This is a genomic window from Kitasatospora sp. NPDC088783, assembly GCF_044750705.1.
GTDB lineage: Bacteria > Actinomycetota > Actinomycetes > Streptomycetales > Streptomycetaceae > Kitasatospora > Kitasatospora fiedleri.
Genome location: NZ_JBIVKJ010000014.1, coordinates 57,672 through 115,342 on the forward strand (window position 1 = coordinate 57,672; position 57,671 = coordinate 115,342).

Annotated in this window: 42 protein-coding genes (2 of these 42 cut by a window edge); 32 read left to right on the plus strand and 10 right to left on the minus strand. The window is 74.3% G+C overall.

Annotation, left to right across the window (positions count from 1 at the left end):
- Positions 1 to 982, minus strand: partial view of a trypsin-like serine peptidase gene (locus ACIP60_RS30420; protein WP_400690358.1) — the 5' portion only. 176 nt of this gene lie to the left of the window's left edge; the window shows 982 of its 1,158 coding nt (coding positions 1-982); its start codon is at positions 980 to 982; its stop codon lies beyond the left edge, outside the window.
- A 252-nt stretch (positions 983 to 1,234) separates the two neighbouring features.
- Here ACIP60_RS30420 and ACIP60_RS30425 point away from each other — a divergent pair, with 252 nt between their 5' ends.
- The 5 genes from ACIP60_RS30425 to ACIP60_RS30445 all read left to right on the plus strand — a co-directional run bounded on the left by ACIP60_RS30425 (position 1,235) and on the right by ACIP60_RS30445 (position 8,806).
- Complete coding sequence (locus tag ACIP60_RS30425) at positions 1,235 to 2,995, plus strand: IucA/IucC family protein (RefSeq protein ID WP_400690361.1); 1,761 nt, start codon at positions 1,235 to 1,237, stop codon at positions 2,993 to 2,995.
- On the plus strand, positions 2,995 to 3,549 hold the full coding sequence (locus ACIP60_RS30430; RefSeq protein WP_400690364.1) for a GNAT family N-acetyltransferase: 555 nt from the start codon (positions 2,995 to 2,997) through the stop codon (positions 3,547 to 3,549). Before ACIP60_RS30425 ends, ACIP60_RS30430 begins: the two co-directional genes overlap by 1 nt.
- Positions 3,550 to 3,555: 6 nt before the next feature.
- On the plus strand, positions 3,556 to 4,944 hold the full coding sequence (locus ACIP60_RS30435) for a lysine N(6)-hydroxylase/L-ornithine N(5)-oxygenase family protein (protein WP_400690367.1): 1,389 nt from the start codon (positions 3,556 to 3,558) through the stop codon (positions 4,942 to 4,944).
- 61 nt (positions 4,945 to 5,005) lie between these two features.
- Positions 5,006 to 6,703: an IucA/IucC family protein gene (locus tag ACIP60_RS30440; protein ID WP_400690507.1), complete on the plus strand. Its 1,698-nt coding sequence runs from the start codon at positions 5,006 to 5,008 to the stop codon at positions 6,701 to 6,703.
- Between the two features lie 12 nt (positions 6,704 to 6,715).
- Positions 6,716 to 8,806: an ATP-dependent DNA helicase gene (locus ACIP60_RS30445; RefSeq protein WP_400690369.1), complete on the plus strand. Its 2,091-nt coding sequence runs from the start codon at positions 6,716 to 6,718 to the stop codon at positions 8,804 to 8,806.
- Positions 8,807 to 8,975: 169 nt separating this feature from the next.
- Here the strand turns inward: ACIP60_RS30445 and lexA are convergent, their stop codons facing one another.
- Positions 8,976 to 9,701 carry a transcriptional repressor LexA gene (lexA, locus tag ACIP60_RS30450; RefSeq protein ID WP_400690510.1) on the minus strand — a complete coding sequence of 242 codons (726 nt, stop codon included), beginning with the start codon at positions 9,699 to 9,701 and terminating at the stop codon, positions 8,976 to 8,978.
- Positions 9,702 to 10,142: 441 nt separating this feature from the next.
- On the opposite strand from lexA, the gene nrdR reads away from it, so the two are divergent.
- The 12 genes from nrdR (at position 10,143) to ACIP60_RS30510 (ending at position 24,831) form a co-directional block, all read left to right on the plus strand.
- The gene (gene nrdR, locus ACIP60_RS30455) at positions 10,143 to 10,619 is read left to right on the plus strand and encodes a transcriptional regulator NrdR (protein WP_282202721.1); all 477 of its coding nucleotides are present in this window, start codon (positions 10,143 to 10,145) and stop codon (positions 10,617 to 10,619) included.
- Between the two features lie 181 nt (positions 10,620 to 10,800).
- Positions 10,801 to 13,686, plus strand: a complete 2,886-nt coding sequence (locus ACIP60_RS30460; protein WP_400690371.1) for a vitamin B12-dependent ribonucleotide reductase — start codon at positions 10,801 to 10,803, stop codon at positions 13,684 to 13,686.
- Positions 13,687 to 13,878: 192 nt separating this feature from the next.
- Complete coding sequence (locus ACIP60_RS30465; protein ID WP_400690374.1) at positions 13,879 to 14,700, plus strand: SDR family oxidoreductase; 822 nt, start codon at positions 13,879 to 13,881, stop codon at positions 14,698 to 14,700.
- A 63-nt stretch (positions 14,701 to 14,763) separates the two neighbouring features.
- Positions 14,764 to 14,994: an RNA polymerase subunit sigma-70 gene (locus ACIP60_RS30470; RefSeq protein ID WP_100840393.1), complete on the plus strand. Its 231-nt coding sequence runs from the start codon at positions 14,764 to 14,766 to the stop codon at positions 14,992 to 14,994.
- 1 nt (position 14,995) lies between these two features.
- Positions 14,996 to 15,562 carry a Clp protease N-terminal domain-containing protein gene (locus ACIP60_RS30475; protein WP_400690378.1) on the plus strand — a complete coding sequence of 189 codons (567 nt, stop codon included), beginning with the start codon at positions 14,996 to 14,998 and terminating at the stop codon, positions 15,560 to 15,562.
- A gap of 183 nt (positions 15,563 to 15,745) precedes the next feature.
- Entirely contained in the window at positions 15,746 to 17,128 is a 1,383-nt protein-coding gene (locus ACIP60_RS30480; protein ID WP_400690381.1) for an ABC transporter substrate-binding protein, read from the plus strand.
- Positions 17,129 to 17,197: 69 nt separating this feature from the next.
- Positions 17,198 to 18,223 (plus strand): carbohydrate ABC transporter permease, encoded by a 1,026-nt coding sequence (locus tag ACIP60_RS30485; protein WP_100840390.1) that lies wholly within the window; start codon positions 17,198 to 17,200, stop codon positions 18,221 to 18,223.
- Positions 18,220 to 19,278 carry a carbohydrate ABC transporter permease gene (locus ACIP60_RS30490; RefSeq protein ID WP_400690383.1) on the plus strand — a complete coding sequence of 353 codons (1,059 nt, stop codon included), beginning with the start codon at positions 18,220 to 18,222 and terminating at the stop codon, positions 19,276 to 19,278. The genes ACIP60_RS30485 and ACIP60_RS30490 overlap by 4 nt, the downstream gene beginning before the upstream one ends.
- A gap of 351 nt (positions 19,279 to 19,629) precedes the next feature.
- Positions 19,630 to 22,743, plus strand: a complete 3,114-nt coding sequence (locus ACIP60_RS30495) for an Ig-like domain-containing protein (RefSeq protein WP_400690387.1) — start codon at positions 19,630 to 19,632, stop codon at positions 22,741 to 22,743.
- Positions 22,744 to 22,800: 57 nt separating this feature from the next.
- On the plus strand, positions 22,801 to 23,256 hold the full coding sequence (locus tag ACIP60_RS30500) for a TetR-like C-terminal domain-containing protein (protein WP_400690390.1): 456 nt from the start codon (positions 22,801 to 22,803) through the stop codon (positions 23,254 to 23,256).
- Positions 23,257 to 23,329: 73 nt separating this feature from the next.
- Positions 23,330 to 24,013, plus strand: a complete 684-nt coding sequence (locus ACIP60_RS30505; protein WP_400690393.1) for a ribonuclease HII — start codon at positions 23,330 to 23,332, stop codon at positions 24,011 to 24,013.
- Positions 24,014 to 24,309: 296 nt separating this feature from the next.
- Positions 24,310 to 24,831, plus strand: a complete 522-nt coding sequence (locus ACIP60_RS30510) for a hypothetical protein (RefSeq protein WP_400690395.1) — start codon at positions 24,310 to 24,312, stop codon at positions 24,829 to 24,831.
- A 235-nt stretch (positions 24,832 to 25,066) separates the two neighbouring features.
- Here the strand turns inward: ACIP60_RS30510 and ACIP60_RS30515 are convergent, their stop codons facing one another.
- Together ACIP60_RS30515 and ACIP60_RS30520 are read right to left on the minus strand one after the other, a co-directional pair.
- Positions 25,067 to 25,753 carry a hypothetical protein gene (locus tag ACIP60_RS30515; RefSeq protein ID WP_400690513.1) on the minus strand — a complete coding sequence of 229 codons (687 nt, stop codon included), beginning with the start codon at positions 25,751 to 25,753 and terminating at the stop codon, positions 25,067 to 25,069.
- A gap of 363 nt (positions 25,754 to 26,116) precedes the next feature.
- Positions 26,117 to 28,312 carry a RecQ family ATP-dependent DNA helicase gene (locus ACIP60_RS30520; RefSeq protein WP_400690398.1) on the minus strand — a complete coding sequence of 732 codons (2,196 nt, stop codon included), beginning with the start codon at positions 28,310 to 28,312 and terminating at the stop codon, positions 26,117 to 26,119.
- Positions 28,313 to 28,518: 206 nt separating this feature from the next.
- Between ACIP60_RS30520 and ACIP60_RS30525 the strand changes: the two genes are divergently transcribed.
- Positions 28,519 to 30,102, plus strand: coding sequence for a DUF4192 domain-containing protein (locus tag ACIP60_RS30525; RefSeq protein ID WP_400690401.1), 1,584 nt, complete (start codon positions 28,519 to 28,521; stop codon positions 30,100 to 30,102).
- Between the two features lie 37 nt (positions 30,103 to 30,139).
- Here ACIP60_RS30525 and ACIP60_RS30530 read toward each other — a convergent pair whose 3' ends face one another.
- Complete coding sequence (locus ACIP60_RS30530; protein WP_400690403.1) at positions 30,140 to 31,453, minus strand: alpha/beta fold hydrolase; 1,314 nt, start codon at positions 31,451 to 31,453, stop codon at positions 30,140 to 30,142.
- Between the two features lie 1,059 nt (positions 31,454 to 32,512).
- Between ACIP60_RS30530 and ACIP60_RS30535 the strand changes: the two genes are divergently transcribed.
- The 7 genes from ACIP60_RS30535 to ACIP60_RS30565 all read left to right on the plus strand — a co-directional run bounded on the left by ACIP60_RS30535 (position 32,513) and on the right by ACIP60_RS30565 (position 42,695).
- Positions 32,513 to 34,771: a glycogen debranching N-terminal domain-containing protein gene (locus ACIP60_RS30535; RefSeq protein ID WP_400690406.1), complete on the plus strand. Its 2,259-nt coding sequence runs from the start codon at positions 32,513 to 32,515 to the stop codon at positions 34,769 to 34,771.
- Positions 34,772 to 34,859: 88 nt separating this feature from the next.
- The gene (locus ACIP60_RS30540; RefSeq protein WP_100840382.1) at positions 34,860 to 35,618 is read left to right on the plus strand and encodes an NUDIX domain-containing protein; all 759 of its coding nucleotides are present in this window, start codon (positions 34,860 to 34,862) and stop codon (positions 35,616 to 35,618) included.
- 269 nt (positions 35,619 to 35,887) lie between these two features.
- Positions 35,888 to 37,636 (plus strand): ATP-binding cassette domain-containing protein, encoded by a 1,749-nt coding sequence (locus ACIP60_RS30545; RefSeq protein ID WP_400690410.1) that lies wholly within the window; start codon positions 35,888 to 35,890, stop codon positions 37,634 to 37,636.
- A gap of 11 nt (positions 37,637 to 37,647) precedes the next feature.
- Entirely contained in the window at positions 37,648 to 38,448 is an 801-nt protein-coding gene (locus ACIP60_RS30550) for a hypothetical protein (protein WP_400690413.1), read from the plus strand.
- A 245-nt stretch (positions 38,449 to 38,693) separates the two neighbouring features.
- Positions 38,694 to 39,566 carry a FadR/GntR family transcriptional regulator gene (locus tag ACIP60_RS30555; protein ID WP_400690416.1) on the plus strand — a complete coding sequence of 291 codons (873 nt, stop codon included), beginning with the start codon at positions 38,694 to 38,696 and terminating at the stop codon, positions 39,564 to 39,566.
- Positions 39,567 to 40,009: 443 nt separating this feature from the next.
- Positions 40,010 to 41,626: an RNA polymerase sigma factor gene (locus ACIP60_RS30560; protein WP_400690418.1), complete on the plus strand. Its 1,617-nt coding sequence runs from the start codon at positions 40,010 to 40,012 to the stop codon at positions 41,624 to 41,626.
- 217 nt (positions 41,627 to 41,843) lie between these two features.
- Positions 41,844 to 42,695, plus strand: a complete 852-nt coding sequence (locus ACIP60_RS30565; RefSeq protein ID WP_400690420.1) for a S1 family peptidase — start codon at positions 41,844 to 41,846, stop codon at positions 42,693 to 42,695.
- 102 nt (positions 42,696 to 42,797) lie between these two features.
- Here the strand turns inward: ACIP60_RS30565 and ACIP60_RS30570 are convergent, their stop codons facing one another.
- Positions 42,798 to 43,028, minus strand: coding sequence for a hypothetical protein (locus ACIP60_RS30570; RefSeq protein WP_100840376.1), 231 nt, complete (start codon positions 43,026 to 43,028; stop codon positions 42,798 to 42,800).
- A 469-nt stretch (positions 43,029 to 43,497) separates the two neighbouring features.
- On the opposite strand from ACIP60_RS30570, the gene ACIP60_RS30575 reads away from it, so the two are divergent.
- The 6 genes from ACIP60_RS30575 to ACIP60_RS30600 all read left to right on the plus strand — a co-directional run bounded on the left by ACIP60_RS30575 (position 43,498) and on the right by ACIP60_RS30600 (position 50,398).
- Entirely contained in the window at positions 43,498 to 45,609 is a 2,112-nt protein-coding gene (locus ACIP60_RS30575; protein WP_400690424.1) for a type IIA DNA topoisomerase subunit B, read from the plus strand.
- 175 nt (positions 45,610 to 45,784) lie between these two features.
- Entirely contained in the window at positions 45,785 to 46,276 is a 492-nt protein-coding gene (locus ACIP60_RS30580; RefSeq protein ID WP_400690426.1) for a DUF1453 domain-containing protein, read from the plus strand.
- 105 nt (positions 46,277 to 46,381) lie between these two features.
- Complete coding sequence (locus tag ACIP60_RS30585; protein WP_400690429.1) at positions 46,382 to 47,542, plus strand: sensor histidine kinase; 1,161 nt, start codon at positions 46,382 to 46,384, stop codon at positions 47,540 to 47,542.
- Positions 47,543 to 47,604: 62 nt separating this feature from the next.
- On the plus strand, positions 47,605 to 48,267 hold the full coding sequence (locus ACIP60_RS30590) for a response regulator (protein ID WP_400690516.1): 663 nt from the start codon (positions 47,605 to 47,607) through the stop codon (positions 48,265 to 48,267).
- A 113-nt stretch (positions 48,268 to 48,380) separates the two neighbouring features.
- On the plus strand, positions 48,381 to 48,797 hold the full coding sequence (locus ACIP60_RS30595) for a DUF485 domain-containing protein (protein WP_100840372.1): 417 nt from the start codon (positions 48,381 to 48,383) through the stop codon (positions 48,795 to 48,797).
- Complete coding sequence (locus tag ACIP60_RS30600) at positions 48,794 to 50,398, plus strand: cation acetate symporter (protein WP_400690433.1); 1,605 nt, start codon at positions 48,794 to 48,796, stop codon at positions 50,396 to 50,398. The genes ACIP60_RS30595 and ACIP60_RS30600 overlap by 4 nt, the downstream gene beginning before the upstream one ends.
- Positions 50,399 to 50,474: 76 nt before the next feature.
- On the opposite strand, the gene ACIP60_RS30605 is transcribed toward ACIP60_RS30600, so the two are convergent.
- Together ACIP60_RS30605 and ACIP60_RS30610 are read right to left on the minus strand one after the other, a co-directional pair.
- Positions 50,475 to 50,885 carry a response regulator gene (locus ACIP60_RS30605; RefSeq protein WP_400690519.1) on the minus strand — a complete coding sequence of 137 codons (411 nt, stop codon included), beginning with the start codon at positions 50,883 to 50,885 and terminating at the stop codon, positions 50,475 to 50,477.
- Positions 50,886 to 50,890: 5 nt separating this feature from the next.
- The gene (locus ACIP60_RS30610; RefSeq protein WP_400690436.1) at positions 50,891 to 52,750 is read right to left on the minus strand and encodes a PP2C family protein-serine/threonine phosphatase; all 1,860 of its coding nucleotides are present in this window, start codon (positions 52,748 to 52,750) and stop codon (positions 50,891 to 50,893) included.
- A 258-nt stretch (positions 52,751 to 53,008) separates the two neighbouring features.
- Between ACIP60_RS30610 and ACIP60_RS30615 the strand changes: the two genes are divergently transcribed.
- Positions 53,009 to 55,309, plus strand: a complete 2,301-nt coding sequence (locus tag ACIP60_RS30615) for an ATP-binding protein (RefSeq protein WP_400690439.1) — start codon at positions 53,009 to 53,011, stop codon at positions 55,307 to 55,309.
- A 57-nt stretch (positions 55,310 to 55,366) separates the two neighbouring features.
- Here ACIP60_RS30615 and ACIP60_RS30620 read toward each other — a convergent pair whose 3' ends face one another.
- Positions 55,367 to 56,272 (minus strand): sucrase ferredoxin, encoded by a 906-nt coding sequence (locus ACIP60_RS30620; RefSeq protein WP_400690442.1) that lies wholly within the window; start codon positions 56,270 to 56,272, stop codon positions 55,367 to 55,369.
- A 177-nt stretch (positions 56,273 to 56,449) separates the two neighbouring features.
- Positions 56,450 to 57,671, minus strand: the end of a protein-coding gene (locus tag ACIP60_RS30625) for a DNA topoisomerase (ATP-hydrolyzing) subunit A (protein WP_400690445.1). It continues 1,229 nt past the right edge of the window; 1,222 of the gene's 2,451 nt are visible here — the last part of the coding sequence; the start codon falls outside the window, past its right edge; it ends in the stop codon at positions 56,450 to 56,452.

Consider the following 57,671-nt stretch of genomic DNA (forward strand, 5'->3'; position numbering starts at 1 on the left):
TCACCAGCATCGGGGGCCGGGCCGGGTCAAAGCCGCGCGAACCCGGGCGGCCGGAGTCGCAGAGCTCCAACTCCTGCCCGTCGAACGGGGCCAGCGCCGGGTACCCCCAGGCCTGGATCGCGAGCTGCTCGCGCGGGGCGTCGAACCAGACCGGCACGGCGGTGCCGATGACCTCCTCCAGCGAGCGGGTCTCGCTCTCCGGGCCGCGCACCTTGATCACCGCGAAGTCGTACTGGTTGGCGGCGCCCCCGCCCTTGGTGCCCTCGGTGGTCCACAGCGGCGAGGTGATCACCTTGTCGGCCCACCACTGCCCGAGCGGGGCGACCTCGGCCAGCGCCGCCCGGCGGTGGTCGCTGGCCGCGCCGGAGCTGTTGTACGCCGGGACGAACACCAGGTTCCGGTACCAGTCGCCGCCCTTGCCCTCGTGCACGCAGTGCGCGGCCGTCCACACCAGGTTGCTCCTCCCCGGGTGGTTCGGGTCGGCGACCACGGTGGCCGAGCACTGGCCGGTGCCGCCGTTCGGCGCGGTCGTGAAGACCTTCCCGGACGCCGGGTAGCTGGTGTACGGGCGCGGCACCGGCCGGGCGGCCACCGGCGGCGGCGCGGACGGCGAGCCCGTGGTGGCGGACGCGGTGGTGCCGGCGGACGCGGCGGCCGGGGCGTCCACGGAGGGCGACGGCGACGGTGACGGCGACGGCGTGGCGGGCGGCGGGGCGGACGGCCCGTCCGCGGCGGGGGCGGGCTGCCGGGGCGGGGCCTGGTCCATCCGGTCGGCGCTCCACAGGCCCGGCACCGCCGGGTTGCGGAAGCCGTGGCGCTGCGCCCAGCCGTCCCACTCGGCGTACCCCCAGCGCTTCAACTCGGCGAAGCTGCGCGGCTCCCCGTCGCCCCCGCGACCGCCGGTCGAGGTGCAGGCGCTCGTCCCGCCCGCCACCACGGCGACCGCGGACAGCAGGGCCACCACCCCCCGTGCCCTCACCATCAACCCCCCAGAACGGACCGACTCCCGGGACAGTCTTCCACCCGGGCCCGGAGCGGCGGGCGCGCGGTGCCCCTCCGTTGACGTCCGGTCATCGAACCGTGATGGTGACGGTCCGTCAGGGTGCCGTCCGCTCACACCTGCGGGTGAGGGATCGCCCGAAACTCACCGGAACGAGTGATCCGTCCTTGTGCCCGGTGGTGGTGGACAGGCAACCCTTACCCGTAGGCAGTCACGCGGCTACAAGGAGCGGATTTGGCCAGCACCCTCACCGGCGTCCCCCCGGCCGCCCGGCCCGCGGCCGGGCACCCCACCCCGGACCCGCTGCTCGACCCCGACCCGGCCGTGGCCGCCGAACACGCCGCCACCGAGAGCCTGTTGCGCTGCTGGGCCCGGGAGACCGCGGCCGAGCGCCCCGACGGCGACCTGCTGCGGATCCCGGTGCTCGGCGGCGCCGCCCAGCTGTCCGCGCCGGTGCGGCACTGGTCGGCCTGCGGCTGGCACCGGTTCGGCCCGGCCACCGTCTCCACCGGCGCCGCCGAGCACCCGGTCGACGCGGTCACCGTCGCCGCCCTGGTGGCCGGTGCCACCGGCCGCCCCGAACCCGGTCAACTCGCCGACCTGACCGCCCGGGTGGCCGACTCCTCGGCCCGCACCGCGGAGATCCTCACCCACCGCCGGGCCGCCCCCGCCGCGCCCGCCGACGCGTTCCTGCGCGCCGAGCAGTCGCTGCTGCTCGGCCACCCGCTGCACCCCACCCCGAAGAGCCGCGACGGCCTCGGCCCCGCCCAGTCCGCCGCCTACTCCCCGGAGCTGCACGGCTCGTTCCGGCTGCACTGGTGGGCCGTGCACCGCTCGCTGCTGGCCGGCGACAGCGCCACCGGCACCCCCGCCGAGCAGCTCACCGCCGACCTGTACGGCCGCCCGCTGCCCGCGGGGACGGCCGCCCTGCCGCTGCACCCCTGGCAGGCCCGCGAGCTGGCGCTGCGCCCGGCCGTCGCCGACCTGCTGGAGCAGGGCCTGCTGACCGACCTCGGGCAGCACGGCGAGCCCTGGCACCCCACCAGCTCGGTGCGCACCGTCTGCCGCCCCGGCACCCCGTGGATGCTCAAGCTGTCGCTGGGCCTGCGGATCACCAACTCCCGCCGGGAGAACCTCCGCAAGGAGCTGCACCGGGGCACCGAGGTGCACCGCCTGCTGGAGTCCGGCCTGGCCGCCCAGTGGCGGGCCGCCCACCCCGGCTTCGACATCGTCCGCGACCCGGCCTGGATCGGCGTCGACCACCCCGCGCTCGGCGACCCCAACGGCCTGGACACCGTGCTGCGCCGGCTGCCGTTCGGGCCCGCCGACCGGGCGCTGTGCGTGGCCGGGCTGGTCGCCGAGCAGCCCCTGGACCGGCTCGGCTCGCACCTGGCCGACGTGCTGGCCGAGTTGGCCGTCCGCACCGGCCGCCCGGTGCCGACCGTCGCCACCGAGTGGTTCCTGCGCTACCTGGACACCGTCGTGCTGCCGATCCTCTGGCTGGACGGGCGGGCCGGCATCGCCCTGGAGGCCCACCAGCAGAACAGCCTGGTCCTGCTGGACGCCCAGGGCTGGCCCGCCGGCGGCCGCTACCGCGACAACCAGGGCTACTACTTCCGCGCCTCGCACGCCGACCGGCTGCGCGCCCGGCTGCCCGGACTCGGCGCGCACAGCGACACCTTCGTGCCCGACGCGGTCGCCGACGAGCGCTTCGCCTACTACCTCGGCATCAACCACGTGCTCGGCCTGATCGGCGCCTTCGGCTCCCAGGGCCTCGCCGACGAGCAGCTGCTGCTGGCCGCGCTGCGCCGCTTCCTGTCCGGCCCCGCCGCCACCGCCACCGGCTCCGCGCTCCCCGCCCACCTGCTGGACGCCCCCACCCTGCGCTGCAAGGCCAACCTGCTCACCCGGCTGCACGGCCTGGACGAACTGGTCGGCCCGGTCGAGACCCAGTCGGTGTACGTCGAGATCGACAACCCGGTGGCCCGGGCGTGATGCCCGAGACCGGCACGATACCCACCGCGGTCGGCGAACTCGTCCTGCGCACCGTGCGGCCGGCCACCGACCTGGACCTGCTCACCGGCTGGATGAACGACCCGGACACCGACCGCTGGTGGGCCCTGGCCGGCCCGCCGCGGACCACCGCGGAGCACCTCGCCGCCCAGCTCGACGGCGACGGCCGCAGCCGCCCCGCGCTGGCCCTGCTCGACACCGTGCCCACCGGCTACTTCGAGCTGTACCGGGCCGACCTCGACCCGCTGGCCGCGCACTACCCCGCCCGCCCGCACGACCTGGGCGTGCACCTGCTGCTGGCCCCCGCCGCCCGCGGCCGGGGCCTGGCCGCCCCGCTCCTCGACGCGATCGCCACCCGGCTGCTGGAGCGCGAACCGCGCTGCACCCGGGTGCTCGCCGAACCCGACGTCCGCAACACGCCCTCCGTCCGGGCGTTCGCGCGCGCCGGGTTCGACCGCGTCGCCGACCTCGACCTGCCCGACAAGCGCGCCGCCCTGATGGTCCGCCGGCGCGCCGACACCACCGCCGATACCTAGGACGACATGACTCCCCATGACGACACGGCGGGCCAGCAGCCCGAGCCGTACGACCTGATCGGCGTCGGCATCGGCCCGTTCAACCTCTCGCTGGCCGCGCTCGCCGACCGGGCCGAGACCGTCGGCGCGCTGTTCCTCGACGCCCGGCCCGAGTTCCGCTGGCACCCCGGCATGCTCGTCGACGGCGCCCGGATGCAGGTGCCGTTCCTGGCCGACCTGGTCACCCTGGTCGACCCCACCAACCCCTGGTCGTTCCTCAACTACCTGCGCGACCAGCAGCGGCTGTTCCCGTTCTACTTCAGCGAGCGCTTCCAGCTGCCCCGCCGCGAGTACGACCACTACTGCCGCTGGGCCGCCGAACGGCTCCCCAACTGCCGCTTCGGGCAGCCCGTCACCGCCGTGCACTGGGACGCCGCCGACCAGCTCTACCTGGTGCACGCCGCGGGCGCCGTGCACCGGGCCCGCAACCTGGTCCTCGGCACCGGCACCGAACCCGCCCGCCCCGAGGCCTTCGCCCCGCTGCGCCGGCACCCCGCCGTCCTGCACTCCGCCGACTACCTGGAACGCCGCCGCTCCCTCGACGCGGCGCGGGACGTCACGGTGGTCGGATCGGGCCAGTCCGGCGCCGAGGTCTTCCTCGACCTGCTCCGGCACCGGGCCGGCGACGGCACCCGGCTGCGCTGGCTCACCCGCACCCGGGCACTGGCCCCGATGGAGTACTCCAAGCTCGGCCTGGAGCAGTTCACCCCCGACTACACCCGCTACTTCCACGGCCTGCCCGCCGACGTCCGGGACGCCCTCGTCCCCGCCCAGTGGCAGCTGCACAAGGCCGCCAGCGCCGAGACGCTCGCCGAGATCCACGACCACCTGTACGAGCGCACCGTCGGCCGCCCGATCGACGCCGAACCGGTCGAGATCCTGCCCGGCACCGCCGTCACCGAAGCCGCCCAGGGCCCCTGCGGCGGGCTCGAACTGCACTGCCGGCACGGCGACTCCGGCCGCCGCCACCTGGTCCGCACCGACGCCGTGGTGCTGGCCACCGGCTACCGGGCGGTGCGCCCCGCCGCCCTCGACCCGATCGCCGAGCTGATCGACTGGGACGGGCAGGGCCGCTACCGGGTCGACCTCGACCACCGGGTCGCCACCCGGCCGGAACTCACCGGCGGTCTGTACGTCCAGAACGCGGAGCTGCACACTCACGGAGTCGGCACCCCGGACCTCGGGCTCGGCGCCCACCGCGCCGCCGTGATCCTCAACGCCGTCGCGGGCAAGACGCTCCACCCGCTGCCCCACCGCACCGCCTGGACCACGTTCCTCCCGGCATCCGCCCCGCCGCCGTCGGCGACACTCCCACGACCCCAGGAAGGGACCGAGCGTGCAGCAGCCAGCCGCTGACTCCGTACTCCACCTGCCACCCCAGCTCACCACCGGGCACTGGCAGGCCGCCGGACGGGACATGCTCGCCAAACTGCTCGGCGAATTCGCCTACGAGGAACTGCTCCACCCGCGGCCCGACGGCGACGGCCGCCACCTGGTGCGGCTCCCGGACGCCGACTACCGGTTCGCCGCCCGCCGGGGCGCGTACGGGAGCTGGCGGGTCGATCCGGCGTCGATCGAGGGCGGCGACGACCCGCTGCGCTTCCTCCAGCAGGCCCGGCACGTCCTCGGGATGAGCGGCGACACCACCGGCCACCTGGTCCGCGAACTCACCGCCACCCTGATCGCCGACGCCCACCTGCGGGCCACCGCGCTGAGCGCCGCCGAACTCGCCGACCTCGACCACGTCGCCCTGGAGGGCCGGCAGACCGGCCACCCGTGGATCGTCGCCAACAAGGGCCGGATCGGCTTCTCCGCCACCGACGCGGCCGGCTGGACCCCGGAGGCCCGGCTGCCCCGCACCCTGCCCTGGCTCGCCGTGCACAAGAGCCTGGCCGAGTTCCGCGGCGACCCGGCCATCTACCGCACCGAACTCGACCCCGCCTTCCGCACCCAACTGGGCGAGCGCGCCGACGAGTTCTGGCTGCTCCCGGTGCACCCCTGGCAGTGGGACGAGACCGTGGTCGGCCTGTTCGCGCCGTGGATCGCCGACGGCCGGATCGTCCCGCTGCCCAGCGACGGCGACCTGCGGCTGCCCCAGCAGTCCATCCGCTCCTTCTTCAACCTCAGCCGCCCCGACCGCTGCACCGTCAAACTGCCGCTCGCCATCCTCAACACCCTGGTCTGGCGCGGCCTGCCCACCGAACGCGCCCTCGCCGCGCCCGCCGTCACCGCCTGGATCCACCGCCTGCGCGACCAGGACCCGTACCTGCGCGACGAGTGCCGGGTGGTGCTGCTCGGCGAGATCGCCTCGGTCACCGTCGAGCACCCGCTGTACCGGGACCTGCCCGACGCGCCCTACCAGTACAAGGAACTGCTCGGCGCGATCTGGCGCGAACCGCTCGGCCGCCACCTGGAGCCGGGCGAGCGGGCCCGCACGCTGGCCGCGCTGCTGCAGACCGGCTCGGACGGGCGGGCGCTGACCGCCGAACTCGTCGCCCGCTCCGGCCTGGCGCCCCGGGAGTGGGTGAGCCGGCTGTTCGCCGCGATGCTGCCGCCGCTGCTGCACTTCCTGTACCGCTACGGGCTGGTCTTCTCCCCGCACGGCGAGAACGCCATCGTGGTCTTCGACCGGGACGACGTCCCGGTCCGGCTCGCGGTCAAGGACTTCGTCGACGACGTCAACCTCAGCGACCGGCCGCTGCCCGAACTCGCCGACCTGCCCGTCGACATCGCCGGGGTGCTCAACCGGGAGGACCCGGACTACCTCTGCCAGTTCCTGCACTCCGGCCTGTTCATCGGCGTCTACCGCTACCTCGCCCCGCTGCTGGAGGAGCAACTCGACCTGCCGGAGCCGGAGTTCTGGGAGCTGCTGCGCGCGGAGATCCTGGGCTGCCAGCGGCGCTTCCCCGAACTCGCGGACCGCCACCGGCTGTTCGACCTGTTCAAGCCCCGGATCGACCGGCTCTGCCTGAACCGCAACCGCCTCCTGCTCGACGGCTACCGGGACCGCCCCGACCGCCCGCACGCCGCCGTCCACGGCCAGGTCGACAACCCGCTGCACAGCACCGCGCAGCTCCCCGTCCAGCGGGTCAGGATTGTCAGTCCCGCCCCGTAGGCTGGGGGCGTCATGACGAACGACACCATCGAACCCCTGCCCGGCGGCCCGGAGACGGCCGAACCCGCCGCGCCGGTCCCCGCCTCCCGCCTGCCCGAGCTGCTGCACGCCGCCGTCGCCGCCGTCGGCGGCGTGGAGCGGCCCGGGCAGGTCCGGATGGCCGAAGCCGTCTCCGCCGCCGTCGACGAGGGCGAGCACCTGCTCGTCCAGGCCGGCACCGGCACCGGCAAGTCCCTCGCCTACCTGGTGCCCGCCCTCGCCCACGGCGACCGGGTGGTGGTCGCCACCGCGACGCTGGCCCTCCAGCGCCAGCTCGTCGAACGCGACCTGCCGCGCACCGTCGAGGCACTGCACCCGGTGCTGCGCCGCCGCCCGCTGTTCGCCATGCTCAAGGGCCGCTCCAACTACCTGTGCCTGCACCGCGCCAACGAGGGCACCCCGAGCGACGAGGGCGAGGGCCTGTTCGACCCGGTCGACGCGCTCGGCGGCCCCACCGGCAAGCTCGGCCAGGACGTGCTCCGGCTGCGCGAGTGGGCCGAGGAGACCGAGACCGGCGACCGCGACGACCTCACCCCCGGCGTTTCCGACCGGGCCTGGGCCCAGCTCGCCGTGACCTCCAAGGAGTGCCTGGGCGCCTCCCGCTGCGCCTACGGCGAGGAGTGCTTCGCCGAGCTGGCCCGCGAGCGCGCCAAACTGGCCGACGTGGTGGTCACCAACCACGCCATGCTCGCGATCGACGCGATCGAGGGCGCCCCCGTGCTGCCCGAGCACGGCCTGCTGATCATCGACGAGGCCCACGAGCTGGTGAACCGGGTCACCGGCGCGGCCACCGCCGAACTCACCGTCGGCGCGGTCAACCGGGCCGTCAAGCGCGCCGCGAAGCTCGCCAACGAGAAGGCGGTGGACGCGCTCCAGGCCGCCGCCGAGAACTTCCACGGCCTGATGGAGACCGCCCAGCCCGGCCAGGTCGACGAACTCCCCGAGTACCTCGGCTACGCGGTGGCCGGCATCCGGGACGCCTGCCGCCAGGTCATCACCTCGCTCGGCGAGACCCGCGACAAGGGCCTCACCGACGAGGACGCCGTCCGCAAGCAGGCGATGGCCTCCGCCGAGACGCTGCACGAGACCGCGGACCGACTGCTCACCGGCTCCGAGTACGACGTCATCTGGATCGAGCGCTCCGACCGCTACGGCCTGGGCACCGCCTCGCTGCGGGTCGCCCCGCTCTCCGTCTCCGGCCTGCTGCGGGAGAACCTGTACCGGGACCGCTCGGTCGTCCTCACCTCCGCCACCCTCAAGCTCGGCGGCGACTTCAACGGCGTCGCCGCCTCGCTCGGCCTGCCCGGCGAGACCAGGCTCCCCGACCACCGCACCCCCGACGGCCCCGCCGCCGAGACCGGGGAGGACGCCCCGCCGTACTGGCGCGGCCTGGACGTGGGCTCCCCGTTCACCTACCCCAAGCAGGGCATCCTCTACGTCGCCAAGCACCTCCCGCCGCCCGGCCGGGAGCCCGACCGGCCGGAGATGCTGGACGAGCTCGCCGAGCTGATCGGCGCGGCCGGCGGCCGCACCCTGGGCCTGTTCTCCTCGATGCGGGCCGCCCAGACCGCCGCCGAGAAGCTCCGCGAACGGCTGGACGTGCCGATCCTGCTCCAGGGCGAGGACACCCTGGGCGAGCTGATCCGGGCCTTCGCCTCCGACGCCGGGACCTGCCTGTTCGGCACCCTCTCGCTCTGGCAGGGCGTCGACGTGCCCGGCTCCGCCTGCCAGCTCGTCGTGATGGACCGCATCCCCTTCCCGCGGCCCGACGACCCGCTGATGAGCGCCCGGCAGAAGGACGTCGAGGCGCGCGGCGGCAACGGCTTCATGGCCGTCGCCGCCACCCACGCCGCGCTGCTGATGGCCCAGGGCGCCGGCCGGCTGGTCCGGGCCGCCGACGACAAGGGCATCGTCGCCGTCCTCGACCCGCGGCTGGCCACCGCCCGCTACGGCGGCTTCTTCCGCTCCTCCATGCCGGACTTCTGGTACACCACCGACCGCAACCAGGTCCGCCGCTCGCTCGCCGCGATCGACGCCTCGGCCCCGCCGGTCAGGCCGCGCTAGCCGCTGACCGGCCGGTCGCCGGTCCGCCGTGCGCCGTGCGCCGTGCGCACCGAAACGACCGCCACGTGCGAGGGCCGGCCCGAACTGTTCGGGCCGGCCCTCGCACGTGGCGGTCGTTCGCCGGTGGTGCCGCGCGCTCGTCGTGCCGCGCGCTCGTCGTGCCGTGCGCTCAGAGGCGGCGCAGCACCGCCACCACCTTGCCGAGGATGGTCGCGTTGTCGCCCGGGATCGGCTCGTACGCCGCGTTGTGCGGCATCAGCCAGATCTTCCCGTCCTCGCGCTTGAGCCGCTTGACCGTCGCCTCGCCGTCGATCATCGCGGCCACGATGTCCCCGTTCTCGGCGACCGGCTGCTTGCGGACCGTCACCCAGTCGCCGTCGCAGATCGCGGCGTCGATCATCGAGTCGCCCTTGACCGTCAGCGCGAACAGCTCGCCCTCGCCGACCAGTTGGCGGGGCAGCGGGAAGACGTCCTCGACGGTCTGCTCGGCCAGGATCGGGCCGCCGGCCGCGATCCGGCCGACCAGCGGCACGTAGGAGGTGGACGGCCGGCCGGAGGTCTCGGCCGCGGCCGGGCGGGCCACCTCGACGCCGCGGACCTCGTAGGCGCGCGGGCGGTGCGGGTCGCGCCGCAGGAAGCCCTTGCGCTCCAGCGCCATCAGCTGGTGCGCGACGGAGGAGGTGGAGGACAGGCCGACGGCCTGGCCGATCTCGCGCATGGACGGCGGGTAGCCGCGCCGCTGGACGGAGTCCCGGATCACCTCGATGACCCGGCGCTGGCGCTCGGTCAGCCCGGCCTCGTCGGTGCGGATGCCGGGCGGGCGGCCGGGGAGGGAGCGGGCGACGGGGACGGACGCACCGAGCGGGGGTTCCTCGATCGACTGACTGCGGCTCATGGTCTGGTCCATGCTCTCCTGGTCAGCGGTGCGCGCGGGACGCTCCTGCACCGGGATGGCGGTCTTGGCTTCGGCGGTGTGCATGACGCTGGTGGCGCTGGGGGTGGACATCGCGGCGACCCTCTCGTCGGGCTGGTGCTCCATCTGCCCAGCTCAACTGGCCCCTCTATCGAAAGGTTGCGCCAAACACACGTTCGAGTGAACTTATTCGAGGTTGGCTGACTTGATCAAGCCTCCGGGTGTAAGTCGATTGCTTGTTCGACTCGAACAGTCTATGGCGCGGCCCCGGAGGCTGTCTCCGGAACCGCCCGTTCACTCGGCGTGGTGAAGTGTCCCGCACTACATCTAGTGGTCTAGTCTCTGGTTGGGCACAGGTGTTGTGTCTAGCGGGTAGAGTGATGACTGTTGTATGCCGTTGGACGGGTAGGGAGGGAGTTCCAGGTGCACTGCCCCTTCTGCCGGCATCAGGACAGCCGAGTCGTGGACAGTCGGGCCAGCGACGACGGGAGTTCCATCCGTCGCCGCCGCCAGTGCCCCGACTGCGGTCGGCGGTTCACCACCGTCGAGACCGCCACCCTGATGGTGATCAAGCGCAGCGGCGTCACCGAGCCCTTCTCCCGCGAGAAGGTGATCTCCGGCGTCCGCAAGGCATGCCAGGGCCGCCCGGTCACCGAGGACGCGCTGGCCCAGCTCGGCCAGCGGGTCGAGGAGTGCGTGCGGGCCAGCGGCAGCGCCGAGCTCTCCACCCACGACGTGGGCCTGGCCATACTCGGTCCGCTGAAGGACCTGGACGTGGTGGCGTACCTCCGGTTCGCCTCGGTCTACCGCGCGTTCGACAACCTCGAGGACTTCGAGGCGGCGATCGCGGAGCTGCGGGCCGAGCGGCCGGCCGCCCCCGAACCGGTGCCCGTCCCCTAGGACGGCCGTCGGCGCCTTCGCGCGCCCTTTTCCGCGCATGCAGCGCAGTACCCGTAGTACCCCGCAGTACCCGTGTGCCGTGGTGGGGTTCCGCCCTGCCCGCGTGCGGACGGAACGAACCAGTCGTGCCCGGACTTTTCCGGGCACTTCGGGCGTTTGCCCAGGAGGAGGAGCAGGAGCAGTGACAGACACCACGAGCGGGTCCGCACGAGGGTCGAAGTCGGACAAGGCCGCCAAGGGAGCCAAGGCCCCCAAGGCCGGGCTGCGGCTGGAGCGCATCTACACCACCCCTGGGGTCCACCCGTACGACGCGGTCACCTGGGAGCGCCGCGACGTGGTGATGACCAACTGGCGCGACGGGTCGATCAACTTCGAGCAGCGCGGCGTCGAGTTCCCCGACTTCTGGTCGGTCAACGCGGTCAACATCGTCACCAGCAAGTACTTCCGCGGCGCGGTCGGCACCCCGCAGCGCGAGTGGAGCCTCAAGCAGATCATCGACCGGGTGGTGCTGACCTACCGCGCCGCCGGCGAGAAGCACGGCTACTTCGCCTCCCCGGACGACGCCGAGGTCTTCGAGCACGAGCTGACCCACGCCCTCCTCCACCAGGTGTTCAGCTTCAACTCGCCGGTCTGGTTCAACGTCGGCACCCAGCAGCCGCAGCAGGTCTCGGCCTGCTTCATCCTGTCCGTCGACGACTCCATGGAGTCGATCCTCGACTGGTACAAGGAAGAGGGCATGATCTTCAAGGGCGGCTCCGGCGCCGGCCTGAACCTGTCCCGGATCCGCTCCTCCAAGGAACTGCTCTCCTCCGGCGGCAACGCCTCCGGCCCGGTCTCCTTCATGCGCGGCGCCGACGCCTCGGCCGGCACCATCAAGTCCGGCGGCGCGACCCGCCGGGCCGCCAAGATGGTCGTGCTGGACGTCGACCACCCGGACGTCGAGGCCTTCATCGAGACCAAGGTGAAGGAGGAGGAGAAGATCCGCGCGCTGCGCGACGCCGGGTTCGACATGGACCTGGGCGGCGACGACATCACCTCCGTCCAGTACCAGAACGCCAACAACTCGGTCCGGGTGAACGACGAGTTCATGACCGCGGTGGAGAACGGCACCACCTTCGGCCTGCGCGGCCGCAAGACCGGCGAGGTCATCGAGACCGTCGACGCCAAGGGCCTGTTCCGCAAGATGGCCGAGGCCGCGTGGGCCTGCGCCGACCCGGGCATCCAGTACGACTCGGTGATCAACCACTGGCACACCTGCCCCGAGTCCGGCCGGATCAACGCCTCCAACCCGTGCTCCGAGTACATGCACCTGGACAACTCCAGCTGCAACCTGGCCTCGCTGAACCTGATGAAGTTCCTCCGCGACGACGACTCGTTCGACGCGGTCAACTTCGCCAAGGTGGTCGAGCTGGTCATCACCGCGATGGACATCTCCATCTGCTTCGCCGACTTCCCGACCGAGAAGATCGGCGAGACCACCCGCGCCTACCGCCAGCTCGGCATCGGCTACGCCAACCTCGGCGCCCTGCTGATGGCCACCGGCCACGCCTACGACTCGGCCGGCGGCCGCGCCCTGGCCGGCGCGGTCACCTCGCTGATGACCGGCACCGCCTACCGCCGCTCCGCCGAACTGGCCGCCGTGGTCGGCCCGTACGACGGCTACGCCCGCAACGCCGCCCCGCACCGCCGGGTCATGAAGCAGCACGCGGACGCCTCGGCCGCCGTTGCCCCGCTGGACGACCTGGACACCCCGGTCTGGTCGGTCGCCAACGAGACCTGGGCCGACGTGCTCCGGCTCGGCGAGCGCAACGGGTTCCGCAACGCGCAGGCCTCGGTGCTCGCCCCGACCGGCACCATCGGCCTGATGATGGACTGCGACACCACCGGCGTCGAACCCGACCTGGCCCTGGTCAAGTTCAAGAAGCTGGTCGGCGGCGGCTCGATGCAGATCGTCAACGGCACCGTCCCGCGCGCCCTCAAGCGCCTGGGCTACCAGGACGAGCAGGTCGAGGCGGTCGTCGCGCACATCGCCGAGCACGGCAACGTCATCGACGCGCCCGGCCTGAAGCCCGCCCACTACGAGGTGTTCGACTGCGCGATGGGCGAGCGGTCGATCTCCCCGATGGGCCACGTCCGGATGATGGCCGCGATCCAGCCGTGGATCTCCGGCGCCATCTCCAAGACGGTCAACATGCCGGAGAACGCCACCGTCGAGGACGTCGAGGAGATCTACTTCGAGGCGTGGAAGCTCGGCGTCAAGGCGCTGGCGATCTACCGCGACAACTGCAAGGTCGGCCAGCCGCTCTCGGCCAAGACCAAGGCCCCGGCCGCGGTTCCGGCCCCCGCCCAGGCCGCCGCCCCGGCCCCGGCCGTCCAGAAGGTCGTCGAGTACCGGCCGACCCGCAAGCGCCTGCCCAAGGGCCGCCCCGGCATCACCACCTCCTTCACGGTCGGCGGCGCCGAGGGCTACATGACCGCCAACTCCTACCCGGACGACGGCCTCGGCGAGGTCTTCCTCAAGATGTCCAAGCAGGGCTCGACCCTCGCGGGCATGATGGACGCCTTCTCCATCGCCGTCTCGGTCGGCCTCCAGTACGGCGTCCCGCTGGAGACGTACGTCGCCAAGTTCACCAACATGCGCTTCGAGCCGGCCGGCCTGACCGACGACCCGGACGTGCGGATGGCGCAGTCCATCGTGGACTACATCTTCCGCCGGCTGGCCCTCGACTTCCTGCCCTTCGAGACCCGCTCCGCGCTGGGCATCCACTCCGTCGAGGAGCGCACCCGGCACCTGGAGACCGGCTCCTACGAGCCGGCCGAGGACGACGTCGACATCGAGTCGCTGGCCCAGTCCGCCCCGCTCGCCCCCGAGAAGCCGCACGTCGCGCTCCCGCTGGTCGAGCAGCCCAAGGCCGCCCCGGCCGCGCACAACTCGACCGAGCTCGCCGAGATCCGGCTCGGCCTGAACGCCGACGCCCCGCTCTGCTTCTCCTGCGGCACCAAGATGCGCCGCGCGGGCAGCTGCTACCTCTGCGAGGGCTGCGGCTCCACCAGCGGCTGCAGCTGACCGTCCGGGGCCCCGCCCCGACCCGTTTCGGCCGCCGTCCCCCCGAAGCCTCCGGGCTCCGGGGGGACTCGGCGTTTCCGGGCGGCGCCGGCCCCGGCGGGTGCCGCGTTCCCCCGGGTGCGTGGGCCGGGCTGCCGGAGGCGGTGGTCGCGGGCAGGCTGGGGGCAGTGGCTGAGCTGAGGGGTGAGCGCGATGCGGCCGATACTCGTGACGGGCGGGACGGGGACCCTGGGGCGCGCGGTGGTGCGCCGGCTGCTGTCGCGGGGCTGCCCGGTGCGGGTGCTCAGCCGGCAGGCGCACACGCCGGGGGAGCACGGCTGGGCGGTGGGCGACCTGGTGACCGGCCGGGGGCTGGAGCCGGCACTGGCCGGCGTCGGGACGGTGGTGCACTGCGCGACCACCAACGGCGGGCGGGACGTCGCGGCCACCCGCCGCCTGGTGGAGGCGGCCCGCGCCGCCGGGGTGTCGCACCTGCTGTACGTGTCGATCGTCGGGGTGGACCGGGTGCCGCTCGGCCACTACCGGACGAAGGCGGAGTGCGAGCGGCTGGTCGCGGAGTCCGGCCTGGGCTGGACGGTGCTGCGGGCCACCCGGTTCCACGACCTGCTGCTGCGGCTGCTGGAGGGGCTGTCGAAGGCCCCGGTGCTGCTGCTGCCGCGCGGGGTGGCGTTCCAGCCGGTGGACGTGCGGGACGTCGCGGAGCGGCTGGCGCAGCTCGCGGAGGCCGGTCCGGCCGGGCGGGCGGACGACTTCGGCGGGCCCGAGGCGCGTCCGGTGGAGGCGTGGGCGGCGGAGTTCCTGCGGGCCCGGGGGCGGCGGCGGCCGGTGCTGCGGGTGCCGGTGCCGGGCGGGACGGTGCGGGCGCTGCGGGCGGGCGGGAACCTGGTGCCGGGGCGTCCGGCGGGCCGGTCGGCGGATGGTGCGGTGGGTCAGGCTGCGGGCCGTGCGGCGATGGGTGGGGAGGCGGGCCGGATCACCTTCGCGGAGTTCCTGGCGGAGCGGTACCCGGCCTGATCCGGCCGCGCCGCGTGTCAACCGGGGTTGACGCACCCCCCGGTGTCAACCTATGTTGACGTCATGAGCGAGACGACACGGCTCGCGGCCGACGCGAGCAGCAGTGACCCGGCGGCCGGCCTGCGCGCCGTCCGGGCCCTGCGGGACCTGGCCGACCGGCTGGAGGACCTCCAGGTCGGCAACGCCCGCAGCCGGGGCTGGTCCTGGCACGAGATCGCGGTCTGCCTGGGCGTCACCCGGCAGGCCGTCCACAAGAAGCACGCCCGACGGGCGGCCGGACAGGGAGGGGACTGACATGTTCGAACGGTTCGCGGCGGAGGCCCGCCGGGCGGTGGAACTGGCCGCCCAGGAGGCCCGCCGGATGCACCACGACCACCTGGGCACCGAGCACCTGCTGCTCGGCCTGCTCGCCCAGCCGCAGGACCCGGCCGCCCGGGTGCTCGGCGGCTTCGGCCTCGACCTGGAAGGCGGGCGGCGCGCGGTGCTCCGCGCCCTGGGCGGCTCCGGCCCGGAGCGGGACGCCGCCGCGCTGGCCGCGATCGGCATCGACCTGGCGGCGGTCCGCGAGGCCGTCGAGTCCGACTTCGGGGCGGGCGCGCTGGACGCCCCGCCGCCGGCCCGCCGCCCCCGCCGGGGCGGCCCCCGGTTCACCGACCGGGGGCGGCAGGTGATGGCGCTGGCGCTGCGCGCCGCCACCGGGCAGCGCGCCCGCCGGATCGAGACCGGCCACCTGCTGCTCGGCCTGCTGCGGGAGGGCGGCGGGGTGGCCGTCCGGGTGCTCCGCGAGCAGGGCGTCGACCTGGCCGATCTGGAGCGCGGGACGGAAGCCGCGCTGGTGAGCGGCGCGCGGGCGGCCTCTTAACACGGTGCGGTTACAACTGGGGCGCTGCCCGATGAAGGTCGAACGCACTCCTTGGCGTGGAAGTACCGGTGGGTTAACGTCTTTGAGCCAGCGACCGCTGGGTACAGATCCACATCTCCGGTACAGCGCAGTGTTGTTCTGTCTGACGGCTGGCATGTCCATGCCCTGGCAAGGAGGACCGCATTGACCACCCCCGTGACCACTGGACGCCGTCGGCTGCTCGCCGTACCGGCCGTCCTGGCACTGGCCCTGACCGCCGCCTGCTCGAACAGCTCCTCCGACGGCGGTGGCGGCGGAGGAGGGGGTGGCTCCGCCTCCGCGCTGGCGGGTGACTGCGCCAAGTACCAGGCGTACGCGGGCCACTCCGGCACCAAGGTGTCGATGTACGCCTCGATCCTCTCGCCGGAGTCGGACTCGCTGGAGAAGTCCTGGGCCGAGTTCAGCACCTGTACCGGCATCAAGATCGTCTACGAGGGCTCCAACGACTTCGAGTCGCAGCTCCCGGTCCGGGTGGCCGGCGGCAACGCCCCCGACCTGGCGATCATCCCGCAGCCCGGCCTGCTCGCCCAGATGGTCAAGAGCGGCAAGGTGGTCAAGCCGCCGCAGCAGACCGTCGAGAACGAGAACAAGTGGTCGCCGGTCTGGAAGCAGTACGGCTCGGTCAACGGCACCTTCTACGCGGCGCCGATGAGCGCCAACATGAAGTCGCTGGTCTGGTACTCGCCCAAGGCGTTCAAGGCCGCCGGGTACGAGGTCCCGAAGACCTGGGCCGACCTGATCGCGCTCAGCGACAAGATCGCCCGGGCCGGCGGCGAGACCAAGCCCTGGTGCGGCGGCATCGGCTCCGGCACCGCCACCGGCTGGCCGGCCACCGACTGGCTGGAGGAGATCGTCCTCGGCTCGTACGGCGGCGACGTCTACGACCAGTGGATCAGCCACCAGGTGAAGTTCTCCGACGAGAAGATCACCACCGCGATGCAGACCGTCGCCGGCTGGATGCAGAACCCGGCCTGGATCAACGGCGGCTTCGGCGACGTCAAGACGATCGCCACCACCACCTTCCAGGACGCCGGCACCCCGATCCTCAGCAACAAGTGCGCGATGCTCCAGCAGGCGTCCTTCTACAGCGCGCAGTGGCCCAAGGGCACCAAGGTCGGGCCGGACGGCGACGTCTTCGCCTTCCCGCTGCCCGCGGTGAACCCGCAGGTCACCAGCCCGGTCGAGGGCGGCGGCGAGTTCCTGGCCGCGTTCTCCGACCGGCCCGAGGTGCAGGCCGTGCAGAACTACCTGTCCACCTCCGAGTGGGCCAGCAGCCGGGTCAAGGTCTCCCCGGGCTGGGTCTCCGCCAACCAGGGCGTGGACAAGAGCCTGTACACCGACCCGATCGACCAGCTCTCCGCCGCGTCGCTCACCGACCCCGCGGCCACCTTCCGGTTCGACGCCTCCGACCTGATGCCCGCCGCCGTCGGCGCGGGCGCCGAGTGGAAGGCGCTGACCGCCTGGTTCGCCGAGGGCCAGTCCATCCAGAAGACGGCGGGCGACATCGACGCGGCCTGGCCGCAGTAACCGGACGCCAACGGGCAGCGCGGGCCGGCCCGCGCTGCCCTTCCCGTGCCCCGAGGAAGGACCCTCCGCATGCCCACCGACCCCCGGCTCGCCGGGCCGGCGCTCCACCTCGCCGACTCGCTGTGGCAGGACGCGGCGATCAAGTTCGGCAACACCGGGGGCGCCGTGCTGGGCTTCCTCGGCGTGCTGCTCGCCGTGTTCTTCGCGGCCGGCCGCGCCACCGGACGCTTCTCCCGGCCGCTGGCGGTCGCCCTGATGCTCGGCCCGGCGGCCGTCCTGCTGCTCGTCGGACTGGTGGTGCCGCTGCTGCGCACCGTCTACCTGAGCTTCTACGACGCCGACTCCGCGAAGTTCGTCGGCGGGAAGAACTACGGCTGGGCGGCGACCAGTTCGCAGATCCACGACGTGCTGCTGAACACCCTGCTCTGGCTGGTGGTCGCCCCGATCGCGGCCACCGGGCTCGGCCTGCTGCTGGCCCTGCTGGTCGACCGGATGCGCGGCCAGGCGGTCTACAAGTCGCTGATCTTCATGCCGATGGCGGTCTCGCTGGTGGCCGCCTCGCTGATCTTCAAGCTGCTGTACGAGTCGCGCGGCAACGGGCAGAACCAGGTCGGCCTGCTCAGCCAACTCGCCGTCGCGGTCGGCTGGGACGACCCGCCGAACTGGATCCTGTCCCAGCCGCTGAACAACTTCCTGCTGATGTCCGCCATGGTCTGGGTGCAGACCGGTTTCGCCATGGTGGTGCTGTCCGCCGCGATCAAGGCCATCCCGGACGAGATCACCGAGGCCGCCCGGCTCGACGGCGCCACCGGCCTGCGGCTGTTCCTGCACGTCACCGTGCCGATGATCCGCACCACCCTGGTGGTGGTGCTCACCACCATCATGATCATCACGCTGAAGGCCTTCGACATCGTCCGCACCATGACAGGCGGCAACTTCGGCACCCAGGTGCTGGCCAACGAGATGTACTCGCAGAGCTTCGAGCAGTACAACTACGGCCGCGGCAGCGCCCTCGCGGTGATCCTCTTCCTCGCGGTGGCCCCCCTGGTGGTCTACAACATCGCCCTGCTGCGCAAGGAGCGTGCGACCCGATGAGCGCCAAGCCCGCCCTCGACACGGCCTCCGGGCCCGAGCCCGAGCCCGGCGCCGCCACCGGTGCCGGTGCCGGTACTGCTGCCGGTGTCGGCACCGACTCCGGGACCGCCGCGCGGGCCGCCGCGGCCAAGGCGGCCCGGCCCGACCTGCCGCCGGCCAAGGCCGTCCGCCGGGCGTTCAGCTCCCCGCTGGCCAGCGCCCTGGTGATCGCCGTCACGGTGCTGTGGACCGTCCCGACCATCGGCCTGCTGGTCACCTCGCTGCGGCCCAAGGGCGACGTCGCCTCCAGCGGCTGGTGGGAGGCGTTCGTCCACCCCGACTTCGGGCTGGAGAACTACCGCTCGGTGCTGTTCGACAACTCCTTCGGCACCTCCGGCGGTCTGATGCCGTACCTGGTCAACTCGGTGGCGATCGCCGTCCCGGCCACGGTCTTCCCGCTGGTGCTGGCCGCGATGGCCGCGTACGTGCTGGCCTGGGTGCGGTTCAAGGGCAGCGACACGCTCTTCTTCGTGGTCTTCGCGCTCCAGGTGGTGCCGCTCCAGATGTCGCTGATCCCGCTGCTGCGGCTGTTCTCCGGCGGCGCGCACCTCGGGTCGGTGACGATCATCCCGGCGCTCAACCTGAAGGACAGCTACCTGCCGGTCTGGCTGACGCACACCATGTTCGCGCTGCCGCTGGCGATCTTCCTGCTGCACAACTTCATCGCCCAGCTGCCGCGCGACCTGATGGAGGCGGCGGTGGTGGACGGGGCCTCGCACTTCAAGATCTTCCGGTCGATCGTACTGCCGCTGAGCGCCCCGGCGCTGGCCTCGTTCACCATCTTCCAGTTCCTGTGGGTGTGGAACGACCTGCTGGTGGCGCTCACCTTCGCCGGCGGCAACCCGACCGTCGCGCCGATCACCTCCCGGCTGGCCCAGCTCTCCGGCTCCAACGGCAGCCGCTGGGAGCTGCTCAGCGCGGGCGCCTTCCTGTCGATGCTCGTCCCGCTGGCGGTGTTCTTCGCCCTCCAGCGGTACTTCGTCCGCGGTCTGCTGGCGGGGTCGGTCAAGGGCTGAGCCGCCCGGGTGCGGACAAGTGTTGAACGGACGGAGCGGGCTCCCGGGTACGCCGGGGGCCCGCCGCCGTCTCCCCGGGTGTTCCCTCGGGCCGCCGCCGGTGCCGCTTCCCGGGCCGCCGCCGGTGCCGCTTTCCGCCCCGCCGCCTGTCCCGCCGTCCGTGCCGCCGTCCGTGCCGTCGCGGCGGAAGGTGCGCGGACGGACCGGTCGGATGCGGAGGGTCGGGCCGTCGGATGGCCGGAACTCGTGGCTGTGATGTGAGGGTTCTGCGGACGCGCCGGGTGCGGAGCCGGTAGGACGGAGGACGGCACTTCTGCCGTTCATCCGGTCATCCGACCTTGGGGGGTTGGCGTGAGGATCAGAAAACGAATCGCCGGGCTGCTCGTGGGCCTGCTCGCAGCCAGCGGACTGATGGTGGCGCCCGCGGCACGCGCGGACACCACCGCCGTCCTCGGCAACAACACCGTCGGCACCGCCACCGACTCCGGCGACTCCAACTACATCAACACCTCCCGCTTCGTGACGGGCGCCGGCGGCGGCACCGTCAGCAGCGTCAGCGTGTACGTCGGCGCCGTCGGCGCCACGCCCAACGACCAGTACCAGGTGGCGGTGTACGGCGACGTCGCCGGCAAGCCCGGACCGCTGCTCGGGTCCTCCGCCTCCGGCACGCTCACCGCGCACGCCTGGAACACCCTGCCGGTCGCCGCGACGCTCGCGCCGAACACGCCGTACTGGCTGGCGTACAACTCCAACGGCGTCTCCGCGGCGGTCAACAACCTGAACTACTCCACCGGCGGCCAGAGCGGCTACTCCACCGGCGGCACCGCCTTCGGCACCTGGCCCAGCAGCTTCGGCGCCGTCTTCACCGGCACGCTGAACTACTCCATCTACGCCACCTACACGCCCTCCGGCGGCGGCACCGGCACCCCCGGCAGCGGACCCGGCAACGAGGGCCCGATCCTGCTGGTCACCGATTCCGCCAACCCGTACACCACGTACTACGGCGAGATCCTCAAGTCCGAGGGCCTGAACTACTACAAGACCGCCGACCTGAGCACCGTCACCTCCACCCTGCTCAACTCGTACGACGTGGTGCTGCTGGCGGAGCACCAGCTGACGGCCGCCCAGACCACCATGTTCACCAGCTGGGTGAACACCGGCGGACGGCTGGTGGCGATGCGGCCCGACAAGCAGCTCGCCGGACTGCTCGGCCTCACCGCGACCACCGACACGCTGGCCGACAGCTACCTGAAGATCAACACCACCGCGGCGCCCGGCGCCGGGCTGACCTCCGACACCATCGGCTTCCACGGCACCGCCGACAAGTACGCGCTCAACGGCGCCACCGCCGTCGCCACCCTGTACAGCGACACCGCGGTGGCCACCACCAACCCGGCCGTCACGCTGCGCACCGTCGGCACCGGCCAGGCCGCCGCGTTCACCTACGACCTCGCCAAGTCCGTCGTGCAGACCCGGCAGGGCAACGCCGCCTGGGGCGGCCAGCAGCGCGACAACGTGGACGGCATCCAGGCCAGCGAGATGTTCTTCGGCACCGGCGGACAGCTCAACTGGAACAACCTCGACAAGGCGCAGATCCCGGTCGCCGACGAGCAGCAGCGGCTGCTCGCCAACCTGATCACCACCATGGACGCGGCCAAGAAGCCGCTGCCGAAGTTCTGGTACTTCCCGCGGGACGCCAAGGCCGTCGTGGTGATGACCGGCGACGACCACGGCATCGGCGGCACCGCCGGCCGCTTCGACGGCTACGTCGCGCAGAGCCCGGTCGGCTGCAACGTGGCCAACTGGGAGTGCGTGCGCGCCTCGTCGTACATCTACACCGACGACCCGATCACCGACGCCCAGGCCAAGGCCTACTCCGACCAGGGCTTCGAGATCGGGGTGCACGTCACCACCAACTGCACCCCGTGGGGCACCCCGGCCGACCTGCAGAACATCTACACCACCCAGATCGGCGCCTGGCGGGCCAAGTACCCCTCGCTGCCCAACCCGGACAGCACCCGCACCCACTGCGTCGAGTGGGACGACTGGGCGACCCAGGCCAAGACCAAGCTCGCCAACGGCATCCGGCTGGACACCGATTACTACTACTACCCGGCCAGCTTCGTGCAGGACCGGCCCGGTTACTTCAACGGCACCGGCCTGCCGATGAAGTACGCGGACAGCGACGGCAGCACCATCAACGAGTACCAGGCCACCACCGAACTCACCGACGAGTCCGGGCAGTCCATGCCGGGCACCGTCAACACGCTGCTGGACAACGCCTACAACTCCAAGGGCTACTACACCGTCCTGACCGCCAACATCCACACCGACTACGCCGCCTCCACCGCCTCCGACCAGGTCATCGCCTCGGCCAAGGCGCACGGCACCCCGGTGGTCTCCGGCCGCCAGCTGCTGACCTGGCTGGACGCCCGCAACGGCTCCGCCTTCTCCGGGATGGCCTGGACCAGCAACACGCTGAGCTTCAGCATCACCGGCGGTGCCAACGGCCTGCGCGCCATGGTCCCGGTCAACTCGTCGGTCGGCACGCTCACCGGCGTCAAGCAGGGCACCACCAACGTCAGCTACCGCATCGAGACCATCCACGGCATCTCCTACGCCTTCTTCGACGGCAACGTCGGCTCCTACACGGCGACCTACGGCATGGACACCACCGCGCCGACCGTCACCGGCTCGGTGCCGGCCAACGGCGCCACCGGCGTCTCGGCCACCGCCCCGGTCAGGGCCTCCTTCAGCGAGCCCGTCCAGGCGAGCACCGTCAACGGCACCAACGTCACGCTGAAGACCACCGCGGGCTCCGTCGCGGTGCCCGGCGCCGTCGCCCTGGACGCGGCCACCAACACCGTCACCTTCACCCCGAGCGCCGCGCTCTCGCTCAGCACCGGCTACACGCTGAGCGTCGCCAACGTGAAGGACCTGGCGGGCAACACCCAGACCGCGGCCTACACCGCGGCCTTCACCACCGCCGGCGCGCCGCCGCAGACCATCGGCAACAGCGCGGTCGGCACCCTGCTCGACGACACCGACTCCAACCACCTCAACGGCTCCAAGATCACGACCGGGGCCTCCGCCATCGCGTTGACCTCGCTCAACGTGCACACCGGGCAGATCAGCGCGGCGCCCAACAACCAGTTCCAGATCGCCGTCTACAGCGACAACGCCGGCTCGCCCGACGCCCTGCTGGCCACCAGCTCGGTCGGCACGCTGAGCGCCAACGCCTGGAACAGCGCGCCGATCACCTACACCCTGGCGGCCAACACCACCTACTGGGTGGTCTACAACTCCAACGGAACCAGCTCCACCGTCAACAACATGCACTACAGCTCGGGCCCGGCCGGCTCGGGCGCCTACAGCAGCACGTCCGTCCCGTTCGGGACCTTCCCGGCCGCCTTCGGCACCGCCGTGAAGGACAACCTCGTGTACTCGCTCTACGGCACCTACTGACCTCCTGGTCCGTCGAGAACGCCGAGGGACCGCCGGGGCGACTCTGGCCACGACTCCGTGTCCGTGGCCGGGGCCGCCCCGGCGGCCGTACGGGCGCTGCCACCCGTCACCGAGGTTCCCGACCTCGGCTCCGTCCGGGCCGAGTCGTGGCACGTCACCGAGACCCGCGCCGGAGCGACGGGCTCGCCGATCGGCGCCGCCATCCGCACCCTGACGGGCGAACTCGACCAGGAGCGCGCCGACTCCTCCAAGGACTTCCCGCAGGACCGGGTGATCGCGCCGACCACCGGGGTGATCCTCGGCGTCCTCCGCCGGGGCGCGGCCCGCGGCGACGTCCGCCGGGGCGCGGTGGTGCCCGCGGTCGCCGACGTGCTCCCGGCGGTGCTGCTCCACCGGGCCGAGCTCTGCGGCGGCGCGGTCGGCGGGGCGTTCGGCGTCGAGCTGCTGGAGCAGGTCCTGCTGCCGACGGTCCGGCCGGAGCGGCGGGGGCGTCGGCGCGGCGGCGTACGCTGATGGGGGCGGGGAGCACCGGCGCGCCCCGCCCCGGTCCCGTCCGGTCCGCCCCACTCCAGTGAACGGAACCCCGATGCCGTACGACCCCCCGACCCACGCGGTCGAGCGCTCCCTGCGCCAGGCCGGCGCCCGTGTGGTGGTCGGGCTGGACGAGGTCGGCCGGGGCGCCTGGGCCGGTCCGGTCATGGTCGGCGCGGCCGTCACCGGGCTGCGCCGCCCGCCCGAGGGGCTGACCGACTCCAAGCTGCTGACCGAGCGGCGCCGGGTCGCGCTCGCCCCGCTCCTGGAGGAGTGGGTGACGGCGTACGCGATCGGGTCCGCCTCGGCCCGGGAGTGCGACGACCTCGGGATGACGGCCGCGCTCCGACTGGCCGCCGTCCGCGCCCTGGAGGAGCTCCCGGTGCGGCCCGACGCGGTGATCCTGGACGGCAAGCACGACTACCTGGGCGGCCCCTGGAAGGTCCGCACGGTGATCAAGGGCGACCAGTCCTGCGTCTGCGTGTCCGCCGCCTCGGTGCTGGCGAAGGTCCGGCGGGACGCGCTGATGGCCGAAATCGGCACGGACCACCCGCGGTTCGCCTTCGGGGAGAACGCCGGCTACCCGTCGCCCACCCACCGCGCCGCACTGGAGGAGCTCGGCCCCACCGAGCACCACCGCCTGTCCTGGGCCTACCTGGACGGGCTGCCGCGCTGGAGCCACCTCAAGCGGCAGCGCGTCCCGGTCGACGCCGGCGAGCAGCTCTCGCTTGGTTTCTGAGCCCGGTTCTCCGGAATTTCCCCCGACGTTCGGAGCGGGTCGACAGCCGTTCTCCGGAGCCCGGCGGTCCTGTTTCCTGACGGTTCGTCAGGGTTCATCCACCGGTCATCCGAGCGTTGCCGCCGGTGCGCGCACAGTGCGCCACACTTCCAAGTGGTGGGGTGCCCGTGCGCATCCGACCGGCATTTGATAGGAATCCGGGTATGCCTGTCTTCCCCGAGGAGCCGGAGATTCACGAGACGATCCCGGGCCCCGGCGTTCCCCTTCCCCACAAGTCGGACGCACCTGCCCCCCGTATGCCTTCCTCCACCGCCATCGCCGCTCCGGTCCCGGGCCCCCGCCCCGGTCCGCCGCGCCCCGCCCCGCCCCGTGCCGACCGTCCGGTCCCCGGCCCGCGGCCCCCGGCCCGTCCCAGGCCCGGCTCCGCGCCGCGCCCCGGTCGGCCGGACGTCCAACTCCTGCCCGCCGCCGCAGCCGAGGCGATCGACCGTGCCGACGAGGCCGTCGACGCCCTGCTGGAGTCCGGCCGCCGCCCCGGCGACGTGCTGGTCCTGACGGTCGGCGAGGCGCACCCCTGGCAGGAGCACGAGCTCAGCTTCGGCGAGGAGCGCTACTGGGCGCAGCTCGCCGACGGCGGCGACGTGTTCTACGCCGACGCCGCCACGACGCGCCCGCTCCGCCGGGACGTGGTGGTGCTGGTGGTCAACGAGGGCCGCTCGGAGCGGGTGGCCGCTGCGGCGCGCAAGGCGCTGGAGCGGGCCGCGAAGCTCCTGGTGGTCTGCGGCGAGACGGACACCGTCGCCCCGCTGTTCGCCTGAGCACCGCTCCGTCCCTTCCGCCTCGTTCCGTCCCGTCCTGTCTGTCCCGTCTGTCCTGTCTGTCCTGTCTGCTCTCCCATTCGTTCTGCGCTGCCCGTCCGGCGGTGTTCGTCCGTGGTGCCGTCCTCCGGCACGGCGGGCGGGCCCGGCGGGGCGGCGGTGGACGGGTAGGCGGGCCGGTTCGTCGACCCTTGGTCGGCGTTTGGGTTCCCCGCGCTCGGCGCGCGCCGTCCGCTCAGCGGGCGGCGGTGCGGCGGGCGCTCCGGCCGTCGTGGGACTCCTCCAGCGCGCGGATCGCGCTCAGCGAGGTGACCGGGGCGATCGGCGGCTGCTGGGGGAGCGGTGGCTCGGGCGGCGCGGCGGGCACCCCGAGCGGGACGCGCGGCGGCAGTTCGGTGACGGTGTGGACCGGGCCGCGCGCCCACGACCCGGAGTGCGGGTTGCGTCCGCGCCGGCCGTCGCCGAGCGACTGCCAGCCGGCCGGAGTGAGCGTCAGGTACGAGCCGCAGCGCAGCCCGTGCAGTTCGGCGGCGGCGCGCAGCGCCCACATCCAGGCGCCGTCCTGCTCGGTCCAGTCCGGGCCGCCTTCGCGGCAGCGCAGTAGGACGGCCGTCCGGCTGGGGCTGGACCGCTTCAGGTCGTGCGGGGTGACCCGGCGGAGATGGCCGAGCAGCGCGTTGCGGTGGTCCCACCCGTCGCTGAACTGCGGTCGGACGCCGAACGAGGCGGAGGCAGTCACCCGGTTCTCGGCGCTCAGCACCGCGACCACCGTGGTGCCCGGCTGCGGGAGGTGCCGCCGGTGCAGCTCGGTGACGAACTCCCGTGGGGCCCGCAGGAGCGGCACGCCGTAGCTCTTCCACTCCGGCAGGCTGATGGTCCGGTGGCTGTCGTGGTGGGAAGGACCTCGGTCGATGCCGTTGATCACGATCCTCCTTCCCGAGCCCGCGCCCCTGGAGCGCGCGAGCGTACGCCGAAGACCGGGTCCGGAGGACCGGGTACTGGATACCTTCCAATTCTCGGGCGAGAGCAGTCCGAGCGGCAATGATGAAATGACGATCGCAGCCCGAAATCCGCGCTTCTGCCGGGTATGTTCCACGCCCCCGACGGGGCCATTCGGCTGACCTTCCGGTGAGCGCAGGGTGTACGGCCCGAAACGTTCCGGTGTACGCCGCTCCCCGCGGTCGGGCGCACCGCCCCGCCCGGCCGCCGGCGCGCACGCCTTCCGGCCGCCGGCGCACACGCCTTCCGGCCGCCGGCGGTCCCGGGACGGTCGCGGAGCCCGGCCTCACCCCCGGACGGCGAGGACGAGCGGGAGCACCGCGGTGGCACCGGCCTGGCGGAGCAGCCGGGCGGCCACCGTCAGCGTCCAGCCCGAGTCCACCAGGTCGTCGACCAGCAGGACCGGGCCCGGCGCGGCGGCCAGCGCGTCGGCCAGGCCCGGCGCGAGGGTGAGCGCACCGGCGACCGAGCGCAGCCGCTGGGCGCTGTTGCTGCGCGGGCCGTGCGGCGGCTCCCCGGTGGCGTACTCGACCCGCCCGAGCAGCGGCATCCGCCCGATCGAGGCCAGGCCGCCGGCCAGGTCGGACACCAGTCGGGGACGGGTGGACGAGTCGAGCGCGACCACCCCGACCGGACGGGCGAGCTGCTGGCCGTCCGGACCGGCCGGCCCGGCCCAGCCGCCGGGGCCCCTGGCCCAGTCCGCGACCACCCCGACCATCGCGTCCAGCACCTCGCGCGGCAGCGGCCCGTCCGGGGAGCGCTCGTCCAGCAGCGAGCGCAGCCGGCTGCCCCAGCCGATGTCGGACAGCCGGCCCAGGGCGCGCCCCGGCTCGGCCTGCTGGGTCGCCGGGATCCGGCCCTTCAGCGGGATGCCGAGGGACTCCATGCCGGTGGGCCACATCCGCCGGGTCTCGAAGGAGACACCGGGGCGGCCGAGGGCGGCCCGGGCCGCGTCCAGCGCCCCGGTGGAGGCCTCGGCGGAGTGCCGGGCCGGGGTGCAGCGGTCGCACCGGCCGCACGGGGCCGCCTCGGGGTCGTCGAGCTGGCGGCGCAGGAACTCCATCCGGCAGCCCTCGGTGGCCACGTACTCGCGCATCGCCTGCTGTTCGGCCTCGCGGGCCCGGGCGACCTTGGCGTACCGCGCGGCGTCGTACTGCCACGCCTGCCCGGTGGCCTCCCAACCGCCGCGCACCCGGCGGACCGCGCCGTCCACGTCGAGCACCTTGAGCATCGTCTCCAGCCTGGTGCGGCGGAGGTCGACCGAGGTCTCCAGCGCGGCGGTGGAGAGCGGGCGGCCCGCCTCGGACAGCGCGTCCAGCGTGCGGCGGACCTGCTCCTCGGCGGGGAAGCCGATCGAGGCGAAGTACCGCCAGATCGCCTCGTCCTCCCGGCCGGGGAGCAGCAGCACCTCGGCCCGGTCCACGCCGCGGCCGGCCCGGCCGACCTGCTGGTAGTAGGCGATCGGGGAGCTCGGCGACCCGAGGTGCACCACGAAGCCCAGGTCCGGCTTGTCGAAGCCCATGCCGAGCGCGGAGGTGGCGACCAGCGCCTTGACCCGGTTGTCCAGCAGCGCCGCCTCGGCCTCGCGGCGCTCCGCGTCCTCGGTCCGCCCGGAGTAGGAGGCGACCTGGTACCCGCGCCCGCGCAGGAACTCGGTGACCTCCTCGGCGGCGGCCACCGTGAGGGTGTACACGATGCCGGAGCCGGGGAGGTCGGGCAGGTGGTCGGCCAGCCAGGCCAGCCGGTGCGCCGGGTCGGGCAGCGCCAGCACCGCCAGGCTGAGGCTCTCCCGGTCCAGCGGCCCGCGCAGCACCAGCGCCTGCTCGTCACCGGCCCCGGTGCCGAGCTGCTCCGCGACGTCCGCGGTGACCCGGGCGTTCGCGGTCGCCGTGGTCGCCAGCACCGGGACGCCGGGGGAGAGCTCGGCGAGCATGGTGCGCAGCCGCCGGTAGTCGGGCCGGAAGTCGTGGCCCCAGTCGGAGATGCAGTGGGCCTCGTCCACCACCAGCAGGCCGGTGGAGGCGGCGAGCTTGGGCAGCACGTGGTCCCGGAAGTCGGGGTTGTTCAGCCGCTCCGGGCTGACCAGGAGGACGTCGACCTGGCCGTCGGCGACCTCCTGCTGGATCTCCGACCACTCCTCCGGGTTGGCCGAGTTGATCGTCCGGGCGCGGATGCCCGCCCGGGCGGCCGAGTCGACCTGGTTGCGCATCAGGGCGAGGAGCGGGGAGACGATCACCGTCGGTCCGGCGCCGCGTTCGCGGAGCAGCGCCGTGGCGATGAAGTAGACGGCGGACTTGCCCCAGCCGGTGCGCTGGACGACCAGGGCGCGCCGACTGTCCACCACCAGCGCCTCGATGGCCTTCCACTGGTCCTCGCGCAGGGCCGCGCCCGGGCCGGCGAGGTCGCGCAGCACGGCTTCCGCGGCGGCCCGGACGGCGTCGCGGTCGGCGGGGGTGGTCGGGGGGAGTTCGCGCGTCTGCATGAGGTCATGGATACCGTGCGGCACGGACGGACCGCGAATGCCGGGCTGTGGACAGAGTGGCGTTCATCGGTTGAGCTGCTGTGAAATCGCCGTAATCGCCGAAAATCCGGGTGATTCAGGGAGCAGAGATGCTGAACCCCCCGACTTATCCACAGGCTGGGGCGAATTGTCCGCAGCCGACCGCGATCCGGTCCAAGCTTTCCGCCATGACCGCAGACGACCGCACCACCACCCCCGTCCCGCGCCCCGGCCACCTCCCGGTCCGGCTGCGCGGCCCCGCCGACATGGCGGAGATGCTCCCGTACCTGCTGGGCTTCTTCCCCGACGACAGCATCGTCGCGGTGGGTCTGCAGGGCACCGCGCTCGACCAGGGCGGCGTGATCCGGATCGACATCCCGGAGGACCCGGCCTGCTGGGAGCGCACCGCGGCGGAATCCGCCCGGCTGCTGGTCGAGCTGTCCGAGCAGCGAGCCCACCGCCCCGTCCAAGTCCTGCTGTACCTGTGCCGGGATCCCGCCGGGGACGACCGCGCGCCCGGCGGCGGCGGGCACGCCGTGCTGACCCGGCTCCGCCCGCTGGCCGACGCGCTCGCCCGGGCCTTCCAGGAGGAACGGGTGGTCGTCAAGGAGTCGCTGTGCGTCTCCGCCGGCCGCTGGTGGTCCTTTCTGTGCACCGGAGTCGACTGCTGTCCGCCGGACGGCACTCCGGTCCGGGCGGCCCACCAGCCCAGCCCGCTCGCCGCGGCGGCCACCTACGCGGGCCTCGCCCCGCGGGGCAGCCGCAAGGCGATCGTGGCGGGGCTGGCCCCGGTCGGCCCACCGCTCTCCGAGGTGCAGCGCCGCGCCCTGGAGGACGCCGGGCCGCCCTTCATCCGCGAACTGGCCGGCCCCGGCGGCCGGGCCGCGGCCGTCGAGCGCACCGCCGGGGTGCTCGCCGAGGCGATGGCCGAATTCTCTGCCGGAGCAAGCGAGTTGGATGCCGCCCGCACCGCCAGGCTGCTGATCGGCATGCAGGACAAACTCGGCCGGGACCGCGCCGCCGAGTACGCCGAACCGGACGAACTCGCCACCGCCCAGCGGTTGTGGCGGTTCCTGGTCCAGCGCTGCGTCGACCCGTTCGAACACCTCGCCGTCCCGCCGATGACCCTGCTGGCCTGGACGTCCTGGCTGGCCGGAGACTCGGCCACGGCACGGATCGTGCTGGCCAGAGCACTGGAACTGGAACCCGGCTACACCCTGGCCCAACTCCTCTACGAATCACTGAACTCCGGCATCGCCCCGGAAGCCCTGCTCCGGGTGGTCCGCCGCGAGCGCACCACCCGGCTGCGCGACGCACCGGCCCCGCAGTCCGCGGAACCCGCAGGGCCCGGCGGAGAAGCGGTCGACGGCGGCAGCACCCCTCCGCACGGACCGGACGACTGCTTCGACCACCGAGGCCCGGACCGGCCCCAGGCCGGTCCCGGTCCCGGAGCTGATGCGGCCGAGCCCGCACCGAGGTGCCCCGCACCCGCACCCGCGCCGGGGCCGGATTCGGCACCGGCACCGGCCCCGGACCTGGCACCGGGCAACGAGCCGGACGGGCCCGGGCCGGGAGGAAGCGAGAGCCCGGGCGACGGCCGTCCCCCCGCCCCGCCCGCCCCGCCCGCCCCGCCCGCCGTGACCGACGGGCCGTCCGCCGCGGCCTGCCGACCCGACCCGGGGCGCCGTCCGCGTCCGCACCGCTTCCTTCCGGCGGGAGTCCGCGTCCGGCACGTCCGGGTGCACCGAAACCGACACGTGATCGGAGACTGACATGCGAACCCTCGACCCGCGGTTGCGGAGCAGTCGGCTAGACCTCGCCGCGCGCCATCCGGATCAGCCGGTCCAGCACCGTCCGCCCACTGGTGCGCACGCCGTCGTGCTCCCACTCGTTGGTGACCCAGACCCGGGTACCGGCCACCGTGTCCGCCGTCTCCAGCGAATGCGCCGTGTCCACGTACATGTCGTCGTGGTACACCGCCGCGTACACCGGTACCTGGTTCGACGCCAGGCGCGGCAGGTCGTACAGGTCGGGCCAGTCGGTGCGCTCCGCCAGCAGCTGCGCCGTCTCGCGCAGCGGCCGCAGCGCCGGGTCGGTCTCGAACATCCAGGGGTGGATCATCTCGCCGGTCAGCAGCACCGGCCCGTCCCCGGCCAGCGCCGCCTCCGCGTCGAACTCGGGGAACTCCTCGCGCACCCGCTCCGCCGACCAGTCGGTGGCCCCGGCGTCGACCGAGCGCTGCCCGTAGATCGACTCGTGCAGGACGGCGTACAGGGGGTTCTGGGCGAAGGACAGGTGCGACTGCGCCCCGGCCAGGAAGGTGTCGGAGAGCTCGGGTCCGTCCGCGCCCTCCACCCAGGCCTCCTCCAGCAGGTAGTGCAGGACGTAGGAGCCCGAGCCGCCGCCCAGCAGGATGCCCAGCGCCTGGAACGCCTGGACGGTCAGCGTGCCGCCGTCGGGAAGGGTCGCGGGCCGCTCGACCAGGTGCGCCGCGATTCGCCGTACCGCCGCCACGTCCTGGGGGAAGCGCGCGTAGTGACCGGCGTTCTTGCGGGCGACGCGGGGGTAGGCCGCGCGGTAGACCTCGTCCGCCGAGCGGCGCAGACCGGCCAGGCCGCCGGTGACGAAGGCCTCGCGCAGGTGCTCCGGGGCCAGCGAGAGGTACGTCAGGGTGCAGAAGCCGCCGAAGCTCTGCCCCAGCAGGCTCCACCGGGCGTCGTCGCCGAGCAGCCGGCGGCGGATCAGTTCGGCGTCCCGGACGATCGAGTCGGCGCGGAAGTGCGCCAGGTACTCGGCCTGTTGCCGGGCGTCGCCGCGCCGGGCCAGGGTCTGCCGGTTGGCGGGGGTGGAGCGGCCGGTGCCGCGCTGGTCCAGCAGCAGCACCCGGTAGTCGTCGAGCGCCCGGTCCAGCCAACCGTCCCGGCCCATCGGCCGGTTGGCCTTCCCACCCGGGCCGCCCTGCAGGTACACCAGCCACGGCAGCTCGTCGTGCTCGCGTCCGGCGGCCACCACCTCACGGGCGTAGACCTCGATCGACTCACCGCCGGGGGCACTGTGGTCCAGCGGCACCCGGAAGACGTGGTCGGTGGTGACGATTCCGGGGATGCGGCTGAGGGAGGACATGCAACTCCTAGGTGCGAGCTGGTCACAGGCTGGTCGCGGCGCCGATCACCGGGGTCACCGGTGCGTCCGCTGTCGTCCTCGCACCGTATCCTGACGGCGGACAGGAGCCGCCGGGGGGCGTCCGCCACATGCGGAGAACCTCGAACGGCACCACGACACAGCGGGCGCCCCGGGCGCCGGTCGCGGAGCGCCGAACCACCCTCGGCCCACGGCCGCCTCCGACCGGACGTCCGCCGGGCGGGCGTGACCTGGGGCAGGTGTGGTGCGTTCAATCTGCAGAACACCACCACCCGAACCGGCACCTCCGGGTCCACCCCGGCCGGGCCGACCGCGTCGGGTGCCGGCCACGCGTCGTTCGACCCGGCGCAGCCGGCTCCCGGGCGGCCCCGGCGTCCGGTCCGGGACACCACCCCGACCGGGGCGGAGCACCGGTGGTCCGGTCCGACCAGAGTCAGAGCCGCGTGTTCCGGCGGCAGAGCAGCACAGTCCGCGATCGAGCACGCTCGCGGCCGACCGGGCCCGCAGCCCTCGGCCGGTCGAGGGGAGGAGAACCCGGTGACCGACTCAAGGCCACCCCACGCAGCACCCCAGTCGCTGCCCCCTGCCACCCCACCGGTCCCCGGTGACGCCCCCGCGCCACCCGCCCGGCCGGTCGGCCCTCCGCCTCCCCGCCAGGCCACGCCCCCGTACGGCACCGGCATGCCCGGCGCTCCCGCCCCTGGGACGCCCGGAGCCGGCCCGGCGGTTCCCGGCACCCCGGCCTACGGCACCCCCCTGCACGGCACCCCGGCCTACGGGACGCCCTCGCACGGCGGCGTGCCCCCGCACGGCACGCCGCCGCCCGGGCCGCCCTCGGGTGCCCCTCACCCGGCAGCAGCCCACCCCTACGCGGCCCCGGCGGGCACGCCCCCCTACGGCACCCCCGCCGGCGGTGCGCCGTACGGGGGCGGCACCCCGCCGTACGGCACCGTGACGCGGCAGGCCCCGGGCCATCCGATGGCCGGACGGGGCGGGCCGGTCCCGCGCGCCGACCAGTCGCCGGTTCCGGGCGGAGCGCCGGTGGGCCGGTCCGAGCAGGTGGCGGGCGCGCCCGCCGCCGGGGCGGCCCGGCAGCCCGGTCCGGCGGCGCCGCCCAGACCGCAGCCCTCCGCCGCGCACGACGTGCTGTGCGTCAACGCCCCCGGCATGGCGTCATCCGGGCCGGACGGCCAGCTGCGGGGCCAGGGCCTGCACGGCTTCTTCCGGCACGGGGTGCGCACCCTGGCCCGGATGGAGCTGCGGCTGGGCGGCATGGAGCCGCTCCCGCTCCAGGGCACCCTGACGTCCACGGCGGCGGCCCGGTTCGTCGGCTCGGTCCGGGTACCGGGCGACCTCGACCCGGACCCGGCACTGACGGTCGAGCGGCTGCGGCACGCCGACGGCGCCGAGACGGTGACGGTCCGCAACACGGGCGCCCGCCCGGCCCGGCTCCCGCTGGAGATCGCGCTCGGCACCGACCTCGGCCTGCTCACCGACATCGCGGCGGGCCGCCGTTCGGCCGACCTGCCGGGCCAGGTCCAGTCGTCCGGCCTGCGCTGGGTCGGCCAGGGCCGGGCGGCCACCGTCAGCGCACGGCCCTCGCCGCACGCGGTGCTGGCCGGTGCGGGCGTGCTGCGCTGGGACTTGGAGATCCAGCCCGGCGCCCGCTGGTCGGTCGACCTCCGGGCCGAGCTGGAGACCCCGTCGACGGGCCGGCCGCCGACCGGGCGCGGTCCCGGGGTGCCGCTGCCCTGGTCCGAGCCCGAGGTCCGGGCCGACGACCGCCGGGCCGCCCGGCTGGTCTCCCGGGCCCTGGATTCGCTGGGCGGCCTGCTGCTCGCCGACGCGGACCGGCCCACCGACCTGTACACCGCCTCGGGCGCGCCCTGGCGCTTCGGCCTCACCGCCGCCGACGCGCTCTGGGCCGCCAGGATGACCCTGCCGCTGGGCACCCGGCTCGCCGCCGGCACCCTGCGGGCGGTCGCCCGCCGTCAGCACCAGGCGGCCCCGCAGGCCACCACCGCCCCCGCCGCTCCCGTTGCCGTTCCCGCCCCCGCAGTCCGACCGGCCGACTCCGCTCCGGGTGACGGCGGGTCGGCCCCGGAGGGCGGTGCGGCCGGGCCGGTGCCGGGGAGCGCCCCCGGCCCGGTCGGCGGGCCGAACCCGCCCGGTGGCGAGGCCGGTGCGGCGGCCCAGGCGATGGACGGGGTGATCCCCGGTCCGCTGCGGCACGGCGGCCCCGAGCTGCCGGCCAGTTGCACCGCGACGGAGGCGACCCTGCTGTTCGTCACGGTGCTGGCGGAAGCCTGGCGCTGGGGCATGCCCCGGGCCGAGGTCGCCGAACTGCTGCCGGCGGCGGAGCGGGCCCTCGGCGCGCTGCGGTCCGCGGTGGTGGAGGGTCCGGACGGCCCGGTCGGGTTCGTCGCCGACTTCGGGCGCCCGGCGGAGGAGCGCGCCGCGCGCCCCGGCCCGGCCAGGTGCGAGGTCCAGGCGCAGGCCCACCGGGCGGCCCTCCAGGGCGCGGACCTGCTCGACGCCTTCGACCGGCCGGGCGCCGCCCAATGGCGTTCCTGGGCAGCCGAGTTGCGGGAACGGTTCCGGGAGCAGTTCTGGATCGACGACCTGTCCGGCGGCCGTCCGGCAGCCGCCCTGCTGGCCCCGGACCGGCCGGTGCCGGCCGTCGCCTCCACCCTGGTCCACCTCTTCGACCTTGGCCTGGCCGCCGAGGGCGAACTGCACGAAGGTCTGCTCGACCGCGAGCAGACCAGGCTGCTGGCCCAGCGCCTGGTGACCCCGGAGTTCGACTGCGGCTGGGGCCTGCGCACCCTGAGCGCGAAGTCCCCCCGGTTCAACCCGCTCGGCCACCGCAGCGGCGCGGTGCGGGTCCAGGAGACCGCGCTCGCGGTGAGCGGGCTGGTGGACGCCGGGTTCGAGCGGGAGGCCGAAATCCTGCTGGAGGGCCTGCTGGAGGCGTCCGCGCACTTCGAGGGCCGCCTGCCGGAGATGTACGCCGGTGAGCAGAAGGTCGCCGACTGCCCGCCCGTCCCGCACCCGGCGGCCTGCCGTCCGGCCGCGGTCTCCGCGGCGGCGGCCGTGCACCTGGTCCTCTCGCTGGCGGGCGTCCGGCCCGACGTCCCGTCCGGGCGGGTGGCCACCCGCCCGGCGAGCACCGCCCCCTTGGGCGCACTGGAACTGACCGGCCTGCGGGTGGCCGGCGAGCCGTTCTCGGTCCGGGTCAGCCGGATCGGCGTCGCGGTCGTGGAGGAGGCGCCGTCGTTCCTGCAACTCGCCGCCAGCTGAGCGCCCCACCGCGACGGGGTGGGGCGAAGAGAGGGGAAAGGCACTGTGGTCTGTGATTATCGTCAGAGAGACGACTAAGATCGACGCCATGTCGCGTTATGACCCGTCGGCCTTCCCCCCGTTCGCAGTCACGGTTGACCTCGTGGTGCTGACGGTGCGCGACCATGAGCTGTGCGCCCTGCTGGTGAAGCGCGGCGAGGCGCCGTTCAAGGAGTACTGGGCACTGCCCGGCGGCTTCGTGCGGCTGGACGAGGGCCTGGCCGAGGCGGCGTCCCGCGAGTTGGCGGAGGAGACCGGGCTGCGGGCGCAGTCGCTGCCGGGCAGCCTCCCGGGCGGACAGACCCCCGCGGGCGCGCACCTGGAGCAGCTCGCCACCTACGGGCACCCGCAGCGGGACCCGCGGATGCGGGTGGTGAGCGTCGCGTACCTGGTCCTCGCCCCGGACCTTCCCTCGCCGCGTGCGGGCGGCGACGCCAGCAGCGCCCGGTGGGCACCGGTGAGCGAACTGCTCGGCGAGGAGCGCAACGACGGCGTGCTGCTCGCATTCGACCACGGCCAGATCCTGACGGACGGGGTGGAGCGGGCCCGCTCCAAGATCGAGTACTCCTCGCTGGCCACCGCCTTCTGCCCCCCGGAGTTCACCGTCGGCGAGCTGCGCCGGGTCTACGAGGCGGTCTGGGGCGTGGTGCTCGACCCGCGCAACTTCCACCGCAAGGTGACCGGCACCCCGGGCTTCCTGCTGCCCTCCGGCGGCACCACGACCCGTCAGGGCGGCCGCCCCGCCCAGCTGTTCACCGCCGGCGGCGCCACCGTCCTCAACCCCCCGATGCTGCGCCCCGAGTCCTGACCCGCGCTCCCCGGAGCCCGTGGCGGGGGTGCTGATCGACGCGGTACGGCCGGTGCCGGTGTCGAAACCGTTGCTGCCGACGGGTGGTGACGGTCCGTGAGGAAAGCGTCAGCCCGGCGGGAGGGCTGTCCCCTGTACGGGTGAGGTCGGCGCTAACACCGCCCACGACCCATCCGGAATGCCTGGTTTCACCGCTTCCGCGTCCTACTGTGCAGGCTCGGGCCAGGTGGACATCCCCGGTCTGTCGGCGGGCGAGGGAGCGGGCGGCGATGATCCAGATCACCGGACTGACCAAGGCGTACCGGCGGGGGCGTCCTCCCGCGGTGCTGGACCTGACCTTCGACGCCCGTCCCGGGATGGTCACCGCGCTGCTCGGGGACGAGGGCGCGGGCAAGTCGACCGCGCTCCGGCTGATGGTGGGGTTGGAGCGCGGCCACGGCCTCACCCTGTTCGACGGCCGGACGTACCGGCGGATGCGGCGTCCGGAGCGGGAGATCGGCGTCCTGCTGCCCTCCGGCCGCCCGGAGGCCGGGCACCCCGGACAGCGGGCCCGGTCCCACCTGCGGATGCTGGCCGGTGCGATCGGCGTCCCGGCGCGCCGCGCCGACGACCTGCTGGAGCAGACCCGGCTCGCCGCCGTCGCCGGCCACCGGATCGGCACCTTCTCGCCCGGCATGCACCGCCGCCTCGCGCTGGCCGCGGCCCTGCTCGGAAACCCCTCGACGCTGCTGCTGGACGCCCCCACCGAGGGCCTGTCCCCGAACGGCGAGGAGTGGTTCGGGGCCTTCCTGCGCTCCTTCGCGCTCTCGGGCGGCACCGTGCTGACGACCACCCGCTCCCCGGAGCAGGCCGCTGCCCTCGCCGACCGGGTGGTCACCCTGGACGCGGGCCGACTGGCCGCCGACCAGCCGGTGGTGGAGTTCCGCCGCACCAGGCTGCACCCCGAAGTCCTGGTCCGGGGGCCGCAGATGGCCCGCCTCGCGGACCTGCTGGTCGCCCAGGGCGGCCAGGTCCGGCGGGACGGCGGCGCCGGTCTCGCGGTGAGCGGCATCGACCGCACCGAGGTCGGCGAACTCGCCTACCGCAACGGCATCCTGCTGCACGAGCTGGCCGACCGCGTGGTCCGGCGCCCGGTCTCCTACCCCTCCGCCCTGCCGAGCAGTTCGGGCCGCTCCGGCCAGGTGTCGATCCGGACGGTCCGCCAGGGCGCGGCCCCCGAGGTGAAGGCCCGTCAGGACGCGGGCGGGCAGCCGCAACCCGACCGCACCGGGCAGCCCGCCGCGGTCGGCCCCGGCGAGCACCGGCCCGCGACCGTCGGCCGCCCCGCCGGGCCGGAGTCCGAGCGCCCGCTCGACCACCGCGGCCTACAGGCCGGCCGTTGGGCCGCGGCCGCCCTCGCGCCGAACCCGCCGGCTCGGGGAAAGGGAGCGGGAGCGGGAGCGGCCGAGGGCGAGGGCAAGGGCAGGGGAGAAGGGCGCGGGCCGGGGTCGGCTCAGGTCCGGGTGCAGGACCACGCCGTGTCCGTGCCCGCGCCGACCGCCCCCGTTCAGGCGCCGCAGGCCCCCGGCGTCGACCTGACCAGGCGGACGCCCCGCGGTGCCTCCGCGCTCGGCCGGTCGGCGGGGGCGGCGAGGACGGCAGGGGCGGCGCGGGAGACGGAACGAGTGGTGGGGGAGCCGGTGGCGGGCCCCGCCGCGATCGACACCGAGCACCTGGCCGCCAACCCGACCGACGCGGAGCTGCTGACTCCCGCCCGGATCAGGGGAGTCGGCCCCCGTTCCGCCGACCCCGTCCGCCCCTTCCCGGGACGCCCCTGGTCGGCCGACGCCACCGAACTGCGCCCGGCCGAGCGAGGCGAACCGACCGAACGGACAGGACGAGCCGAACGAGCCGAACGGGTCGAACCTGCCGGGCGGCCGCAGGAGTCGGGGGAGGTCCGGCCGGGCGGAACGGGTGCGGTGGACCCGCAAGGGACGGTGCGGCGGAGTGCCGTCGGCGACGAGAACGGGAGTGAGTGACCGTGCGAGTGGTGGCGAGTGAGGTGCGTCGGCTGCGCGGGGTGCGCTCCACGTGGGTGGTGGTCGTGGGGGCACTGCTGGTGAACGCGGCGGTGGCGGCGTTCTCGGCGCACCGGCTGCCCGCCGGGGAGTTGGCGGTGCCGGACGCGGTGCGGTCGGTCGCGGCGGTGGTGCCGGTCCTGCCGCTGCCGCTGACCGCGCTCGCGGCGGCGGTGCTCGGCGCGCTGGCCTACGGCAACGAGGCGCGCTGGCCCGGCCTGTCCGCCTCGCGGGTCACCCTGGGGCGCCGACTGGGCGCGCTGCTCGCGAAGTCGCTGGTGGTGGGCGCGGCGGCGGTCCTGCTGGCGGTGGTGGCCCTCGGGGTGAATGCCCTCGCGGTGCGGCTCGCGCTGCCCGGCGGAGTGGACGCGTCGGCGGTGCTCGACCTGTCGGGCCTGCCCGCCGGTCCGTTCGCGGCGGGCGGGGTCGGCCGCCCGCTGGCGGCGTTCGTGGTGCTGGCGGTGGCGGGCGGCTGGGCCGGTCTGCTGATCACCTCGCTGGTGCGCAGCGCCGTCGTCGGCGTCCTGCTGACCGGTGCGCTGCCCGCCCTGCTGGAGCCCACCACCGGTCTGCTGCTGCACCGCACGGGCCGCAACTGGCCGGTCTGGGTGCGGGAGTTGATGCCCTTCCAGTACGGCCTGGACTGGGTCCGCGACGCCGCCGACCGGACCGCCGGCGCGCTGGACGGCGTGGTGGTCGCCGCGCTGCTGGTCCCGGCCGCCCTGCTGGTGCTGGTGGCAGTGCTGGCACAACTGCGCCGCCGGAGCCTCTGACCGGGCACCTGTCGGCCCCGCGCTACGGGGAGAGCGCGGGAGAGTCCGGGGGAGTGCTGGCGGAAGGAGCCCTGACGGTGTGACAGCCGGGGCGGGCGTGGTGCATGGGAAATCCGTGCCTGATGACCGGTATGCGCATTTCCGGCTGATAAGAAGTCAATTATCCAGACACGGCCGATCACCCTTTCGTGTGCTTTTCACGAGAATGCTCAAGGCGACTCCGCCGATCGCCGACAAAGGATGGCGTGAGTACCCTTGCGCACCCCACCGTGACCGCCGCTCGCCAGGCCGAGTCGATCTCCGCCTCCGAGTTGGACCGTTTCCCGTACGCCGACCGCCCGACTCCGCCCGCCCCCCGCTGGGAGGGTGCGGAGAGCGACCTCTCCCGGGTCGGTCGGAAGACCACCAGCAGCCGCGGCCGCGGTCTGCACGGCCAGCTGGTCCAGCAGCTCGGCCAGATGATCGTCTCCGGAGACCTGGGCGCCGACCGTCCGCTGGTGCCGGAGGAGATCGGCCAGCGCTTCGAGGTCTCCCGCACCGTGGTGCGCGAGTCGCTCCGGGTGCTGGAGGCCAAGGGCCTGGTCTCGGCCCGGCCGAACGTCGGCACCCGGGTCCGCCCGGTGAGCGACTGGAACCTGCTGGACCCCGACATCATCGAGTGGCGCGCCTTCGGCCCGCAGCGCGACGAGCAGCGCCGCGAGCTGTTCGAGCTGCGCTGGGCGATCGAGCCGCTGGCCGCGCGCCTGGCGGCCGGGCACGGGCGGGAGGACGTCCAGCACCGGCTGGTCGAGCTGACCGAGATCATGGGCCAGGCCGGGAGCCAGGGCGACCTGGTCAGCTACTCCCGGGCCGACGCCGAACTGCACGGCCTGGTGCTGCAGATGGCCGGGAACCGGATGCTGGAGCACCTGTCCGGGATCGTGGCCAACGCGCTCCAGGTCTCCGGCGGCTCCGGCACCACCTGCGAGCGCCCGTCCGATTCGGCGGTCAGCCTGCACGCCCGGCTGGTCGACGCGCTCGGCACCGGCGACGGCACCGCGGCCGAGGCCGCCGTCCGCGCGCTGCTCACCGTCCACCCGGACATCGAGCACGCCGTCCCCGCGCCGCGCGAGCACTGAGCGGCCGCCCCCGACCGCCGCTCCGACCTCCGACCGGATGGCCCTTCTGCTGCCCCACCCGCGCAGCCGAGGGGCCATCGGCACATCGGCGCGGCGGCGCATCGGCACGTCGGAGCCCGGCCGTCCGACCGACCGTCCCCGGGCCGGTGCGACGCCGCCCACGAGGCCGCTCCGACCCTGCGGATAGGCCGCTCGGGGGCTGCCCGCACCGGCCCTCGGGTGGTGTGACGGGCGCCACGACGGGCATGCGTAACACTTGAGGGGCGGCAGCGATGTGTACGGAGCGGAAGCAGCTCCGGAATATCACCACAAGCCAGCTGGCTGTGATGGTCCGCGGCGCTGCTGCCGTCCTGCAGACCCCGGTCACCGTCCACCCGTCCGAGCCCGAGCAGTCGGGCCGGTCGGCGCGGGTTCGTGTCCACTCATCGTCCGAGAGGTTGTTCGTGTCGGCCAGCACATCCCGTTCCCTTCCCCCCGAGATCGCCGAGTCCGCGGCACTGCTGGCGCTCATCGAGCGGGGCAAGGCCCAGGGGCAGATCGCCGGTGACGACGTGCGCCACGCGTTCGAGGCGGACCAGATCCCGGTCACCAAGTGGAAGAACGTCATGCGCAGCCTCAACCAGGTGCTGATTGAGGAGGGGGTGGAGCTGATGGTCAGCGCGGCCGAGCCGGCCGGCGCCAAGCGCAAGAGCGTCGCGGCCAAGAGCACCACCAAGCGCACCGCGACCAAGGCGGTCACCACCCGCACGCCGGTCGCCCAGACCAAGCCCCCGGTCCGGATCGCCCCCGCGGCGACCGTGGCCCCGTCGGTCTCGGTGGCCGCGGTGGCCGGCGCCGAGGTCGGCGTCGAGACCATCGAGGTCGCCGAGGCGAAGGCCGCGGTCAAGAAGGCCGCCGCCCCGGCGAAGAAGGCGGTGGCCAAGAAGGCCGCCCCCGCGAAGAAGACCGCTGCCAAGAAGACCGCCGCGGCCGCCAAGCCCGGTGCCAAGGCCGGCGAAGAGGACGTCATCGGCGAGGAGGAGCTCCTCGAGGACGTGGCCCTGCCCGGCGACGGCAAGGAGGGCGAGGCCGAGGAGGAGACCGACCAGGGCTTCGTGCTCTCGGACGACGACGAGGACGACGCCCCGGCCCAGCAGGTCGCGGTGGCCGGCGCCACCGCCGACCCGGTCAAGGACTACCTCAAGCAGATCGGCAAGGTCCCGCTGCTCAACGCCGAGCAGGAGGTCGAGCTCGCCAAGCGGATCGAGGCCGGCCTGTTCGCCGAGGACAAGCTGAGCCAGGCCGACAAGCTCGCCCCGAAGCTCAAGCGCGAGCTGGAGATCATCGCCGAGGACGGCCGCCGCGCCAAGAACCACCTGCTGGAGGCCAACCTCCGCCTGGTGGTCTCGCTGGCCAAGCGCTACACCGGCCGCGGCATGCTCTTCCTGGACCTGATCCAGGAGGGCAACCTCGGTCTGATCCGCGCGGTCGAGAAGTTCGACTACACCAAGGGCTACAAGTTCTCCACCTATGCCACCTGGTGGATCCGGCAGGCGATCACCCGCGCCATGGCCGACCAGGCCCGCACCATCCGCATCCCGGTGCACATGGTCGAGGTCATCAACAAGCTCGCCCGCGTGCAGCGCCAGATGCTCCAGGACCTGGGCCGCGAGCCCACCCCGGAGGAGCTGGCCAAGGAACTCGACATGACCCCCGAGAAGGTCATCGAGGTCCAGAAGTACGGCCGCGAGCCGATCTCGCTGCACACCCCGCTCGGCGAGGACGGCGACAGCGAGTTCGGTGACCTGATCGAGGACTCCGAGGCGGTCGTCCCGGCCGACGCGGTCTCCTTCACCCTGCTCCAGGAGCAGCTGCACTCGGTGCTGGACACGCTGTCCGAGCGCGAGGCGGGCGTGGTCTCGATGCGCTTCGGCCTGACCGACGGCCAGCCGAAGACGCTGGACGAGATCGGCAAGGTCTACGGCGTGACGCGCGAGCGCATCCGGCAGATCGAGTCGAAGACCATGTCGAAGCTGCGCCACCCGTCGCGCTCCCAGGTGCTGCGCGACTACCTGGACTGACCCCGGTCGGCCCGCGTCACCTGGACGGGCCCCTCCGCCACCGGCGGAGGGGCCCGTTCGCGTGTCCGGGGGTCGCCTGATGGAGTGGTGGGCGGGCCCGGTGCGGGCACGGCGGGTCAGGGGGTGACTACGCTGGGCAGGTTGTCGCAGCTCCGTCCGGACCGGCTCGGACCCGTTCGGAGCGCCTCCCCAGCTCGCCGAACCCCCTGGAGAACCGGTGCCCATCCTGGACACGTTCGCGCCTCGGCTCCGCCGCCGGGCGGTCGCGCTCGTCGCCCTGGCCGCCCTGCCCGCCCCGCTGGTCGCGCTGGGCGCGGCCGGGCCGGCCGTCGCGCAGCGGCGGATCATCGGCGGTACCGGCGCCAGCACCGGGGACCACCCGTGGATGGTGGCGCTGGCCAGCCGGCAGCAGTTCGGCTCGGCCCGCTCCGGGCAGTTCTGCGGCGGGGCGCTGATCAGCCCGACCAAGGTGGTCACGGCGGCGCACTGCTTCTACGACGAGACCACGGCCCGGCCGACCGACCGGCCCGGGCTGCGGGTGATCGTCGGGCGGGACGACCTGCGGGGCAGCGCGGGGCGGGAGGTGGCGGTGCGCGGGGTGTGGATCGACCCGGGCTACAGCTTCACCGCGAACACCCGGGACGTGGCGGTGCTCACCCTGGCCGAGCCGCAGGACGGCCGGCCGGTGCTGGAGATGGTGGGCCCGGGCGAGACCGAGCCGTACGCGGCGGGCACCCCGGCCACGGTGTTCGGCTGGGGCGACACCCGGGGCAACGGCAGCTACTCGAACACGCTGCGCCAGGTCACCGTGCCGGTCATCTCGGACGAGGTCTGCGGCCGCGCCTACCCGGGCGGCTCGGACAGCGCGTACGACGCCCGCAGCATGGTGTGCGCGGGCGAGGAGCGGGGCGGCAAGGACGCCTGCCAGGGCGACAGCGGCGGGCCGCTGCTGGTGGCCGGGCGGCTGGCCGGGCTGGTCTCCTGGGGCGCGGGCTGCGCGGAGGCCGAGCACCCCGGGGTGTACACCCGGATCGCGGCCGTCTCGGAGGCCGTGCACGAGGTGCTGTGAGCGCGGACCGGGCCGGGGCCCGGGAACGCCACGGCCGGGTGGCCCGCCCCTGGGAGGGGTGGGCCACCCGGCCGTTTCAGGCAGCTCGGTGGAGCGGGAGCGTCAGCGCTCCCCCTCCTCGGCCGCCGCCGGCGTACCGGAGAGGCGGTCGCTCTCGTCGTGTATCTCCACGGCGATCTTCTTGAGCTCGGGCTCGAACTTGCGCCCGTGGTGGGCGCAGAACAGCAGCTCTCCGCCGCTGGAGAGGACGACGCGCAGGTAAGCCTGAGCGCCGCAACGGTCGCAGCGGTCTGCCGCGGTCAGCGGGCTCGCAGGGGTCAGAACAGTAGTCACGTCGCCTCTTCTCTAGCTCGACGAGCTGTGTACCAGGATCAACATCCAACCAGGTCGAATTCGTTCCCGCTCGTGGCTTTTCTCTTGGAGGATTCTGCCGTCGTCTTGATGAGGACGTGCCCCGGGCAACGATGGTTCATGCGTACCGATTCCCGTGGCCGGCCGATCACCTCGAACTCCCGACCGGGCCGGGGGGCGAGGTCCGCGTAGCATAATCCTCCGCTGGGTTGGAGCATAAGCCCCGTCCTGGAACCCGTTGCACCGCATCGCAGCAGCTCCGCAGCCCTCCCCGGCCGCCCCGATCCGCCAGGACCCGTGGTGTCGGCAGGAGATGGCAGGCTGGTAACCGCCTCCGAGGCGGGAATCGTGTTCGCGCAGCGCGTACAGAGCGCGCGGGCCCCAGCGGCCCGGATCTCAGTTGCTGAGAGCATGCGGGGGTGTCCGTCAACGTCATGGAGGAGTGCAGAGCGTGAGTGGAGAAAAGACCGGCCCGTCCTCTCTGGTGACCGGTGAGGGCGGGTCCGACTACACCGCGCGGCATCTGCTCGTCCTCGAGGGGCTCGAGGCGGTCCGCAAGCGGCCGGGCATGTACATCGGGTCGACCGACAGCCGCGGCCTGATGCACTGCCTGTGGGAGATCATCGACAACTCGGTGGACGAGGCCCTGGGCGGCTTCTGCGACCGGATCGAGGTGCTGCTGCACCAGGACGGCTCGGTCGAGGTCCGCGACAACGGGCGCGGCATCCCGGTGGACGTGGAGCCCAAGACCGGGCTGTCCGGCGTCGAGGTGGTGATGACCAAGCTGCACGCGGGCGGCAAGTTCGGCGGCGGCTCGTACGCGGCCTCCGGCGGTCTGCACGGCGTCGGCGCCTCGGTGGTCAACGCGCTCTCCGCCCGGCTGGACGTCGAGGTGGACCGCTCCGGCGCCACCCACGCGATCAGCTTCCGGCGCGGCACCCCCGGCCGGTACGCCGGGGACGGGCCGGACGCGGCGTTCGAGGCCGGCAGCGGGATGACCAGGAGGGGCAAGTTCGCCCGCACCCGCACCGGCACCCGGATCCGCTACTGGGCGGACCGGCAGATCTTCCTCAAGGACGCCAGGCTCTCGCTGGAGTCGCTGCACAGCCGGGCCCGGCAGACCGCCTTCCTGGTGCCCGGCCTGACCATCGTGGTGCGCGACGAGCGGCTCACCGAGAGCGAGCAGGTCGCCGAGGAGACCTTCCGCTACGACGGCGGGATCAGCGAGTTCTGCGAGTTCCTGGCCCCCGACCGACCGATCTCCGACGTGCTGCGGCTGCGCGGCGAGGGCACCTTCAAGGAGACCGTCCCGGTGCTCGACGAGCTCGGGCACATGACCCCCACCGAGGTCACCCGCGAGCTCGGGGTGGACATCGCGCTGCGCTGGGGCGCCGGCTACGACACCACCCAGCGCTCCTTCGTCAACATCATCTCCACCCCCAAGGGCGGCACCCACGTCACCGGCTTCGAGCGGCAGCTCGCCAAGTCCGTCAACGAGGCGCTGCGGGCCGCCAAGCTGCTGCGGGTCGCCGAGGACGACATCACCAAGGACGACGCGCAGGAGGGCCTGACCGCGGTCATCACCGTCCGGCTGGCCGAGCCGCAGTTCGAGGGGCAGACCAAGGAGGTGCTCGGCACCTCGGCGGCCAACCGGATCGTCGCGGCCGTGGTCGCCAAGGAGCTGAAGGCGTTCCTGACCTCCGCCAAGAAGGACGAGAAGCTCCAGGCCCGGGCCGTGCTGGAGAAGGTCGTCGCGGCCGCCCGCACCCGGGTCGCGGCCCGGCAGCACAAGGAGGCGCAGCGCCGCAAGACCGCGCTGGAGACCTCCTCGCTGCCCGCCAAGCTGGCCGACTGCCGCAGCGACGACGTGGACCGCAGCGAGCTGTTCATCGTCGAGGGCGACTCCGCGCTCGGCACCGCCAAGCTGGCCCGCAACTCGGAGTTCCAGGCGCTGCTGCCGATCCGCGGCAAGATCCTGAACGTCCAGAAGGCGTCCGTGAGCGACATGCTCAAGAACGCCGAGTGCGCCTCGATCATCCAGGTGATAGGAGCGGGCTCGGGCCGGACGTTCGACATCGACCAGGCCCGCTACGGCAAGGTCATCTTCATGGCCGACGCCGACGTCGACGGCTCGCACATCCGCACCCTGCTGCTGACGCTGTTCCACCGCTACATGCGGCCGATGGTCGAGCAGGGCCGGGTGTTCGCCGCGGTGCCGCCGCTGCACCGGATCGAGCTGACCAACCCCAAGCGCGGCCAGGAGAAGTACCACTACACCTACTCCGACGCCGAACTGCGGCGCACCCTGCTCCAGTTCCAGGGCAAGGGGCTGCGCTGGAAGGACCCGATCCAGCGCTACAAGGGCCTCGGCGAGATGGACGCCGACCAGCTGGCCGAGACCACCATGGACCCGCGGCACCGGATCCTGCGCCGGATCAACCTGGGCGACCTGGAGTCCGCCGAGAAGACCTTCGACCTGCTGATGGGCAACGACGTCGCCCCGCGGCGGGAGTTCATCGTCGACTCGGCGGCCACCCTGGACCGGTCCCGGATCGACGCCTGAGCGACCCCGCGGCGGACCGGCCGCGGCGCCGCCGGGCGGCCCCGCGCACGAGGGCTCTCCACCCCAGGGTGGAGAGCCCTCCGCGCTGCGGATCAACCCCCGCTCCGAGGACCGGCGGGCGCCGGCTCCGTAGCGTTCGGGGTGTCGAAACCACCCCGCCCGGGAGGCACCCGAAATGACCGCCCTGTCCGACGTCCTGATCGCCGCCGCCGTGATCGTCCTGGTGGTGGGCCGGCAGCTGCGGGCCCGCCGGCTGGACACCGAACGCCGCTTCTGGCTGCTGCCGCTGGTGCTCGCCGCCGTCGCGCTGCGCGACCCGGTGCTGATCGACCCGCAGCACCGGACCGCCGCCACCGCCCTGCTGATCGGCTCGATGCTCACCACCGCCGGCATGGGCTGCGCCTGGGGCTGGACGGTGCGGATCTGGCGCGAGACGGACGGCGTGCTGTGGAGCCGGGGCACCACCGTCACGGTGTTCGCCTGGGTCGGCGCGATCCTGGTCCGGATCGCCTGGTACGGGGTGGGCGGCGCGCTGCACGTCCACCAGTCCGGCAGCGTGCTGCTGCTGTCGCTGGCCCTGCTGCTGCTGGTCCGCTCGGCGGCCCTGCAGTGGCGGGCCCGGCAGCTGGACGGCGGCGGCAAGCAGCACCACGGCCTGGCCGCCTGACGCGCAGCCCGCCGTACCGCCCGGCGCACCGACGCCGGGCCGGACACCCGCCGCCGGCCCCCGCAACGGGGGTCGGCGGCACCACCGTCGAGGGAGGATCAGCAGGTGAGCACGCTGGAGCGCTGGACCGGGTGGCCCGCCGGGGACGTGCCGCTCCGGGAGCACGCCAGCCGGGCCCGGCTGGTGCTGTCGTTCTGCAGCCGGGCCGTCATGCTGGGCGCCGTGGTCCTCGGCACCTTCGCCGAAGAGCGGTACTCCGGCTGGCGGCTGCTGCCCCCGGTCGGCTGGATCGCGGCCGCGGTCGCCCTGTCCACCGGCTGGTTCCTGGCCTGCCGGGCCCGGCGGCTGTGGCCCGCGCTGGGCTGCGCCGCCGGGCTGCTGGCCACCGCCGGGCTGGCCCACGAGGGCGGGGCCGACACCCTCGCCTCGGTGATCTGGTGCGGGCTCGCGGTGCTCTCCGTGATCCGGCTGCCGCTGGCCGCCGGGCTGCTCACCGCCGGGGCGGCGCTGGCCAGTTACGGCCTCGGCTCGGGCGACTCGCTGCTGGTGATGCTGGCCGTCTCGGGCGGCATCGGCCTGCTCGGCTACCTGCTGCGGCTGGACGGCCAGGCCCGCTCCGCGCAGCGCGCCCTGCTCGCCCAGGAGCGGGCCGCGCAGGCCGCGCAGGCGGAGTCCGCGGCGCTGGCCGAACGGGCCAGGATCGCCCGGGAGATCCACGACGTGCTGGCGCACAGCCTGTCCGCGCAGCTGGTGCACCTGGAGGCGGCCCGGCTGATGCTGGACGCCGGGGCCGATCGGGCCGAGATCCGCGAACGGGTGGTCGCCGCCCGGCGGATGGCGCAGGACGGGCTGACCGAGACCCGGCAGGCGCTGTCCGCGCTGCGCGGCGAGTTCGCCCCCGTCGCCGAGTTCGTGGCCGAGCTGGCCGCCCAGTCCGGGGCCGGGCTGACCGTCGACGGGGTGCCCCGGCCGCTGCCCGCCGAGGCCGGGCTGGCCGTGCGCCGGGTCGCCCAGGAGGCGCTGACCAACGCCCGCAAGCACGCGCCCGGCGGCCGGGTGGACGTCCGACTCGGCTACCTGGACGGCGCGGTGGAGCTGCGGGTGCGCAACTCCGGTGCGCCGCGCGGGGCGCACCCGGTGCTGGGCGACAGCGGGAGCGGGTACGGTCTGCTCGGGATGCGCGAACGCGCGGAACTGCTCGGCGGCGAACTGCTGGCGGGCCCCGAGGAGGGAGGGTGGCGCGTGCTGCTGCGGGTGCCGACGTGACGGACGGACCGATCCGGGTGGTGGTCGCCGACGACCAGACCGTGGTGCGGGAGGGGATCGTGATGCTGCTCGGCCTGCTGCCGGGCATCACGGTGGTCGGTTCGGCGCCGGACGGCGAGGAGGCGCTGCGGCTGGTCGCCGAACACGCCCCCGACGTGGTGCTGATGGACCTGCGGATGCCGCGCTGCGACGGGGTGGAGGCGACCCGCCGGATCCGCGCCGACCACCCCGCCACCGAGGTGGTGGTGCTCACCACCTACGCCGACGACGACTCGCTGTTCTCGGCGCTGCAGGCCGGTGCCCGCGGCTTCCTGACCAAGGACGCCGGGGCGGAGGAGATCGCCCGCGCGGTCGCGGACGTCCGCTCGGGCGCGGCCGGGCTCTCCCCGCAGGTCCAACTGCGGCTGCTGGAACGGCTGTCGGCCCCGGCCGGGCCCGCCGCGCAGTCGCGGCCGGGACCGCAGACGGAACCGCAGACGGGATCGCAGCCGAGGACCGAGCCGGCCGGGCGCCCCGCGCTGCCGGACGGGTTGACCCAGCGCGAGGCCGAGGTGCTGGCGCTGATCGCCGCCGGCCTGTCCAACGCGGAGATCGCCGGAAGGTTGTTCGTCAGCCCCGCGACGGTGAAAACACATATCAACAACCTTTTCGCCAAGACAGCGGTACGGGACCGCGCCCAGGCCGTGGCGTACGCCTTCAAGCATGGAATTTCCGACGGTTCGTGAACCGACGTCCGGTTAGCTGGTTCGGGTGAACGTATCTGCACGGGTTTCGTGGTCTGGTTTGTGACGCTCCATCATGGTTCGGTCCTGGTGACCGAAATGATGAGGTGTCGGCTGTGGCGCAGCAGGAGAGAGTCGACTGGTGGGCCGCGGCCCCCTCCCGACCCCGGGTGGTGGCGCAGCGGCGGGCCGCGGAACCGGCACCGCCGGAGGAGCGGGTCGGCCGGGAGGTCTACCGGAGCGTCCAGGACAGCGAGGCGTTCCAGGAGATCAGGCGCGGCTACCGCTCCTTCGTGTTCCCGGCCAGCGCCGGGTTCCTGGCCTGGTACCTGCTGTTCGTCGCGGCCCAGGCGTTCGCGCCGGACCTGATGCGCCAGCGGGTCGCCGGGCCGCTCAACCTGGCCTGGCTGCTCGGCCTCGGCCAGTTCGCCTCGACCTTCCTGCTCACCTGGCTCTACGCCCGCAACGCCCGCACCAAGCGCGACCGAGCCGCCCTCGAACTGCGCTGGGACACCCAGGACCAACTGCGATGACCCCACACCCCAGCCACGGCCTCGCGGTGGCGCTGTTCGCCGTCGTCGTCGCCGTCACGCTCACCATCACCGTCTGGGTCGGCCGCCGCGGCCACGCCGCCGAGGACTTCTACGCCGGCGGCCGCGACTTCTCGCCGTTGCAGAACGGCTTCGCCCTCTCCGGCGACTACCTCTCCGCCGCGTCCTTCCTCGGCGTCACCGGCCTGATCGCGCTGTACGGCTACGACGGCGTGCTCTACAGCATCGGCTTCCTGGTCGCCTGGCTGGTCGTGCTGATGCTGGTCTCCGAACTCGTCCGCAACGCCGGCCGCTACACCCTGGCCGACGTGCTGGCGCTACGGATGCGCCAGCGGCCGGTGCGCGCCGCGGCCGGCCTGGCGTCCATGGTCGTCACCCTGATGTACCTGATCGCGCAGATGGTCGGCGCGGGCAGCCTGGTCGCCCTGCTGCTCGGCACCGACAGCGGCGCCGCCAAGGGCTGGACCATCGTCGGCGTCGGCGGCCTGATGATCGTCTACGTGACGGTCGGCGGGATGCGCGCCACCACCTGGATCCAGATCGTCAAGGCCTTCCTGCTGGTGGCCGGTTCGGTGCTGCTCACGGTGCTGGTGGTGGCCCGCTTCCACGGCGACCTCGGCGCGCTGATGGACACCGCGGCCCGGCACAGCGGCGTCGGCGACAGGTACCTGGAACCGGGCCTGCGGTACGGCTCCAGCCTGGTCAGCCGGCTCGACTTCGTCAGCCTCGGCCTGGCGCTGGTGCTCGGCACCGCGGGCCTGCCGCACATCCTCAGCCGCTTCTACACCGTGCCCACGGCGCGGGCCGCGCGGCGCTCCACGATGTGGGCCATCGGCCTGATCGGCTGCTTCTACCTGATGGCGATCGTGCTCGGCCTCGGGGCCGGCGCGGTGGTCGGCGCGAAGGCCGTCCGGGCCGCCAACCCGGCCGGCAACACGGCCGTCCCGCTGCTGGCCCTCGACCTCGGCGGCGGGCCGGAGTCCACCTGGGGCCTGCTGCTGTTCGCGGTGATCTCGGCGATCGCCTTCGCCACCATCCTCGCCGTGGTGGCCGGGCTGACGCTGGCCTCCTCCGCGGCCTTCGCCCACGACCTCTACGCGCGGGCCTGGCGGCGCCCCGAGCGGCGGCAGGTCTCCGAGCGCGAGGAGGTCATCGCGGCGCGGATCTCGGCCGTGGTGATCGGCGGACTCGCCATCGTGCTCAGCCTGTTCGCGCAGAAGCTGAACGTGGCCTTCCTGGTCGGCCTGGCCTTCGCGGTGGCCGCCTCGGCCAACCTGCCGACCCTGCTGTACTCGCTGTTCTGGAAGCGGTTCACCACCCGCGGCGCGGTCTGGTCGGTGTACGGCGGTCTCGTCCCGGCGGTGGTGCTGGTGCTGTTCTCGCCGGTGGTCTCCGGCGCGAAGACCGCCGTCCTGCCGGGCCTGGACTTCCACTGGTTCCCGCTGGAGAACCCGGGGTTGGTCTCCATCCCGCTCGGCTTCCTGGCCGGCTGGCTGGGCACCGTCCTGGACCGGGAGCCGCCGGACGAGGACGGCTTCGCCGAGCTGGAGGTGCGGGCCCTGACGGGCGCGGGCGCCGCCTAGGAACGCACCCCGGGCCGGGGCGCGGGGACCGGACGTCCGGTCCCTGCGCCCCGGCCCGGGTCAGTTCCGGCCCGGGTCAGCCGGACCGGACCTCGCCGAGCCAGAAGTCGACGGTGCTGCCGAGCACGGTCCGGAACAGCTCGAAGTTCAGCGGCTTGAAGATGTAGCTGTCCGCCCCGGCGGCGTAGCAGGCGTCCACCTCCGCGGGGGCGGTGGAGGAGGTGAAGACCACCACCGGCAGCCCGGCCAGCTCCGGGTGGGCCCGGAGGTCGCCGAGCAGGTCGTGGCCGCTGTAGCCGGGCAGGTTGAGGTCGAGCAGGACCAGGCGCGGCCGTTCGGCCGCCGGGTCGAGCAGCCGCCCGAGGACGGCGTCCGCCCGTCCGGCGAACTCCAGGCGGACCAGCGGGTGCGAGCGGCCCAGGGCCCGCGCCACCGCCTCCATGTCGTCCTCGGAGTCCTCGACCACGAGCACCAGTCCCTCGGCCATCGCCGTCACGACGCTTCCCCCTCCTCGTTCCGGTCCGGTTCCGTCCCGGACGCCACCCGCATCGCCAGGACGGCCATGTCGTCCGCCGAGCCCCGGCCGAAGCCGATCGCCGCCCGGGCCAGCCCGGTGACCACCCCCGCCGGCGGGAGTCCGGCCAGCGCGCCGAGGGCGGCGGAGAGCCGGTCCTCGAAGAACGCCCCGTCGGGTGAGCGGGACTCGGTGATCCCGTCGGTCAGCAGCACCGCGGTGTCCCCGGGGCGCAGCACGTCGGTGGTCTCCGCCAGCTCGTAGTCGTCGACCACGCCGAGCAGCAGCCCGCCGGTGCCGCCCAGCGGCGCGACCGTCCCGTCCGCGCGCAGCACCAGCGCCTGCGGGTGGCCGGCGTTGGCGATCCGGGCCGCGAAGGCGCCGTCCGGGGCCGGGACCAGCGACAGCACCACGCCGGTGACGAACTTCTGGGAGGCGGCCGTCCGCAGCGCGCGGTTGAGGCGGGTGAGCGCCGCGGCGGGCGGCAGGTCGTCCTCCAGCAGCGTGCGCAGGGTGTGCCGGGCCAGGCCGGTGAGCGCGGCGGCCTCGGCCCCGCGGCCGCACACGTCGCCCACCAGGAGGGAGAACGAGTGCCGGCCGGGGACGGCGTCGTAGAAGTCGCCGCCCACCTCCAGGGCCGCGTCGCCGACCTCGTAGGCGGCGGCCAGCTCCACGCCCGGCACGGTGGGCAGGACGGCCGGCAGCAGGTGCTGCTGCAGCGAGACCACGTGCTGCCGGCGCTCCTCGTACAGCGTCGCGTTGTCGATCGCCAGCGCGGCCCGCAGCGCCAGGTCGGCCAGGAACAGCGGCGGCGGCAGGCGGGACGGGTCGCGCTCGTAGACGAAGGTGACGGTGCCCAGCAGCCGGCCCCGGGCCCGCAGCGGGTTCACCGTGACCGCCCGGGCGGCCACCTCGGAGGCCGGGCCGAAGGGCGTGCCCGCCAGCTCCCCGCCGCTCAGGACGGTGCCCTCGCGCAGCGCGGACAGCTTCGGCAGGACGTCGTCCACCCAGTTCCCGTCCTCGCCCGCCGCGGTGAACCGCCGCTGCGCGCCCGCCGCCAGGTGCGCGGAGGCGACCAGCGCGAGCCCGCCGGGCCGGCACAGGTGCACCAGGCAGCCCTCGGCCACCGCGGGCACCGTCATCCGGGCCACCCGCTGGAGGGTCTCCTCGACCTCCAGCGAGGCGTCCATCTGGAGCGACGCCTCCGCGAGCAGCGCGTCCCGGGCCTGCACCCGGGCGTTCTCCCGCTCCTGCACGATCCGGTCGTTGCAGGCGGCGACCACGTCGCACACCTGGGCGACCCGGAGGCCGAGCCGGGCCGGGGCGGACCGGCCCGCGGCCAGGCCGACGGACACCACCGCCCAGTCGTCCTCCTCCAGCGCCAGCGCGCACTCCACCACCCGCACCGCCCCGGCCGCCCGCCACACCCCGTACTCGGGCCGGGCCCGCGCGTGCTCGGAGCGCAGCGTGAACTTCCGGACCAGGCCGGGCACCGGGGCCGGCCCGCCCTTCCAGGCGTCGCCGGGAGGAGCCAGCACCCGTTCGGGGCGGGTGTCGAGACGGCTGCTGGACCGCATGTACAGGGCGGCGCCGGACGGGGCGAACCGGGTGCCCGAGACCACGACCACCCCCGGCTGGCCCAGCAGCAGGTCGTACAGCTGCTCGGAGAGCGCCGTCACGTCGGTCGAGGTCTGGGCGAGCCGCCACATCCGGTGCAGCCCCGCGCTCCAGTCACCGTCCGCCGGGTGCCCGGACCGCGCCGCGCGGGGCGGCGGCGGGGCGTCGTCGCTGCGGGGAGCGGTTCCCGCCGGTTCGTCGGGGGGCTGTTGGCGTGTCACGGCTTCTCTCTTTCCGCCCGGCCCCGTTGTACGCCGGCGGCGGGACCGGTCCGTGGCTTCCGCGTTCCGCCCGGTACCCGCCTCCGGCGGGAGGACCTCGCCCGCAACGATAGCCCCGCCCGGCCCGCCGGGCTGCACGCGTCGGGAGGCCCCCCGGCCGGTGGCGGCCCGCCGGGCGACGACGCGGGGCCGGGGACAGGCCCTAGGGTGGATCCGACCGCGCGGCCGACCCGGCCGGGCCGAGGACGGGAACCGGGCATGGCCGAGGACGGGTGGCTGTCGGAGCGGGCGCAGCAGGCCGAGGCCGCCGCGCCCGGCGGCTTCGACCTGGCCGACTGCGTCCGGGAGCCGATCCACCTGCTCGGCGGCGTGCAGTCGTTCGGCGTGCTGATCGCGGTCGACCCGCTCGACGGGACCGTCCGCACCGTCTCCGACAACGCCGCCGACCACCTGGGACGCCCCGCCGCGGACCTGGTCGGCCGTCCGGCCCGGGACCTGGTCGGCACCGAGGTGCTCGCCGAGGCCGGGGCCGCCGGGGAGTCCGCCGTGCTGCTCACCGGCCGGGCCCGTCCCGCCGGCGCCGCCCACCCGTTCGACGTCAGCGCGCACCGCCGGGACGGGCTGCTGGTGCTGGAGCTCGAACCCTGCGCCGAGCGGTCCGAGGCCGGCCCGGGCTTCGCCCGCCGCGTCCAGCAGGCGCTGCTGCGCATCCAGCGGTGCGCCACCGTGGCGGAGTGCTGCGAGGCCGCCGTGCGCGAGGTGCGGCTGCTCACCGGCTACTCGCGGGTGGTCGCCTACCGCTTCGAGGACGCCGAGGGGCCCGGCGAGGTCGTCGCCGAGGACCGGGCCGCGCACCTGGAGCCCTGGCTCGGGCTGTGGTTCCCGGCCAGCGACATCCCGCCGCAGGCCCGGCGGCTCTACCGGCACAACTGGATCCGGGTGATCGGCGACGTCAACGACCGCACCGCCGCGCTGCACTCCGCCCGCGCCGAGGCCGGCGCCCCGCCCCTCGACCTGTCCGCCGCGGCGCTGCGCACCGTCTCCGCGTACCACCTGGAGTACCTGCGCAACATCGGCGTGCGCTCCTCGATGTCGGTCTCGGTGCTCTCCGACGACGCCCTGTGGGGGCTGGTCGCCTGCCACGGCGAGGAGCCGCGCTGGCTGTCGCCGGACGTGCGGGCGGCCTGCGAACTGTTCGGCAGCGCCCTGTCCGTGCAGCTCGCCGCGGTCGCTGACCGGGAGCGGTCCGCGGCGCTCGACCTGGTCCGCGGCGCCCTCGACGGCCTGCTCGGCGGGGCGCCCGACGAACGGGCCCCGTCCCTGCACGCCTTCGCCGGGCTGTTCGCCGGTCTGGTCGAGGCGGACGGCCTGGTCGTCGACCAGGCCGGGCAGACCACCGTCGAGGGCCCGGACCCGGGCGCCCGGACGCTCTCCCGGCTGCGGACCGTCGCCGCGGGCCTGCGGGCCACCGAGACGTGGCACACCGACCGGCTGGCGGAAGCACTCGCCGACGCGTGCGGCGAGCCGGTCGGCGCGGACGCGGCGGCGGGCGGTGACGGTCACGTCCCGGGGGGCGTGCTGCTGCTGCCGCTGGGGGACGGGTTCCTCGCCTGGTGGCGGGAGGAGCGGACCGGCGCCCGCAGCTGGGCCACCGACCCCGCGGTACCCGTCCGGCTGGGACCGCGCGGCGAGCGGCTGACGCCGCGCGGCTCCACGGAGGTGTTCCGGGCGGCCGTGCGGGGGCGCAGCCTGCCGTGGAGCGGCACCGACCTGGCGGCCGCCCACGAGGTGGCCCGGGCGGTCGCCGGGCTGCTGGCCCGGCACGCCGCCTGGACCGCGGTCTTCACCCAGCGGCTGGAACGCAGCAACGCGGACCTCGACGCCTTCGCCCACGCCGCCGCCCACGACCTCAAGGAGCCGCTGCGCGGGATCTCCAACGCGGCCAGCTTCGTCATCGAGGACGTCGGCGACGCCCTGGACGGGGCCGGCCGCCGCCACCTGGACACCGTGCGCCGGCTGACCGTCCGGATGGACGGCCTGCTCGACTCGCTGCTGCGCTACTCCCAGGTCAGCGAGGTCGGGCTGCACCGCGTCCCGGTACCGCTCGCCGAGGCCCTGGAGCACGCCCTGGAGATCGCCGGGCCCCGGCTCGCCGAGCAGCGCGTCCGGCTCCTGCGCGGGCACCTCCCGGTCGTCCACGCCGATCCGGACCGGCTCCAGGAGGTCCTGGTCAACCTGCTGGTGAACGCCGCCAAGTACGCCCGCGCGGACGGGCCGCGCACCGTCGAGGTCACGGTGGAGCGCAGGCCGGGCCCGGACGGCGGCCCGGAGCGGGAGACGGTGGTGGTCCGCGACAACGGGATCGGCGTGCCGGCCGCCCAGCGCGAGCTGGTGTTCGGGCTGTTCCGCCGGCTGCACCGGACGGCCGAGCACGGCGGCGGCTCCGGCGCCGGACTGGCCATCGTGCGCCGCATCGTCGAACGGCACGGCGGCGCGGTCTGGTTGGACGACGCCCCCGGAGGCGGCACCGCGGTCTGCTTCACCCTGCCCGAGGAGTGACCGCCCGCCGCCCGGCCGCCCGGCCCCCCCGCCGTCCCGGACCGGCCACCCGCCCGATCAGCGGGCCACGGCCTCCAGCGCGACCACGTCCATCCGGGACGGGGTGCCCGGGCCCTTGCCGCAGCTCTCGGGGCGCGGCGGCTCGCTGAACGACTCGGCGACGGTGGCCCGCCAGTGCCGGCCGTCGGCGTGCTGGACGTCGACCGTCCAGGGCGAGCCGCCGGGGGACACCCGCAGGGTCAGCGCGTCGGCGGCGGTCTCGGCCGCCAGCTCGCGGACGGCCTGCTCGGCGGCCTGGGCGGGACGCGGCCAGTACGAACGGCCGCGGGAGTGCGCCGGGACGGTGTGGCCCGCGGCGGTCGCGGCCAGCACCTCCTTCGCGGACTCGGCGGTCAGCCGCCCGTACGCGTAGCCGTGCGGCAGCACCAGCATGGTCGGTGAGAAGCGGTGCCCGCCGAGGTGGGTGACCTCCCACGCCTCGCTGTGGCCGGCCGCCGCGATGTCCGCCGCCAGCGGGCGGCCGAGCAGCGCGCAGCAGCGGTCGCGGCGGCCGTTGGTGCACACCAGGGCGATCGGGCCGCCGACGTGCGGGGCGCCGAAGGAGCCGTGGTCGCCCGCGCCGAGGGCGGCGAAGTCGAGGGCGAGCAGTTCGCCGGGGTCGGCGACGTGCCCGCGGCGGACCCACGGGTCGGCCGGGGAGGTGTGCGCGACCAGCACCTCGTGCCGGGCCGCGAGGTCGCCGTCCGCGTGCCGGCCCGGGCGGCGGATCAGCGCCACCCGGACGCCGGTCCCCTCCGCGGCCGCCTCCAGCGCGGCGCCGACCCCGGCGTCGAGGTGACTGCCGGTCAGCGCCCGCGCCCCCCACGGGCCGGACTGCTCGACCAGCAGCCAGGTGGTGGCGGTGGCCGCGGTGGCGGTCAACGGCTCGGCCAGTTCGTGCGACAGCGTCGTGCAGGTGCTCACCCGCCCCACCCTAGGCCCTGCGACTCCTCCGGCCGACGGCGCGCGTGTCCGGGGCCCGAGGGGCCGGGGGCCAGGGCCGGGGGGCCAGGGCCGGGGGTCCAGGGCCGGGGGGCGGCGGGCCCGGCCGCGGTGCGCCTCGACTCGCAGCTCCCCCGGCCCGGGACGGGGCCCGCGCCGTCACATCCGGCTGCCGACCGCCCCGATCGGCGAGGGCACCGGGGTGCCGGAGCCGTCGCGGCGCGGGTCGCGCTCCGGGAGGGCGACGGGCCGGCCGGCGGTGCTGGTGCCGAGGGCGGGCAGCGGGCCGGCCCAGGCGAAGGCGAGGCCGTCCTCGCCGCGCAGGAAGCGCTGGCAGCGGACGCCGCCGGTGGCCCGGCCCTTGCGCGGGTACTGGTCGAACGGGGTGAGCTTCCAGCTGGTCTGCTCCTCGCCGGCCAGCGTGCCGGAGGCGGTGGCCACCGAGAGGACCACCGCGTCCTGCGCCGGGTCGACCGCGGTGAAGGAGAGCACCCGCGCGCCGTCGGCCAGCTTGATGCCGGTCATGCCGCCGGCCGGGCGGCCCTGCGGGCGGACCTGGGCCGCCGGGTAGCGCAGCAGCTGGGCGTCGGAGGTGATGAAGACCAGGTCCTCCTCGCCGGTGCGCAGCTCGACCGCGCCGACCACGGCGTCGCCGTCCTTGAGCGCGATCACCTCGAACTCGTCCTTGTTGGCGGGCCATTCGGGCACCACCCGCTTGACCGTGCCCTGCACGGTGCCGAGCGCCAGGCCGGGGGAGGACTCGTCCAGGGTGGTCAGGGCGAGCGGCCGCTCGTCGGCCTCCAGGCGGAGGAACTCGGAGACCGCCGCGCCGCCGGACAGCGCCGTGGTGCCCGGGGGCAGCGCGGGCAGGTCGATCACCGGCAGCCGCAGCACCCGGCCGGCCGTGGTGACCAGGCCGACGTCGCCGCGGGCGGTGGCGGGGACGGCGGAGGCCAGCACGTCGTGCCGGGCGCGGGCCGCCGACTCCTCGGTGACCGGCTCCAGGTCGAAGGTGCGGGCCAGCAGCCCGGTGGCGGAGAGCAGCACCCGGCACGGGTCGTCGGCGACCTCCAGCGGCACCGCCAGCGCGGCGGACGGCACCGCGCCGGCCTCCAGCAGCACGGTGCGCCGCTCGGTGCCGAACTGCTTGGAGACGGCCGCGAGTTCGGCGGAGACCACGGAGCGCAGCTTGCCGTCCGACTCCAGGATCTCGGTCAGTTCGGCGATCTCCTTGAGCAGCTTGGCCTGCTCGGTCTCCAGCTCGACCCGGTCGAACCGGGTGAGCCGGCGCAGCGGGGTGTCGAGGATGTACGCGGTCTGGGTCTCGGAGAGGCCGAAGTGCTCCATCAGCCGGTCCTTGGCCTGGCCGGCGTCGTCGCTG

What these genes read in the sequence shown, in the direction of transcription:
- ACIP60_RS30430 (WP_400690364.1), top strand. Translation starts at nt 2,995, where the DNA reads ATGCCCGAGACCGGCACGATACCCACCGCGGTCGGCGAACTCGTCCTG.
- ACIP60_RS30435 (WP_400690367.1), top strand. Translation starts at nt 3,556, where the DNA reads ATGACTCCCCATGACGACACGGCGGGCCAGCAGCCCGAGCCGTACGAC.
- ACIP60_RS30440 (WP_400690507.1), top strand. Translation starts at nt 5,006, where the DNA reads ATGCTCGCCAAACTGCTCGGCGAATTCGCCTACGAGGAACTGCTCCAC.
- ACIP60_RS30445 (WP_400690369.1), top strand. Translation starts at nt 6,716, where the DNA reads ATGACGAACGACACCATCGAACCCCTGCCCGGCGGCCCGGAGACGGCC.
- lexA (WP_400690510.1), bottom strand. Translation starts at nt 9,701, where the DNA reads ATGAGCCGCAGTCAGTCGATCGAGGAACCCCCGCTCGGTGCGTCCGTC.
- ACIP60_RS30465 (WP_400690374.1), top strand. Translation starts at nt 13,879, where the DNA reads ATGCGGCCGATACTCGTGACGGGCGGGACGGGGACCCTGGGGCGCGCG.
- ACIP60_RS30470 (WP_100840393.1), top strand. Translation starts at nt 14,764, where the DNA reads ATGAGCGAGACGACACGGCTCGCGGCCGACGCGAGCAGCAGTGACCCG.
- ACIP60_RS30475 (WP_400690378.1), top strand. Translation starts at nt 14,996, where the DNA reads ATGTTCGAACGGTTCGCGGCGGAGGCCCGCCGGGCGGTGGAACTGGCC.
- ACIP60_RS30485 (WP_100840390.1), top strand. Translation starts at nt 17,198, where the DNA reads ATGCCCACCGACCCCCGGCTCGCCGGGCCGGCGCTCCACCTCGCCGAC.
- ACIP60_RS30490 (WP_400690383.1), top strand. Translation starts at nt 18,220, where the DNA reads ATGAGCGCCAAGCCCGCCCTCGACACGGCCTCCGGGCCCGAGCCCGAG.
- ACIP60_RS30505 (WP_400690393.1), top strand. Translation starts at nt 23,330, where the DNA reads ATGCCGTACGACCCCCCGACCCACGCGGTCGAGCGCTCCCTGCGCCAG.
- ACIP60_RS30510 (WP_400690395.1), top strand. Translation starts at nt 24,310, where the DNA reads ATGCCTTCCTCCACCGCCATCGCCGCTCCGGTCCCGGGCCCCCGCCCC.
- ACIP60_RS30520 (WP_400690398.1), bottom strand. Translation starts at nt 28,312, where the DNA reads ATGCAGACGCGCGAACTCCCCCCGACCACCCCCGCCGACCGCGACGCC.
- ACIP60_RS30525 (WP_400690401.1), top strand. Translation starts at nt 28,519, where the DNA reads ATGACCGCAGACGACCGCACCACCACCCCCGTCCCGCGCCCCGGCCAC.
- ACIP60_RS30530 (WP_400690403.1), bottom strand. Translation starts at nt 31,453, where the DNA reads ATGTCCTCCCTCAGCCGCATCCCCGGAATCGTCACCACCGACCACGTC.
- ACIP60_RS30540 (WP_100840382.1), top strand. Translation starts at nt 34,860, where the DNA reads ATGTCGCGTTATGACCCGTCGGCCTTCCCCCCGTTCGCAGTCACGGTT.
- ACIP60_RS30545 (WP_400690410.1), top strand. Translation starts at nt 35,888, where the DNA reads ATGATCCAGATCACCGGACTGACCAAGGCGTACCGGCGGGGGCGTCCT.
- ACIP60_RS30580 (WP_400690426.1), top strand. Translation starts at nt 45,785, where the DNA reads ATGACCGCCCTGTCCGACGTCCTGATCGCCGCCGCCGTGATCGTCCTG.
- ACIP60_RS30590 (WP_400690516.1), top strand. Translation starts at nt 47,605, where the DNA reads ATGCTGCTCGGCCTGCTGCCGGGCATCACGGTGGTCGGTTCGGCGCCG.
- ACIP60_RS30600 (WP_400690433.1), top strand. Translation starts at nt 48,794, where the DNA reads ATGACCCCACACCCCAGCCACGGCCTCGCGGTGGCGCTGTTCGCCGTC.
- ACIP60_RS30605 (WP_400690519.1), bottom strand. Translation starts at nt 50,885, where the DNA reads ATGGCCGAGGGACTGGTGCTCGTGGTCGAGGACTCCGAGGACGACATG.
- ACIP60_RS30615 (WP_400690439.1), top strand. Translation starts at nt 53,009, where the DNA reads ATGGCCGAGGACGGGTGGCTGTCGGAGCGGGCGCAGCAGGCCGAGGCC.